The organism is Oryzihumus sp. (assembly GCF_036391795.1).
In the GTDB taxonomy this organism is placed as follows: domain Bacteria; phylum Actinomycetota; class Actinomycetes; order Actinomycetales; family Dermatophilaceae; genus Oryzihumus.
Map to the genome: position 1 here is coordinate 1 of NZ_DASVZH010000323.1, position 45,371 is coordinate 45,371.

56 protein-coding genes and 1 riboswitch are annotated in these 45,371 nt (G+C 73.0%); of the genes, 29 read left to right on the plus strand and 27 right to left on the minus strand.

Annotated elements, in window-relative coordinates; genetic code table 11:
* The 10 genes from VF825_RS19465 to flgB all read right to left on the minus strand — a co-directional run.
* On the minus strand, positions 1-1,119 hold a 1,119-nt coding region (locus VF825_RS19465), incomplete at its 3' end, for a flagellar hook-length control protein FliK (protein WP_331116521.1).
* A complete protein-coding gene (locus VF825_RS19470) occupies positions 1,116-2,123 on the minus strand; it encodes a transglycosylase SLT domain-containing protein (protein WP_331116523.1) in 1,008 nt (335 codons plus the stop codon). The genes VF825_RS19465 and VF825_RS19470, both read right to left, overlap by 4 nt.
* Positions 2,120-2,551: a hypothetical protein gene (locus VF825_RS19475; RefSeq protein ID WP_331116525.1), complete on the minus strand. Its 432-nt coding sequence runs from the start codon at positions 2,549-2,551 to the stop codon at positions 2,120-2,122. Before VF825_RS19475 ends, VF825_RS19470 begins: the two co-directional genes overlap by 4 nt.
* Positions 2,548-3,846: a FliI/YscN family ATPase gene (locus VF825_RS19480; RefSeq protein ID WP_331116527.1), complete on the minus strand. Its 1,299-nt coding sequence runs from the start codon at positions 3,844-3,846 to the stop codon at positions 2,548-2,550. The genes VF825_RS19475 and VF825_RS19480 overlap by 4 nt, the downstream gene beginning before the upstream one ends.
* Entirely contained in the window at positions 3,843-4,577 is a 735-nt protein-coding gene (locus VF825_RS19485) for a FliH/SctL family protein (RefSeq protein WP_331116529.1), read from the minus strand. The genes VF825_RS19480 and VF825_RS19485 overlap by 4 nt, the downstream gene beginning before the upstream one ends.
* A complete protein-coding gene (gene fliG / locus VF825_RS19490) occupies positions 4,561-5,574 on the minus strand; it encodes a flagellar motor switch protein FliG (protein WP_331116531.1) in 1,014 nt (337 codons plus the stop codon). Before fliG ends, VF825_RS19485 begins: the two co-directional genes overlap by 17 nt.
* Positions 5,575-5,576: 2 nt before the next feature.
* Complete coding sequence (fliF, locus tag VF825_RS19495; RefSeq protein ID WP_331116533.1) at positions 5,577-7,193, minus strand: flagellar basal-body MS-ring/collar protein FliF; 1,617 nt, start codon at positions 7,191-7,193, stop codon at positions 5,577-5,579.
* Positions 7,190-7,489 (minus strand): flagellar hook-basal body complex protein FliE, encoded by a 300-nt coding sequence (gene fliE, locus VF825_RS19500; RefSeq protein ID WP_331116535.1) that lies wholly within the window; start codon positions 7,487-7,489, stop codon positions 7,190-7,192. The genes fliF and fliE overlap by 4 nt, the downstream gene beginning before the upstream one ends.
* A gap of 4 nt (positions 7,490-7,493) precedes the next feature.
* On the minus strand, positions 7,494-7,892 hold the full coding sequence (locus VF825_RS19505; protein WP_331116537.1) for a flagellar basal body rod protein FlgC: 399 nt from the start codon (positions 7,890-7,892) through the stop codon (positions 7,494-7,496).
* Entirely contained in the window at positions 7,892-8,251 is a 360-nt protein-coding gene (gene flgB / locus VF825_RS19510) for a flagellar basal body rod protein FlgB (protein ID WP_331116539.1), read from the minus strand. Before flgB ends, VF825_RS19505 begins: the two co-directional genes overlap by 1 nt.
* A gap of 294 nt (positions 8,252-8,545) precedes the next feature.
* On the opposite strand from flgB, the gene VF825_RS19515 reads away from it, so the two are divergent.
* The 9 genes from VF825_RS19515 to VF825_RS19555 all read left to right on the plus strand — a co-directional run bounded on the left by VF825_RS19515 (position 8,546) and on the right by VF825_RS19555 (position 16,703).
* Positions 8,546-10,735, plus strand: coding sequence for a chemotaxis protein CheA (locus VF825_RS19515; RefSeq protein ID WP_331116541.1), 2,190 nt, complete (start codon positions 8,546-8,548; stop codon positions 10,733-10,735).
* Positions 10,732-11,166, plus strand: a complete 435-nt coding sequence (locus tag VF825_RS19520) for a chemotaxis protein CheW (RefSeq protein ID WP_331116543.1) — start codon at positions 10,732-10,734, stop codon at positions 11,164-11,166. Before VF825_RS19515 ends, VF825_RS19520 begins: the two co-directional genes overlap by 4 nt.
* A 73-nt stretch (positions 11,167-11,239) precedes the next feature.
* Positions 11,240-12,913, plus strand: a complete 1,674-nt coding sequence (locus tag VF825_RS19525) for a methyl-accepting chemotaxis protein (protein WP_331116545.1) — start codon at positions 11,240-11,242, stop codon at positions 12,911-12,913.
* A 104-nt stretch (positions 12,914-13,017) separates the two neighbouring features.
* Positions 13,018-13,410, plus strand: coding sequence for a response regulator (locus VF825_RS19530; protein ID WP_331116547.1), 393 nt, complete (start codon positions 13,018-13,020; stop codon positions 13,408-13,410).
* Entirely contained in the window at positions 13,407-14,525 is a 1,119-nt protein-coding gene (locus VF825_RS19535) for a chemotaxis response regulator protein-glutamate methylesterase (protein WP_331116549.1), read from the plus strand. Before VF825_RS19530 ends, VF825_RS19535 begins: the two co-directional genes overlap by 4 nt.
* Positions 14,522-15,352: a protein-glutamate O-methyltransferase CheR gene (locus VF825_RS19540; RefSeq protein WP_331116551.1), complete on the plus strand. Its 831-nt coding sequence runs from the start codon at positions 14,522-14,524 to the stop codon at positions 15,350-15,352. Before VF825_RS19535 ends, VF825_RS19540 begins: the two co-directional genes overlap by 4 nt.
* Complete coding sequence (locus VF825_RS19545; protein WP_331116553.1) at positions 15,349-15,846, plus strand: chemotaxis protein CheX; 498 nt, start codon at positions 15,349-15,351, stop codon at positions 15,844-15,846. The genes VF825_RS19540 and VF825_RS19545 overlap by 4 nt, the downstream gene beginning before the upstream one ends.
* Complete coding sequence (locus VF825_RS19550) at positions 15,846-16,208, plus strand: response regulator (protein ID WP_331116556.1); 363 nt, start codon at positions 15,846-15,848, stop codon at positions 16,206-16,208. Before VF825_RS19545 ends, VF825_RS19550 begins: the two co-directional genes overlap by 1 nt.
* 12 nt (positions 16,209-16,220) lie before the next feature.
* Positions 16,221-16,703, plus strand: coding sequence for a hypothetical protein (locus VF825_RS19555; RefSeq protein ID WP_331116558.1), 483 nt, complete (start codon positions 16,221-16,223; stop codon positions 16,701-16,703).
* Between the two features lie 400 nt (positions 16,704-17,103).
* On the opposite strand, the gene flgL is transcribed toward VF825_RS19555, so the two are convergent.
* From flgL to VF825_RS19590, 7 genes are all read right to left on the minus strand, one after another.
* Positions 17,104-18,033, minus strand: coding sequence for a flagellar hook-associated protein FlgL (flgL, locus tag VF825_RS19560; RefSeq protein ID WP_331116560.1), 930 nt, complete (start codon positions 18,031-18,033; stop codon positions 17,104-17,106).
* Positions 18,034-18,046: 13 nt separating this feature from the next.
* Positions 18,047-19,432: a flagellar hook-associated protein FlgK gene (flgK, locus tag VF825_RS19565; RefSeq protein WP_331116562.1), complete on the minus strand. Its 1,386-nt coding sequence runs from the start codon at positions 19,430-19,432 to the stop codon at positions 18,047-18,049.
* A 70-nt stretch (positions 19,433-19,502) separates the two neighbouring features.
* Positions 19,503-19,826: a hypothetical protein gene (locus tag VF825_RS19570; protein ID WP_331116564.1), complete on the minus strand. Its 324-nt coding sequence runs from the start codon at positions 19,824-19,826 to the stop codon at positions 19,503-19,505.
* Positions 19,823-20,221, minus strand: coding sequence for a flagellar export chaperone FliS (gene fliS / locus VF825_RS19575; protein WP_331116567.1), 399 nt, complete (start codon positions 20,219-20,221; stop codon positions 19,823-19,825). Before fliS ends, VF825_RS19570 begins: the two co-directional genes overlap by 4 nt.
* A gap of 11 nt (positions 20,222-20,232) precedes the next feature.
* On the minus strand, positions 20,233-22,119 hold the full coding sequence (fliD, locus tag VF825_RS19580; RefSeq protein ID WP_331116569.1) for a flagellar filament capping protein FliD: 1,887 nt from the start codon (positions 22,117-22,119) through the stop codon (positions 20,233-20,235).
* 95 nt (positions 22,120-22,214) lie between these two features.
* Positions 22,215-23,123, minus strand: coding sequence for a flagellin (locus tag VF825_RS19585; protein WP_331116571.1), 909 nt, complete (start codon positions 23,121-23,123; stop codon positions 22,215-22,217).
* A 141-nt stretch (positions 23,124-23,264) separates the two neighbouring features.
* Positions 23,265-24,134, minus strand: a complete 870-nt coding sequence (locus VF825_RS19590) for a sigma-70 family RNA polymerase sigma factor (RefSeq protein WP_331116573.1) — start codon at positions 24,132-24,134, stop codon at positions 23,265-23,267.
* Positions 24,135-24,313: 179 nt separating this feature from the next.
* Here VF825_RS19590 and VF825_RS19595 point away from each other — a divergent pair, with 179 nt between their 5' ends.
* From VF825_RS19595 to csrA, 3 genes are all read left to right on the plus strand, one after another.
* Complete coding sequence (locus tag VF825_RS19595) at positions 24,314-24,853, plus strand: flagellar protein FlgN (protein ID WP_331116576.1); 540 nt, start codon at positions 24,314-24,316, stop codon at positions 24,851-24,853.
* A 98-nt stretch (positions 24,854-24,951) separates the two neighbouring features.
* Positions 24,952-25,359: a flagellar assembly protein FliW gene (gene fliW, locus VF825_RS19600; protein WP_331116578.1), complete on the plus strand. Its 408-nt coding sequence runs from the start codon at positions 24,952-24,954 to the stop codon at positions 25,357-25,359.
* 79 nt (positions 25,360-25,438) lie between these two features.
* On the plus strand, positions 25,439-25,708 hold the full coding sequence (csrA, locus tag VF825_RS19605) for a carbon storage regulator CsrA (protein WP_331116580.1): 270 nt from the start codon (positions 25,439-25,441) through the stop codon (positions 25,706-25,708).
* On the opposite strand, the gene VF825_RS19610 is transcribed toward csrA, so the two are convergent.
* From VF825_RS19610 to VF825_RS19625, 4 genes are all read right to left on the minus strand, one after another.
* Positions 25,644-26,210 carry a ferric reductase-like transmembrane domain-containing protein gene (locus tag VF825_RS19610; protein WP_331116582.1) on the minus strand — a complete coding sequence of 189 codons (567 nt, stop codon included), beginning with the start codon at positions 26,208-26,210 and terminating at the stop codon, positions 25,644-25,646. The genes csrA and VF825_RS19610 overlap by 65 nt on opposite strands.
* Entirely contained in the window at positions 26,207-27,169 is a 963-nt protein-coding gene (locus tag VF825_RS19615) for an FAD:protein FMN transferase (RefSeq protein ID WP_331116633.1), read from the minus strand. Before VF825_RS19615 ends, VF825_RS19610 begins: the two co-directional genes overlap by 4 nt.
* Positions 27,169-27,417: a hypothetical protein gene (locus tag VF825_RS19620; protein ID WP_331116584.1), complete on the minus strand. Its 249-nt coding sequence runs from the start codon at positions 27,415-27,417 to the stop codon at positions 27,169-27,171. Before VF825_RS19620 ends, VF825_RS19615 begins: the two co-directional genes overlap by 1 nt.
* A gap of 114 nt (positions 27,418-27,531) precedes the next feature.
* On the minus strand, positions 27,532-28,095 hold the full coding sequence (locus VF825_RS19625; protein WP_331116586.1) for a hypothetical protein: 564 nt from the start codon (positions 28,093-28,095) through the stop codon (positions 27,532-27,534).
* Positions 28,096-28,189: 94 nt separating this feature from the next.
* Between VF825_RS19625 and VF825_RS19630 the strand changes: the two genes are divergently transcribed.
* Complete coding sequence (locus tag VF825_RS19630; RefSeq protein ID WP_331116587.1) at positions 28,190-28,603, plus strand: hypothetical protein; 414 nt, start codon at positions 28,190-28,192, stop codon at positions 28,601-28,603.
* 82 nt (positions 28,604-28,685) lie between these two features.
* A complete protein-coding gene (locus VF825_RS19635; RefSeq protein WP_331116588.1) occupies positions 28,686-28,982 on the plus strand; it encodes an antibiotic biosynthesis monooxygenase in 297 nt (98 codons plus the stop codon).
* Positions 28,983-29,003: 21 nt separating this feature from the next.
* On the opposite strand, the gene VF825_RS19640 is transcribed toward VF825_RS19635, so the two are convergent.
* Positions 29,004-29,417, minus strand: a complete 414-nt coding sequence (locus VF825_RS19640; RefSeq protein ID WP_331116590.1) for a VOC family protein — start codon at positions 29,415-29,417, stop codon at positions 29,004-29,006.
* A 100-nt stretch (positions 29,418-29,517) separates the two neighbouring features.
* Between VF825_RS19640 and VF825_RS19645 the strand changes: the two genes are divergently transcribed.
* From VF825_RS19645 to VF825_RS19655, 3 genes are all read left to right on the plus strand, one after another.
* Positions 29,518-30,516 carry an NAD-dependent epimerase/dehydratase family protein gene (locus VF825_RS19645; RefSeq protein WP_331116592.1) on the plus strand — a complete coding sequence of 333 codons (999 nt, stop codon included), beginning with the start codon at positions 29,518-29,520 and terminating at the stop codon, positions 30,514-30,516.
* A gap of 76 nt (positions 30,517-30,592) precedes the next feature.
* Positions 30,593-31,183 (plus strand): RNA polymerase sigma factor, encoded by a 591-nt coding sequence (locus tag VF825_RS19650; RefSeq protein WP_331116594.1) that lies wholly within the window; start codon positions 30,593-30,595, stop codon positions 31,181-31,183.
* 1 nt (position 31,184) lies between these two features.
* Positions 31,185-32,033, plus strand: coding sequence for a hypothetical protein (locus VF825_RS19655; RefSeq protein WP_331116596.1), 849 nt, complete (start codon positions 31,185-31,187; stop codon positions 32,031-32,033).
* A 142-nt stretch (positions 32,034-32,175) separates the two neighbouring features.
* On the opposite strand, the gene VF825_RS19660 is transcribed toward VF825_RS19655, so the two are convergent.
* Entirely contained in the window at positions 32,176-32,622 is a 447-nt protein-coding gene (locus VF825_RS19660) for a VOC family protein (protein WP_331116598.1), read from the minus strand.
* Between the two features lie 169 nt (positions 32,623-32,791).
* Between VF825_RS19660 and VF825_RS19665 the strand changes: the two genes are divergently transcribed.
* The 3 genes from VF825_RS19665 to VF825_RS19675 all read left to right on the plus strand — a co-directional run bounded on the left by VF825_RS19665 (position 32,792) and on the right by VF825_RS19675 (position 34,518).
* Complete coding sequence (locus VF825_RS19665) at positions 32,792-33,127, plus strand: DUF4760 domain-containing protein (protein WP_331116600.1); 336 nt, start codon at positions 32,792-32,794, stop codon at positions 33,125-33,127.
* Between the two features lie 28 nt (positions 33,128-33,155).
* On the plus strand, positions 33,156-33,596 hold the full coding sequence (locus VF825_RS19670) for a nitroreductase family deazaflavin-dependent oxidoreductase (RefSeq protein ID WP_331116602.1): 441 nt from the start codon (positions 33,156-33,158) through the stop codon (positions 33,594-33,596).
* Positions 33,597-33,720: 124 nt separating this feature from the next.
* Positions 33,721-34,518: an alpha/beta hydrolase gene (locus tag VF825_RS19675; RefSeq protein ID WP_331116604.1), complete on the plus strand. Its 798-nt coding sequence runs from the start codon at positions 33,721-33,723 to the stop codon at positions 34,516-34,518.
* Here VF825_RS19675 and VF825_RS19680 read toward each other — a convergent pair.
* Together VF825_RS19680 and VF825_RS19685 are read right to left on the minus strand one after the other, a co-directional pair.
* Entirely contained in the window at positions 34,503-35,228 is a 726-nt protein-coding gene (locus VF825_RS19680) for a C40 family peptidase (RefSeq protein ID WP_331116606.1), read from the minus strand. The two genes, VF825_RS19675 and VF825_RS19680, sit on opposite strands and share 16 nt — an antisense overlap.
* A 3-nt stretch (positions 35,229-35,231) precedes the next feature.
* Positions 35,232-35,404, minus strand: a riboswitch (cyclic di-AMP (ydaO/yuaA leader).
* Between the two features lie 146 nt (positions 35,405-35,550).
* Positions 35,551-36,324: a class I SAM-dependent methyltransferase gene (locus VF825_RS19685; RefSeq protein ID WP_331116608.1), complete on the minus strand. Its 774-nt coding sequence runs from the start codon at positions 36,322-36,324 to the stop codon at positions 35,551-35,553.
* Between the two features lie 248 nt (positions 36,325-36,572).
* Here VF825_RS19685 and VF825_RS19690 point away from each other — a divergent pair, with 248 nt between their 5' ends.
* The 6 genes from VF825_RS19690 (at position 36,573) to VF825_RS19715 (ending at position 39,949) form a co-directional block, all read left to right on the plus strand.
* Positions 36,573-36,887, plus strand: coding sequence for a YtxH domain-containing protein (locus VF825_RS19690; protein ID WP_331116610.1), 315 nt, complete (start codon positions 36,573-36,575; stop codon positions 36,885-36,887).
* Between the two features lie 1,011 nt (positions 36,888-37,898).
* Positions 37,899-38,339, plus strand: coding sequence for an ATP-binding protein (locus VF825_RS19695; RefSeq protein ID WP_331116612.1), 441 nt, complete (start codon positions 37,899-37,901; stop codon positions 38,337-38,339).
* Between the two features lie 118 nt (positions 38,340-38,457).
* Positions 38,458-38,682: a hypothetical protein gene (locus VF825_RS19700; protein WP_331116614.1), complete on the plus strand. Its 225-nt coding sequence runs from the start codon at positions 38,458-38,460 to the stop codon at positions 38,680-38,682.
* Between the two features lie 171 nt (positions 38,683-38,853).
* On the plus strand, positions 38,854-39,339 hold the full coding sequence (locus VF825_RS19705; protein WP_331116616.1) for a DUF5994 family protein: 486 nt from the start codon (positions 38,854-38,856) through the stop codon (positions 39,337-39,339).
* Positions 39,336-39,665, plus strand: a complete 330-nt coding sequence (locus tag VF825_RS19710) for a hypothetical protein (RefSeq protein WP_331116619.1) — start codon at positions 39,336-39,338, stop codon at positions 39,663-39,665. Before VF825_RS19705 ends, VF825_RS19710 begins: the two co-directional genes overlap by 4 nt.
* Positions 39,666-39,676: 11 nt before the next feature.
* On the plus strand, positions 39,677-39,949 hold the full coding sequence (locus VF825_RS19715) for a multiubiquitin domain-containing protein (protein WP_331116621.1): 273 nt from the start codon (positions 39,677-39,679) through the stop codon (positions 39,947-39,949).
* Between the two features lie 22 nt (positions 39,950-39,971).
* Here the strand turns inward: VF825_RS19715 and VF825_RS19720 are convergent, their stop codons facing one another.
* Positions 39,972-40,310, minus strand: coding sequence for a P-II family nitrogen regulator (locus VF825_RS19720; RefSeq protein ID WP_331116623.1), 339 nt, complete (start codon positions 40,308-40,310; stop codon positions 39,972-39,974).
* Positions 40,307-41,653: an ammonium transporter gene (locus VF825_RS19725; protein WP_331116625.1), complete on the minus strand. Its 1,347-nt coding sequence runs from the start codon at positions 41,651-41,653 to the stop codon at positions 40,307-40,309. Before VF825_RS19725 ends, VF825_RS19720 begins: the two co-directional genes overlap by 4 nt.
* A 535-nt stretch (positions 41,654-42,188) precedes the next feature.
* On the opposite strand from VF825_RS19725, the gene VF825_RS19730 reads away from it, so the two are divergent.
* The 3 genes from VF825_RS19730 to VF825_RS19740 all read left to right on the plus strand — a co-directional run.
* Positions 42,189-43,613: a hypothetical protein gene (locus VF825_RS19730; protein WP_331116627.1), complete on the plus strand. Its 1,425-nt coding sequence runs from the start codon at positions 42,189-42,191 to the stop codon at positions 43,611-43,613.
* Positions 43,610-44,611 carry a hypothetical protein gene (locus VF825_RS19735; protein ID WP_331116629.1) on the plus strand — a complete coding sequence of 334 codons (1,002 nt, stop codon included), beginning with the start codon at positions 43,610-43,612 and terminating at the stop codon, positions 44,609-44,611. The genes VF825_RS19730 and VF825_RS19735 overlap by 4 nt, the downstream gene beginning before the upstream one ends.
* A partial coding sequence (locus tag VF825_RS19740; RefSeq protein WP_331116631.1) for a DegT/DnrJ/EryC1/StrS family aminotransferase occupies positions 44,608-45,371 on the plus strand: 764 nt, incomplete at its 3' end. The genes VF825_RS19735 and VF825_RS19740, both read left to right, overlap by 4 nt.

Genomic DNA, 45,371 nt, shown 5'->3' on the forward strand with positions numbered 1-45,371 from the left:
CGAGCCGGCACTGCCGGTGTCGACCTGCAGGGCCCCGGCCCGCAGGCCCTGGTCCTCGAGCTGCGCGCGCAGGTCGGGCAGGTGGTCGCGCAGCAGGTCGGCGGCGGCGCCGTCCGCGGCGTGCAGGTGGATGGCCACCTCGCCGCGGCGCAGCTCGACGGTCACGTTGACCGCGCCGAGGTCCTGGGGGTGGAGCTGGAGCCGCAGCGACTGCTCGCCGTCCGGGCCCCTCAGCAGGGGCGAGACCGCGGTCATCACCTGGTGGTGCGGCAGCTCGCGCGGCGCGGCCGGCGCCTGGGCGGTGGGTGCTACCGGCTCAACCGTTGACACGTGCACCGGGACGGCCGGGTGGAAGGACGGCGTCACGGGCGGCGCGAGGACGGTCCGCGGGCGGTCGCCGGAGCCGGACGAGCCGGTATCGCGCGCCTCACCACCGCCGCCGGCTGCGGCTGCGGTCCCGCTCACCCCCGCGGCCGGCAGGGCTGGATCCGCTTGCACCGCAGGCGCTTCGACAGTCGGCAGGCGGTCGCCAGGGGCCGGCAGGGCGAACGCCGCGGCTGGCGGCGCGGGCACGAAGGCGGGGGCCTGCCCCGTGACGACGGCCCTCGGCTGGTCCGTGACGTCGATCGTCCCGGTGCCGGCGGCGGACCCGGCCCCCGCTGCCGAGGCATCGGGACCGGTGGCCGGGGCCACCGGGGCCAGCCACTGCACGCCGGCCGCCTGCGCCGTCGAGGGCCCCGTCGAGAGCCCGGTCGAGAGCACTGCGGCGGCCGAGCCGGCGGTCCTCCCCGCGGGCGACGGAGCCCCCGGCGCCGCAGCGGTCGGTGCCGGGCCTGCGGCCTCGGTGACAGCGGGCGACCCCAAGGACGGCCCGGCGGAAAGGGCCACAGCGGCCGAGCCGGCCGCCGCACTGGCCACCGCACCGGCCGGCTGCACCCCGACGGGTCCGGCTGCCGCAGCGGGCACCGCGGCATCCTGCGGTGACGGCACCGGCAGCGCGGCCGAGAGCGCCGCCAGGAACGCGACCGACGTCGTGTCGGTCGAGGGGTCGGCACCGGCACGACCCGGGGCGGCCCCGGGCTGCACCGGACCGGCGCCGGCGGGGATGGCAGCGGTCACGCCCCACCTCCGTTCTGGTAGGCCAGCACCCGCTGCACGTAGGCGCGGGTCTCGGCATAGGGCGGCACGCCGCCGTAGCGGCGGACCGCCTCCGGGCCGGCGTTGTAGGCAGCCAGCGCCAGCTCGTTCGAGCCGAACGTGCGCAGGTCCCGCGCGAGCAGCCGGGCCGCACCGTCCACGGCCTGGGCGGGGTCGAGCGGGTTGACGCCGAGGCTGCGGGCGGTGCCGGGCATGAGCTGCATGAGGCCGAGCGCACCGGCGGGGCTGACCGCCGAGGGGTTGAACCCGCTCTCCGCGCGCGCCACCGACGCGAGCAGGCTCGCGGGCACCCCGTTCCGGGCGGCCGCCGCGGTGAACAGGTCCCGGTATGCCGCGGGCGCGGCTGCCAGCGCCCCCGTCGCCGGGCCGGCCGCGCCGGCGGCCAGAGACGGCACGCCCGACGGGCTCAGCGGGTCCGGCAGGATCCGCCGGATCGCGGTCGGGGTGCGGTAGACGGCCTCGACCTTGACCACGTCACCGGTCTTGGGGGCCACGACCATCTGGCCGTTGCCGGCGTAGATGCCGATGTGGTCGACCGGGTCGCCGAACGCGAGCAGGTCACCGGGCCGGGCCTGCGCGAGGGAGGCGACGGGCGCCCCCTGCCGGGCCTGGTCCGCCGCGACCCGCGGCAGGTCGACACCGAGGTCGGCGTAGACCCGCTGCACCAGCCCGGAGCAGTCCAGGCCGTGCTGCGGGTCGGTGCCGCCCCAGACGTACGGCACGCCGAGGTAGCGGCGCGCGTCGGCGACCACCTGGTCGCCGGTGGCGGCGGTGGTCGCCGGCGCCGGGTCGGCCCCGGCGACGGCCGTACCGGCGCTCGTGTCGGCCGTGGCGGCCGCCAGCCGCGAGGCGAACGTGTCGGCCGAGGCGGAGGCAGGCACAGAGACGGAGGCGGCGGCGAACCGGTCCTGGATGCTGAGCATCCGGGACTGGACGGCGGCCAGGCCGGACAGGTCGAGGCTCATCGTCGCTCCCCCGCCCGGGTGGCCGCGATCTCCTCGCCGACCTGCTGGTCCTGGGCGAGCTGGGCGAGGCGCTCGGCCTCGCGGGCGCGCTCCTCGAGGCGCTCGATGGCGGTCATCCGCTGGGCGGCCTCGCTCCACAGGCAGCGCCTCTCCTCCAGCGCCTGGCGGGTGGCTGCCTCGGTGACGACGGCGCGGTGCACCGAGGCGGCCCGGGCCTCCATCCGGGAGCGGCCCCACAGGAACTGCTCCACCGAGGCGGGGGCGGCGGCGGCCGGTGCGTCGGACAGCTGCTCCCGCGAGCGCTGCAGTGCCGCAGCCGCCAGGCCCTGCTGGGCCGCGGCGGCACCGAGCTGGGCGCGGGCGGCCTCCTCGGCGATCGTGCGCACCCGCAGCAGCGTGGCCAGGGCCGAACGGGAACGGGCGCTCACGCGGACACCGCCAGCTGGTGCAGCGCGGCCCACGCGTCCGGCAGGCCGGTGACGTCCTCGACGTCCTGGCGCAGGAAGCCGTCGATGGCGTCCGCCTGGCGCAGGGCCCGGTCCACCAGCGGGTTGGACCCGGCGACGTAGGCGCCGATCTCGACGAGGTCCTTGGCGTCCCGGCGCGCGGCCAGCAGCCGGCGCAGGGCGGTCGCATCGGCGCGCTGGTCGCGGCTGGTGATCGCGTTGACGCTGCGGGAGATCGACTCGAGCACGTCGATGCTCGGGAAGTGCCCGGAGGTCGCGAGCCGGCGGTCGAGCACGACGTGGCCGTCGAGGATCGAGCGAGCCGCGTCGGCGATGGGGTCGTTCATGTCGTCACCCTCGACGAGGACGGTGTACAGCCCGGTGATGCTGCCCCTCTCGGCCGTGCCGGCTCGCTCCATCAGCTGCGGCAGCAGGCCGAAGACCGACGGCGGGTAGCCCCGGGTGGCCGGCGGCTCCCCGGCGGCCAGGCCCACCTCGCGCTGCGCCATGGCCACGCGGGTGACGCTGTCCATGGCCAGCAGCACGTCCTCGCCGCGGTCGCGGAACCACTCGGCGATACGGGTCGCCGTCGAGGCGGCGCGCAACCGGACCAGCGCCGGCTCGTCGGAGGTGGCCACGACGACCACCGACCGGGCCAGGCCCTCGGGCCCGAGGTCGCGCTCGACGAACTCGCGCACCTCACGTCCGCGCTCGCCGACGAGGGCCAGCACGCACACCGGCGCCTGGGTGCCCCGCACGATCATGGACAGCAGGCTGGACTTGCCGACCCCGGAGCCGGCGAAGATGCCGATGCGCTGGCCCCGGCCGCAGGGGACGAGGGTGTCCAGCGCCCGCACGCCGAGGCCGAGCTGGGTGTCGATGCGGCTGCGGCGCATGGCCGGCGGTGCGGCCCCCTCGACCCCGGTCAGGGTGACGTCGGTCGGTGCGGGTCCACCGTCCATCGGGCGGCCGAGCGCGTCCACGACGCGGCCGAGCAGCCCGGCGCCGACCGGCACGCGCAGCGGGCCGCCGGTGGTGACCACCGGCGCACCGCGGCGGACCCCACGCAGGTCCGAGACCGGCATACAGGTGGCGACGTCCTCACGCAGGGCGACGACCTCGGCCAGGATCGGGCCGTCGTCGCCGGCGATGGACACGGCTTCGCCGACCGCGAGGTCGAGCCCGGCGACGTCGATGGACAGGCCGACCGCGCGGGTGACGTGCCCGGTGACCTCCGGCGCCGCGGCACGAACGAGGGCCTCCAGCAGGGCGCTCACGACTGCAGCACCGCCCGGACGCGCTCCAGCGCCGGCCCGAGCTGGCCGTCGATGCGGCGCTCGCCGGCGTCCACGACGCACCCACCACGCTCGACCTGGGGGTCGGCGACGAGGGTCAGGCTGCGCCCGGCAGCGAGAGGACCGCGAGCGGCGACGGCCTCGACGTCGTCGGGGTGCAGGCGCACCACCGCGACGCTGCCGGCCGGCGCGAGCGAGAGCGCCCGCTCGACGGCCTCCCGGGCCGGGCACCCGGCGACCTCGAGGTGGTGGCCCACGAGGGCCTCGGCGATCTCGACCGCCAGGACGGCACCGCTGCGGTGCAGCTCCTCCACGGCCGGTGCCTCCCGCTGCGCGAGCGCGGTGGCCGCCTGGGCCAGGGTGGCCAGGGTGGACGCCAGCTGGGCCGCCCGCACCTGACGCTCCTGCTCCTCGCGGGCGGCGACGGCGGCGAGCTCGGCCTCGAGCTCGCGCCGGGCCACCTCCCGTCCCTGCTCCAGCCCGGCGCGGAGGCCGTCCTCGAAGCCGGCGGTCCGGGCCTCGTCGGCGGCGGTGCTCGCCGCCTCGGCCACGACCGCCTCGAGCGTCGGGTCGCACAGCCGCGGGTCGGCCCCGTGCGTGCTCACCCAGGGGGTGGAACGCAGGTCGGCGCCGATCCGGGCGGGGCGCACCGCGCGGGCCTCCGACCCGCGCATGACGACCGAGCGCGGGAGGCTCTCAGACCACGAACTCATCGCTGCCCCCTCGCGAGATCAGGATCTCCCCCGCCTCCTCCAGCTCGCGGATCTGCCGGACGACGATGGCCTGGGCCTCCTCGACCTGCTTGAGCCGCACCGGGCCGAGCACCTCCATGTCCTCCGCGAGCGCGGTGCCGGCCCGCTCGGACATGTTGCGGATGATCTTGTCCCTGACGTCGGCCTTGACGCCCTTGAGCGCCACGGCCAGGTCCTTGGTCTCGACGTGCCGGAGCAGGACCTGCACCGAGCGGTCATCGAGCATGACGATGTCCTCGAACATGAACATCTGCGCGCGGACGTTCTCGGCCAGCTCGCTGTCGCGGACCTCCAGGCCCTGCAGGATGAGCCGTTCGGTGGCCCGGTCGGAGTGGTTGATGATCTCCACGAGCGGCTGGAGCCCTCCGACGGCCGAGTAGTCGCTGCTCTGCAGGACCGTCGACAGGCGACGCTCGAGGTGTGCCTCGACCTGCTTGACGATCTCCGGCGAGGTGCGGTCCATCACCGCGAGGCGGTGGGCGACGTCGGCCTGCAGGTCCTCCGGCAGGCCGGAGAGCACGACCGCGGCCTGGTCGGCCGCCATGTGCGCCAGCACGAGGGCGATCGTCTGCGGGTGCTCGTCCTGCAGGAACGAGAGCACCATCCGGGGGTCGATGCGCCGCAGGAACTCGAACGGCATCTCCACCATCGTGGAGGTGAGCCGGGCCAGCACCGCCTTGGCCTTGTCCGCGCCGAGGGTGGCCACGAGGACCTCCTCGGCGTAGGCCATGCCGCCCTGGCTGTAGTAGTGGCGGGCGGCGGCCAGCTCCTGGAACTCGCGCAGCACGGCGTCGCTGGTGTTGACGTCGATCTCCTCGAGCCGCGCGATCTCCGCGGTGAGGGCCTCGACCTCGGGCTCGCGCAGGCCCTTGAGGATCTGCGCGGACTGCTCCTTGCCGACCTGGACGAGCAGCACGGCTGCCTTGCGCAGCCCCGTGAGGTGGTCGATCGCGGTCATGGTCAGGGCCTCCGTTCGACGAGCCAGCCGCGCACCAGGCGGGCCACCTCGTCGGGCTGGTCGTCGATGAGCTGGCTGATCTCGTCGCGCATCGCCGCACGCATCTCGGCCTCGGGCGAGATCGGCTTCGGCGCCTCCAGCACGGGCGGCGCGCCCAGGCCGGAGTCGATCGCCAGTGTCTGCGGCCGGGCGATCTGGGCACGCTCCTCGCGGTAGGCCTCGAGCTCCCCGAGGTCGACCGGGGTCCTCTCGACCTTGCGGCTGCGGCGGGCGAAGACGAACAGCGCCAGGGCCAGCAGCAGGACCAGGCCCACCGTCTTGGCCAGGTTGACGAGGTCGGAGGTGCGCTTGTCCGACTCGGCCTGGGCCAGCTCCCTGGCCGCCGCAGCGGCGGCCTTGGTGTCGAACGGCAGCTTGTCGACCGTGACGACGTCACCGCGGGTGGTGTCCAGGCCGGCCGCGGAGGCGACCAGCGCGCTGATCTGCTTGGGGTCGGCCGAGCCGGTGGTGGTCGCGTCGAGGACGACCGCCACCGTCATCCGCTTGACCTGCCCCGGCGCCGCCGTGGTGTGGGTCTTCTGGGTGCCGACGGCGTTGGTCTGGTCGCCAGACTCCTTGGTGTACGTCGAGGCGGACCCGCCGGTGCCGCTCGGCACGGAGATGTTGTCCGGACCGAGCACGCCACCGACGGCGGCCCCGTTGCCCTTGAACGTCTCCTTGCTCGTGCTGACCGTCAGCGGGACCTGCTTCTTGTCCACGAGGTACTCCTCGCGGTCGACGGTCTGCTGGTCGTAGTTGAGCGAGGTGTCGACGCGCACGACCGCGTGGCCGGGGCCGACGACCTTGTCGAGCATCGACTGGACGGCGGCGGCGGTGGCGTCGGAGGCGGTGCGGCTCTGCTGGGCGCGGGCGTCGCTCAGGGCCGAGGACGCGCCGTCCTGCCCGGCGGCGCTGAGCACCTGGCCGCTGGCGTCGGCGACGGTGACCGCCGAGGGGTCGAGCTTGGGCACGGCCGAGGACACCAGGTGCACCACGGCCTCGACCTGGCTGCTCGTCAGCGAGGTGCCCGGCGCGGTCTTGACCAGCACCGAGGCGGTGGGCTTGGCGGCGTCGCTGGTGAAGACGTCCTGCTCGGGCAGGGCCAGGTGCACGACCGCGGCCTGCACCCCGTCGATGGACTCGATCGTCTTGCGCAGCTCACCCTCCAGCGCGCGCTGGTAGGTGATCTTCTGCTGGAAGTCGGAGGTGGTCAGGCTCTGCTTGTCCAGCAAGGAGTAGCCGTCGCCGTTGCCCCCGCCGGCGGGCAGGCCCTGACCGCTGAGGTTGATCCGCTGCTGGTAGACGTCGGCCTGCGGCACGAGCACCGTGGTCCCGCCGTCGGCGAGCTGGTACGGCTCCTTGGCCTCGGTGAGCTTGGCGGTGATCGCCGCGGCGTCGGTCGAGGACAGGCTGGTGAACAGCGGGGCATACGTCGGCTGGGAGACCCAGGACACGAAGAAGGTGCCGCCGACGACGGCCGCCACCACGGCGATCGCGGTCATCGCCTTCTGGCCGGTGGTGAAGCCGGAGAACAGGTTGCGGGCGCGCGCCAGCAGCGCCTTGGGGTCGAAGCCGTTCACATCTGCATCCGCATGATCTCGTTGAAGGCGTCAACGGCCTTGTTGCGCACGGCCACGGTCAGGCTCGTGGCCACCGAGGCCTCGTTGGACGCGATCATGTAGTCGTGGATGTCGGTCAGGTCACCGGTGGCTGCCTTGACGGCCAGGTTGTCGCTGGTGCTCTGCAGGTCCTGGAGCTGCTGCAGGCTGTTGGACACGAGGCCGCCGAAGTCGACGCCGGGCGCGGCGGTGGCGGCAGCGGGGGCGGCCACCTGCGGCACGGGGAGCGCGCCGATCGCGGAGATGGGGGGAATCATCACGTCACTTCCCGAGTCCGAGCGCGGCCTGGTAGGCGTCCTGCGCCCGCTGCACCACCGACAGGTTCGCCTGGTAGGCGCGCTGGGCGATGATCAGCTGGCCCATCTGGTCGGCCAGGTCGATGTCGGGCACGCGCACGTTGCCGTTCTTGTCCGCCAGCGGGTTGTCCGGCTGGTAGACGATCCGGCCCTGGGCGCTGCCGAGCTCGATCCCGGCGACCTGGGCGCCACCGGCGTTGCCGTAGTCCTGCGCCTGCGCCACGACGTAGCGGGCCTGGAAGGCCGGCCCGCTGGTCGGCGCGACGTCGTTGATGTTGGAGACGTTGTCGGACACCGCATCCAGCCACTTGCGGTAGACCACCAGCCCGGAGCCGGCGTTGTTGATCGCGTCGAACATGCCCATCAGGCGCCGCCCCCGATCGCCAGGCGCAGCTGGCTGAACTTGGCCGTCATCGCCTCGATCGCGAGTGAGTAGGACAGGTTGGTCTGCTCGCCGGCCAGTGTCTCCTCGTCGAGGTTGACGTTGTTGCCGTTGGTGTTCGTCGGCTCGAGCGACCGCGCGAGGCTCGGTGTGGCGGCGGCGGGGTCGCCCCCGGCGGCGAGGGTGCTGCGCAGGCTGTCCTCGAAGTCGACCTTGCCGGCCAGGAAGCCGGGGGTCTCGATGTTCGCGATGTTGTCCGCGATGGTGCGCTGACGCAGGGCGAGCCCCGACAGCGCCTGGTGCAGCGCGCTCATCGTGACGTCGCCGAGAGGCTCCGGCATTGAGGTCTTCCTCCAGCAGCGGTCGACGGGTCAGGCCCCCTCGGGAGGGGCCTGTGGGCGGGTGGGGCACCGCCTGTCCGTGGCAGCCGCTGGTCGTCCGTGACCGGGCCCCTCATCGGCGCACCCCCTGGGGACCTGAGGACTTGTGCCAAGTCCTGGCACAACGCGGTATGCCGGGTGGCCACGGGGAGGGCCGCGCAAGGCCCGAACCCCTCACCTGCGGCCGGTGGCCGCCGATAGGTGGAGCGACCGCAACGCACGGACGCAACGCGCGAGGAGCTCGAAGGAGGGCCCGTGTTCGAGCTTTCCGAGATGGAGGAGATCGTCCAGGAGTTCCTGGTCGAGTCGCACGAGAACCTCGACCAGCTGGACCGCGACCTGGTCCAGCTCGAACGTGACCCCGGCTCCCGCGAGCTGCTGGCCGCCATCTTCCGCACCATCCACACGATCAAGGGCACCAGCGGCTTCCTGGCGTACGGCCGGCTCGAGCAGGTCAGCCATGTCGGCGAGGGCCTGCTGAGCCGGTTGCGTGACGGCGAGCTGGAGCTGGACTTCGAGCGCGCGGCGGCCCTGCTCGACCTGGTCGACGCCATCCGGACCGTGCTGTCCTCGATCGAGGCGACCGGCCAGGAGGGCGAGCACGACTTCTCCGCCCTCGTCGCCCGGCTGGAGCGGCTGCAGTCCGCGGACCCGGAGCCGGCACCGGCCCGGACGGAGGCGCCCCGGCCGGCCGCGGTGCCAATGTCGCAGCCCGCGGAACCCGAGGGTGGCGAGGTGGACAGCCGGCGGGGCGTGGCCGACCACACCATCCGCGTCGACGTCGGCGTGCTCGACGAGCTGATGCAGATGGTCGGCGAGCTGGTGCTCACCCGGAACCGGATCGTGCAGCAGGCGGGGACGATCGCCGACCCCGCCCTGATGCAGACCGCGCACCGCCTCGACGTCATCGCCGCCGGGCTGCAGGAGGGCGTCATGAAGACGCGGATGCAGCCGATCGGCAACATCTGGAGCAGGATGCCCCGGGTCGTGCGCGACCTCGGCGTGGTCTGCGGCCGGCAGGTCCGCGTGGACATGGAGGGCCGCGAGACCGAGCTGGACCGCTCGCTGCTCGAGGCGATCAAGGACCCCCTGACGCACCTGGTCCGCAACGCCGTGGACCATGGCATCGAGCCCCCGCAGGAACGCGTCGCCCTCGGCAAGCCCGCCGAGGGCGTCATCTGGCTGCGGGCCTACCAGCAGGGCGGCAAGGTCCACGTCGAGATCACCGACGACGGCCGGGGCATCGACCCCGAGCGGGTCGGCCTCAAGGCGGTCGAGCGCGGCCTGCTCACCCCCGAGCAGCTGGCCACCCTCTCCCCGGAGGAGACCACGTCGCTGGTGTTCCAGCCCGGTTTCTCCACCGCCGAGGCGGTCAGCAGCGTCTCCGGTCGCGGCGTGGGCATGGACGTGGTGCGCACCAACATCGAGCAGGTCGGCGGGGCCGTGGCGCTGCGCAGCGTCCCCGGCCTCGGCAGCACCGTCACCCTGCAGATCCCGTTGACCCTGGCCATCATCCCCGCGCTGACCGTCGCCACTGGTGGCCAGCGCCTGGCCATCCCGCAGCTCAGCCTGGTCGAGCTGGTCGCCGTCCCCGCCGGCGAGGCGCGCACCACGATCGAGGACGTCTCCGGCGTGCCCGTCCTGCGGCTGCGCGGCCGGCTGCTCCCGCTGGTGCACCTCGACTCTGCGCTGGGGCTGGAGGCGTGCCGGCGCGTCGACGGCACGGTGTCGATCGTGGTCGTGCAGAGCGAGGGCCGTCAGTTCGGCATCGTCGTCGACCGGGTGGTCGACACCGAGGAGATCGTGGTCAAGCCACTCAGCTCCCAGCTCGCCGGCATCGGGCTGTATGCCGGGGCGATGGTCTCCGGCGACGGTGCGGTGGCGCTGATCCTGGACGTCACGGCGCTGGGGCACCGCAGCGGGGTGCTCGGCGCGGCCCGGGAGCTGGCCGGCACCGCCGAGCCCGAGCAGGTCACCGTGGACCAGCGGCGCGAGGCGTTCCTCGTCGTGGGGGTCGGGCCGGAGCGCCGGGTGGCGGTGCCGCTGGCCGCGGTGCACCGGATCGAGGAGCTGTCCACCGCGACGCTGGAGCGTGTCGGCGGCCGTGAGGTCATCCAGTACCGCGACGGCATCCTGCCCCTGACCCGGCTGACCCGGGTGATGGGCATGGTCGAGGACCGCGGCCCGCAGGAGCGGGTGCAGGTGGTCGTCTACAGCGAGGGCGGGCGCAGCGTCGGCCTGGTCGTCAGCGCCATCCACGACATCAGCGACGACTTCGACGGCGTGAGCAGCGACCTCGGCGGGCCGGGCCTGAACGGCTCGGTGGTCGTGGGCCGCCAGGTCGCCGAGCTGCTCGACGTCCGCGGCGCCGTGCTCGCCGCAGATCCCCTGTTCTACGAGCCGGCCGCGCCGGCGCTGCTCGACTGGATGGCGGTGCCCTCGTGAGCGACACCCGCCGGCTGTCCTCGTTCGCCGTCGACGACGGGCTGTTCGGCCTCGACGTCGAGCACGTGCAGGAGGTCATCCGCACGCCGCCGATCACCCCGGTCCCGCTCGCGCCGCCGGCCGTGCTCGGGCTGGCCAACCTGCGCGGGCAGGTCGTCACCGTCCTGGACCTGCGCACCCGGCTGGGGCTCGAGCCGCGCCCGCAGCACGGCACGGTCACCGTCGTGGTGCGCCACGACGGTGAGGTCGTCGGGCTCGTGGCCGACGCCCCCGGTGACCTCCTCGAGGTCGGCGCGGAGCAGCAGGACCCGCCCCCCGAGGCACTCACCGGACCACCGGCCGAGCTCATCAGCGGCACCTGCCGCCTGCCGGACCGGCTGCTGCTGGTCCTGGACGTCGCGCAGGCGGTGCGGGTCCCCGCAACGGCCTGACCCGGCATACCGGCTCCCCTGCGCGCGCGGCGCGCACCCCAGACCACGGATGGACAACGAAAGGACCACGGCCATGGCCGACACGACGCCCACGGACGGGCAGACCACGCCGGAGGTGGAGGCAGCGCCCGCGGTGGTCCCGCGGCGCCGCAAGCGTGACCGGTTCCGCGGCTGGTTCGCCAACCGCCGGATGAACACCAAGATCCTCATGTCCGTGCTGGTGGTGACCCTGGTCTCGATCGGCGTGGTCGTGCTGTCGGTGGTCAAGCTGGAGACCGTCAACTCCTCGGTGCACGGCCTCCAGCGCGACAACCTCGTCCCCATCACCGAGCTCGCCGCGATGCAGAAGCAGGCGCAGCAGAGCTGGATCGACATGGCCAACCTCGCCGAGGCGACGACGGCGGCCTCGCGCCAGGACTGGCTCAACCACATCCACCAGCAGGACACCGTCCTGGACTCGGCGATGACCGCCTACATGGCGCACGCCGCGCGCAAGGACCTCGTCTCGAAGTTCCAGACCGTGTGGAGCGACTACCGGCTCACCCGCGACTCCACGGCGATCCCGCTGGTCATCTCCGGCGACCGGGCGAAGTACGCGCAGGTCCGGGAGGACAAGCTCGCCCCCGCCACGGAGCAGGCGTTCGCGCTGATCGACCAGATGACCGCCGTGGAGCAGTCCGACGCCCAGGCGACGGTGACCCGCTCGGACAGCACCTTCCGCGACGCGGTCACGTTCATCATCGGCTGGCTGCTGATCGGGGTGGCCCTCGCCGTCGGCCTGGCGCTGTTCCTGGCGCACCTGGTGACCAGCCCGCTGCGCCGGGTCAGCCGGGTGCTGCGCGCCGTCGCGGAGGGTGACCTGACCCAGACCGCCCGGGTCGACTCCCACGACGAGGTCGGCGCCATGGCCGCGGACCTCAACACCGCCGTCGCCAGCCTGCGCCAGGCGATCGCCACGATGGCCACCAGTGCCGGCACCCTGGCGGTCAGCTCCGAGGAGCTGTCGGCCACCAGCCAGCAGATCGCCGCGAGCGCCGAGGAGACCTCGGCCCAGGCCAACGTCGTGGCCGCTGCCTCGGAGCAGGTCAGCCGCAACGTCCAGACCGTTGCCGCCGGCTCGATGGAGATGGGTGCCTCGATCCACGAGATCGCCCAGAACGCCACGGAGGCGGCCCGGGTCGCCCAGTCCGCGGTGGTGCACGCGGCCGAGACCAACGCCCAGGTCGGCAAGCTCGGCGAGTCCTCCCAGGAGATCGGCAACGTCATCAAGGTGATCACCCAGATCGCCGAGCAGACCAACCTGCTGGCCCTCAACGCCACGATCGAGGCGGCCCGCGCCGGTGACGCCGGACGCGGCTTCGTGGTGGTCGCCAACGAGGTCAAGGAGCTCGCCCGCGAGACGGCCCGGGCGACAGACGACATCGCCCACCGGGTCCAGACGATCCAGGGCGACACCGCCGTGGCGGTCCGGGCCATCGGCGAGATCGGCGACATCATCCACCGCATCAGCGACTTCCAGACCACGATCGCCTCGGCCGTGGAGGAGCAGACCGCCACGACCAACGAGATGAACCGCAATGTCCACGAGGCCGCCACCGGCAGCACCGAGATCGCGACCAACATCAACGGGGTCGCGACGGCGGCCGAGACCACGACCGCCGGCGTCGCGCAGACCCAGCAGGCCGCGGCCGAGCTGGCGCACCTGTCCAGCGAGCTGCAGACCCTGGTGGCGCACTTCCGCTACTGACGCGCCGACGCACCCCCGCCACGGCGGTGGGCCCGACCATCCCCCGGGTGGCTCAGGTCCACCGCCGTCGTGCCGATGGGGCACTCGAAGGCATGACCGTGACCGTGACTGGAGGACTGGTGCTCGCACTCGTCGTGGACGACTCCCGCGCGATGCGCATGATCCTGCGCCGGGTCATGACCTCGCACGGCTACGAGGTCGTCGAGGCGGGCGACGGCCAGGAGGCCCTGGACCTGCTCGCCGACGGCCTCCGCCCGGACCTCGCCCTGGTCGACTGGAACATGCCGGTCATGGACGGCCTGGCCTTCGTCGCGGTGTGCCGGTCGACGGCGGCCTACCGCGACATCACGCTGATGATGGTCACCACCGAGAGCGAGCGCGCCCAGATCGTGCGCGCCCTGGCGGCCGGCGCCCACGACTACGTGATCAAGCCGTTCACCGCCGACACGATCACCGCCAAGCTGCAGGTCCTCGGCCTGGCGGGCACACCGCGATGAGCCGCATCGGCGTGCTCGTCGTCGACGACTCGGTCGTCGTGCGGCGCATGGTGTCCGAGGCGCTGTCGGCCGACCCGGCCCTGGAGGTCCTGGGCACTGCCCCCAACGGGCAGGTGGCGCTGCAGAAGCTGGACCAGCTCGCCCCCGACTGCGTCGTCCTGGACATCGACATGCCGGTCATGGACGGCCTGGAGACGCTGCGCCGCATCCGTATCTCGCGCCCTCACCTGCCGGTCGTCATGTTCAGCACCCTGACCGAGCGCGGCGCGAGCGCCACGCTGGACGCGCTGGCGCTCGGGGCCAGCGACTACCTGCCCAAGCCGGCCCACGTCGCCAACGCCCCCGAGGCCATCGCCGTGGTGCGGGCCCAGCTGGCGCCCAGGATCGTGGCCCTGTGCGGCCGCCCGTTCGCGCCGCGGCTGGCCCAGGCCACGACCGGTGACGGGGTCCCCGCCCCGGTCGCTTCAGGCCCGGGGCGGGTCGACGTCGTCGTCATCGGTGCCTCGACCGGCGGCCCCGGAGCGCTGGAGACGGTCCTCCCGGCGCTGCCCGCGGACCTGCCCGTTCCCGTGCTGGTGGTCCAGCACATGCCGCCGATGTTCACCCAGCTCCTGGCCGAGCGGCTCGACCGGCACTGCGCCCTGGACGTGCGCGAGGCCACCCACGGCTCGGTCATCCAGCCGGGCCAGGTGCTCATCGCCCCCGGCGACCGGCACCTGACCATCGCCCGGCGCGAGGTGCACGTCTACGTCAGGCTGACCGCCGACCCGCCGGAGAACTTCTGCCGGCCGGCCGTCGACCCGCTGTTCCGCTCCGCCGCCGAGGTCTACGGGCCCGGCACGCTGGCGCTCGTCCTCACCGGGATGGGCAACGACGGCCGGCGCGGGTCGGCCGCCGTGTACGGCCGGCACGGCCGGGTACTGGCCCAGGACGCGGCCACCTCGACCGTGTGGGGCATGCCCGGCGCGGTCGTCGGCGCCGGCCTGGCCGACCGGGTGCTGCCGCTGGACCAGATGGCCGAGGTGCTGCTGGCCGCGGTGGCCGAGGGCCGCTCCGACTTCCGCCCCCCGGCGCCGCAGGCGGCCCGGCCCCTGGCCGCAGGAGGCCAGCCATGACGATTGCCAACGGCGACTTCGAGTTCGTCTCCGGGCTGGTGCAGCGGGAGTCCGCGATCTCCCTGCCCAAGGGCAAGGAGTACCTCGTGGAGGCGCGCCTGACCCCGCTGGCGCGCGATACCGGTCTGGGGTCTCTGCCCGCCCTGGTGGCCGAGCTGCGCCAGGGAGACAGCGGTGAGCTGCGCCGGCGCGTCGTGGACGCGATGACCACCAACGAGACCTCGTGGTTCCGCGACCGGACGCCGTTCGAGGCGCTGGGCTGCGGGGTCCTAGACCGGCTGCTCCCCGCGCGCCGGCTCCACGGCCGTGTGCGGATCTGGTCGGCCGGGTGCTCGTCGGGGCAGGAGCCGTACTCCATCGCGATGACGGTCGCGCCGCGGCTGGCCGCCGAGGGGCTGGCCCTCGACCTGGTCGCCACGGACCTGTCGGAGGAGATGGTCACCCGTGGCCGGGCCGGGCGGTACACCGACTTCGAGATGAAGCGGGGGCTGTCGCCCCAGGCCCGCGAGGAGCACTTCACCCGGGTCGAGGACGGCTGGCAGATCAGCGACGAGCTGCGGGCGATGGTCACCTTCCGGTCCCTCAACCTGGCCTCGCCGTTCCCCCCGCTGGGGACCATGGACGTGGTCTTCCTGCGCAACGTGCTCATCTACTTCGACGCCGAGACCAAGGCCCAGGTCCTCGAGCGGGTGGGGCAGCTGCTCGCCCCCGACGGCTACCTGTTCCTCGGCGCCGCCGAGACGACGATCAACGTCGACGAGCGGTTCACACGGACGACCGTGGGCGGCGCGACCGTCTACCGCCTCGACGGGAAGGCTGCGGCATGACACTGGACCCCCAGGACCTCGCCGAGATCGAGGAGATCGCGCGCGACGTCTGGAACGCGCTGCTCGGGCTCGAGGTCACGGTGGCGCAGGCCCCCGACGAGTGCCCGGACGAGGTGGTGACATCGGTCGTGACCGTGAGCGGTGACGCGCTCGGCGTGGTCGGGGTGCAGACCTCCGGCGCGGGCGCGCGCGCGATGGCTGCGGCGATGTTCATGATGGGCGCCGACGAGGTGGGCGAGGCCGAGGTCGCCGACGCCCTGGGCGAGCTCGCCAACGTCGTGGGCGGCAACGTCAAGGGACTGCTGCCCGGCTCCAACCGGCTGTCCCTGCCGGCCCTCCTCGACACCGGCGCCGAGGACCCGCGGGACCTGACTCAGCCGCCGCTGGCCGAGGTGTTCCTCACCTGCGACGGCGAGCCGGTCCTCATCGCCCTGCACGCCCTCTCCCCCGCCGTCACCCCGTCCCCCGCCGCACCCGAACGGATCCCCTGCTGATGCACATCCTCGTCGTCGACGACTCCCGCGCCATGCGCATGATCGTCATCCGCACCCTGCGCCAGGCCGGCTTCGAAGGCCACCAGATCAGCGAGGCCACCGACGGCCGCGAGGCGTTCGAGGCGGTCAAGGACACCCGGCCCGACCTGGTCCTCTCGGACTGGAACATGCCGAACATGACCGGCATCGAGCTGCTCACGGCGCTGCGCCGCTCCGGCGACGAGACGCCGTTCGGGTTCGTCACCTCCGAGGGCTCGGCGGAGATGCGCGACTGGGCGGAGCGGGCCGGCGCGCTGTTCCTCATCGCCAAGCCGTTCAACCCCGACACGTTCCGGGACGCCCTGCTGCCCGTGATGGCCTGAGGCTGCCGCTCGATGACCGTCCTGCCCGCGCCCAAGCGCGTCCGTGACCTCTTCGCCGACCTGCTCGGTCGGGACGTCGATATCTCCCCCTGCCTCGAGCCGGTGGTGCCGACCCTGGTCCGCCCGTGCGCGATCGGTGTCTACGTCACCGACGACCTCAAGACCGGCGCCCTGGTGTGCGCCGACCTGGAGCTGGCGGCCCGCGCCGGGGCGGCGCTGTCGCTGGTGCCCAAGGCCGGGGCCGACGCCGCGATCGAGGGCCGCTACATCCCGCAGAACCTGCTGGACAACTTCGCCGAGGTCATCAACGTCTTCGCCGGGCTCTTCAACGTGCCCAACGCCCCGCACCTGAAGCTGTACTCCGTGGTCGCCCCCGACGAGACCCCGCCGGCCGACCTGGTGCCGCTCGTACGCCGCGTGACCCGCCGGCTCGACCTGCGCCTGGCCATCGACGGCTACGGCCTCGGCCACCTCGCGGTCGTCCTCCCCAGCTGACGGGTTCGCGGCACCGTCCTTCGACGGCCCCCGCTCGCGGCCCCTGTCCTGACCACCGACCCACCGACCGCCAGGGCAACCCCACGGGCGCCCGGGGGGTCAGGGAGGCAAACGCGGGGTCGCCCGGCATGCAGGTCCCGCGCCCGGGTCTTTGTGCGCCGGGGTCGACGAAGTCCACACCGCAGCCCGCCGGGAAGTGTGGGTCTCGTCGACCTCGCGGCGGGGGTGGCCGCCAGATGCATGGGCTTCGTCGACCTCGCGGCGGGGGTGGTCGCCGCATGCATGGGCGTCGTCGACCTCGCGAGCCCCGGTATGCCGTGTGCCCACCACAGCGTGAAGGCCGCCTCCCGGCTGGGAGGCGGCCTTCACGGCATACCGGGAGCGTGTCCCGGGGCGGGCGTCAGCGCAGGAAGTCCATCAGCGACGGCTGGATGATCTTGGCCGTCGCGCCCAGCGCCGCCTGGTAGGCGTTCTGCTGGATCTGCAGCTGGATGATGGTGCCCGGCAGGTCAATGTCCTCGGCGTTGGACAGGCCTGTCGTGATGGTGTCGAGGTGGCTGTTGGCGAGGGTCTGCACGCTGTTGAGGCGGTTGACCCTGGCGCCCACGGCACTCTGGGCCGAGCTCATCGCCTGGGCCGCCGTGTCGAGCTGCCCGAGGGCGGTGTTCAGCCCGGTCGTGTCACCGGACCGCAGCGCCGTCGAGATCCGCTCGAGCAGGCCGGGGGCGACCGTGGGCGGGGTGGTGGAGCCGTTCACCCCGCCGCTGAGCAGGTCGGTGAAGGCCTGGGGACCGGGGACGTTGACCGCGAGCGTGCCGGACTGCGGGTCGGAGGAGACCTGGCGGTTGACGGCCGCCGTGTTGCCGACGAACACCCCGGTCGCCGGGTCGAACGCCACCGAGCCCTTCGCGGTGCCGGCGAACACGGGGGTGTTGCCGTATTGCGTGTTGCCGAGCTGGATCAGCGTCTGACGCAGCTGGTCGACCTCGTCGGCCATGGCTCCTCGTTCATCCGGGCCGTTGGCGGCGTTGGCCCCCTGGACCACGAGCTGGCGCACGCGCTGGACGGACGAGTTCGCCTGGGTCAGGGCGCTGTCGGCGGTGTTGAGCCACGCCAGGCCGTTGTCGATGTTGCGGGTGTACTGCGTGGTCTGCTGCTGGGCCGACCTCAGCTGCATGGCGCTGACGGTGTCCACCGGGGAGTCCGAGGGACGGTTCAGGCGCTTGCCCGACGAGAGCTGCGCCTGCGTGCGCTGCAGGGAGGTCAGGTTGGTCTGCAGGCCCTGGAGCACACCTCGGGCGAGGGTCCCCTGGGTCACGCGGAACGACATGTCAGGCCTGCCTTCAGTGGGTCATGTTGATGAGGGTGTCGAGCGTGGAGTCGATCGTGGTGACGAACTTCGCGGCCGCCTCGTAGGCGTGCTGGTACTGCACGAGGTTGGTCATCTCCTCGTCGAGGCTGACGCCCGACGCGGCGGTCCGTGCGTCGTCGAGCTGGCTGGCGACGCTGGTCTGCAGGTCGGTCTGCCGGTTGATGCTCTGGGCCTGGACGCCGAGCTGGACCATCAGGCTGCGGTAGGTCGCGTCGGCCCCGCCGGCATCGTTGGCCCGCTGCCCCATGGCGATCGCGTTGTCCCCGTCGTAGGCCGGCGGCGCAGCCGCCGAGACCGCAACTCCCTTGGGGTCGGTCAGCACCACGGTCATGTCGCCGGCACCGGTGCCGGCGAAGAGCGGCTGGCCGTTGGGGGCCGTCGCGGTGGGGTCGCTCTCGTCATACCCCTGGGCCTGCTGGCCGTTGACCGCGGCGACGACCGTGGTCGCGATCCCGTCCAGCGCGGTGAGGTAGCTCGGGATCGTCGTGTTGACGGCGTCGAGCAGTCCCTGGACGCTGCCCCCGCCGATGGCCGCAGAGCCGTCGGCCGCCCACTGAAGCTTCAGCTCGTTGCTCGCGCCCTGCGTGTGCGTCGTCGGCCCGGTGACCTGCAGCTCGCGGGTGCGGTCCCCCGTCACGAGGGGGCTGCCACCGAGGTTGACGTTGACCACCCCGTCAGGTCCGGCGGAGGCCGTCGCGCCGATCGCCTGGCCGAGCTGCATCACGATGGCGTCGCGCTGGTCGGAGAGCTCGTTGGCCGGGTTGCCGGCGGTGACCGCGGAGCGGATGGCGGAGTTCAGGCGCGCCACGTCAGCAGCCATGGAGTTGACGTCGTCGACAGTGGCGACCAGCTGCTCGCGGGAGTCGTGCCACTGCTGGCCCATCCGGCTGCTGAGCTGGTTGAAGGTCCCCGCCAGAGCGGAGGCCTGCTGCAGCATCTGGGACCGCGGTGCGTCGCTCGTGGGGTCGTTGGCGATGTCGTGCCACGAGCCCCAGAAGGAGGCGAGCTGCGCCTGCAACCCGCTGTCGCTCGGCTCCCCGAAGGTCGACTCGATGTCGGCGTAGGTCTGCTTCGCCGCGGACAGGTGCGACAGGCCGCCCTGGGCGGAGAGTGCCCGCGCCTCGGCGAACTCGTCGCGGATCCGGGTGATACCGGTGACGACGACACCGTCCGCAGGTGTGGTGCTGCGGGACCACATGGCCGGCACCACCGACCCGCCCGCCGCGACCTGTTCGACCCGCTGTCGCGAGTAGCCGGCCGTGTTGGCGTTGCTGATGTTCTGCCCGGTGACGTCCAGCGCCCGCTGGGCAGCCGACAGGGCGCGCGCACCCAGACCGAGGCTGGAGAAGCCAGACATCCACACCCACCTTTGTCGCCGACGGACCTGCATTGTGCCTATCGGCCCCGGGGTGGGTCACCTGAGGCGGTCAGGCCATCCGGTCGACGTATGCCGTCCGGCCGGCTCGCGTGCCCGCCATGCGGTTGGCCAGGGCCAGCTGGCGGCCGGCGCCGCCGAGCTGCGCGGCGACACGGTCACCGAGCTGTCCCGCGCGCAGCAGCAGCCGGCCGGCCCGCTCGCTGACCTCGAGCGGCATCGGCCCGAGGTCGGTCGGCGGGGTGAACGCGACGAGGTCGGCTGCCGGGTCCTCGTCGAGCTGACGCTCCTGCTCTGCCAGGCAGGCCTCGAACTCGTCCAGCACCTGCTCCCAGCGCAGCCAGGTCTCGTGGGGGGCCGGGTCGGCCTCGCTCATGCGTGTGCTGCCCTGGCGGTGGCCGAGGCGTTGGCGGCCTCGTGCCACGCGTCGCGCAGCGGTTCCACGACCTCGCGGCACTCGGCCACGATCATCGAGTCCTTGGACACGTTCGCCGCGATGAGCCGCTCCAGCAGCCAGGCGTAGAGCTGCGCCAGGCTCTCGCCCTCAGGCCAGATCGCGAGGTCGAGGCTGCCCGCGAGCTCGCGGATGATGTCCTGGGCGTGCACCAGCTCGCGGTGGGCGACCTCGATGTCGGGCACGCCGAGTGCGGTCTCGGCCGCGCCGAGGTCCCGCAGCAGCCGGTCGTAGAGCATGGTCACGAGCCGCTGCGGGGAGGCGGTGGTGACCGCGTCGCGCGCGTAGCGGTTGCGCATCAGGGCCGCGGTGGTCATCGAGGACTCCCCTACTTGCTCGAGGTCGACGTCGTCATGAGGGAACCGAGCTGGCCGGAGAGCCACTGGCTCTGCGACTGCAGCTGACCCAGCGAGGTCTCCAGGGCGGCGTACTGCTGCTGCAGGGACTGCTGCTTCAGCGTCATCCTGTCCTCGAACGCGGCGATCTGGTCGGTGTAGTCCTTGGCGATGCCCTGCTCGCTGGTGATCTGGGCGGTGATGTAGCCGTCGAGGGGGTCCGAGGCCTGCTTGGCCTGGTCGGAGATCGACTGCGCCATCGTGGTCATCGTCGACTGGACGCCTGACGGGTTCGCGGCGTAGGCGTTGAGGAAGGCGGTCCGGTCGAACGCCAGCGTGCCGTCCTTCTGCACGCTCACGCCGAACATCGCCGGGGTGCTCGTCGAGGTCCCGATGACGGCGCCCGCGATCTTCTGGGCGAGCTGGCTGGTCATCGAGTTGCCCAGGAACGGCTGCGCCGTCTTGGAACTCGGGTCGTAGGCGCTGTTGCGGTTGATGAACGACAGCACCGCGTTCGCGGAGTCGACCAGCGCCTGCATCTTGTCCGCCATGCCGCTGCTGTTGCTGGCGACGTTCACCGTCACCGAGGTGTTCGGGTCGGCCTTGAGCGCGGTGATCGTGACGCCCGGCAGCAGCGAGCTCACGGCGTTGGTGGAGGACGTCACGTCGTAGGCGCCGGCACCGGTGCCGACGTGCAGCACGGTGTCCTGTCCTGCGGTGAGCTGGGTCATGGCCCCCAGGCCGGAGGCAGTGGAGAACGCCCCGGAACTGAGGGTGACGTCGCTGGCAGCGCCCGTGGTGGTGGAGGTCAGCTGCAGCTTGTATGCCGTGCTGCTCACACCTACCGCTGTGGCCTGCACGCCTGCCCCGGCGGCGTTGATGCCCGCCACGACGTCGGCGAGGGAACCAGTGCCCGTGGCGACCGACGTCGCCGTGGCGAGTCCGGCTCGCAGGCCCCCGGTGAAGGTGGAGGTGATGACGTCGCCATTGGCTGCCTTGACGGAGAAGGCCTGGCCGGCCGCTATGTCCGTGATGGCGACAGCAGCACCCTTGTCCACGCTGACGAGAGCGTCCTGACCCGCCGTGGTTGCGGGGGCAGTCATGCCAAGGGCTGCAACAGCCGACCCGCCGGTGACCGAGAACGTCGAGGCCGATCCCTCGTGCGCGCTGGTCAACGTCAGCGCGCCGTTGCCGTTGATGACGGCGCGCATGTCGCCGCCGGTGGCGGACTGGACCGCCGTGGCGAGCTGGCCGGGGGTGTAGCTGCCGGCAGCCAGAGTCACCGTCCTGGCCACTCCGTCGATGGCATAGGACAACTGGTCGTTGGAGCCGGAAGTGATGGTGATCGTCGACGAGAGCGCCGAGCCGGTCAGCGTCGGACCACTCGAGGCCTGAGTCACGGCGATGGAGTGCGACGAGGCGTTCCAGCCGCTGCCGTCGAAGGCAGTCAGGCCGAGCGCGGACGCGCCCTTGCTCACGACGATGGAGCTGTTCGCGGTGGCAACCAGGGTGGATGTCGAGCCGACGCTTCCGCTGGAGACGGCCGAGCCCGCGGCGGCGACCTGGTTGACCGTGAAGGTGGCCGAGCCGGGGGTCGCGGTGGAGCTGGTGACGGCCGTGGCGAGGGCCGTGTTCGAGGACGTGGCAGTGGTGGTCGCCCAGGCGGACGGGGTGAGCACGGAGTCCGGCGCGAACGCCGTGGCCGCCGTCTGCATCGAGGCGACGAGGCCGTTGAGGTTCTGCAGGACCGACGCCAGGTTGGACGCCGCGCTCCGGCCCTGGGTCAGGGCCTGCTCGGGCAGACGCTCGACCTGCATGAGCTGGGCGATGATCTGCGTCGTGTTCAGGCCGGAGACGAGGCCGTCGATGGTCGATCCCACTGTCCCCGGTCCCTTCGCTTCAGGTGGTGGTGGATGGCCCTCCGGGGCGACCGCCGTTGCCGGCCGCCCCGGAGGACACGTTCAGCTCAGTCGGCTCAGCCCAGGAGCTTGAGGACCGACTGCGGGGCCTGGTTGGCCTGCGCCAGCATCGAGACACCGGCCTGCTGCAGGATCTGCGCCCGGGTGAAGGACGTCATCTCCTTGGCCATGTCGGTGTCCTGGATGCGGGACTGGGACGCGGCCGCGTTCTCCGAGGCGACACCGAGGTTGTTGATGGTGTGCTGGAGGCGGTTCTCGTAGGCACCGAGCTTGGCCCGCTCCGTGGAGACCGTGTTGATCGCGGTGTCGATGGTGTCGATCGCCGAGTTGGCGGCGCTCTGGCTGCTCGACACGTCGAGGCCGACAGCCGTCTCGTCGTAGGCGTTCGAGCTGCCGGGCGCCGCAGCGGCGTCGGCGACGGCCACGTTCAGCGTGCCACCGCGCATGTCACCGAGGGAGACGGTGAGGTTCTGGTCCTTGTTGGCACCGATCTGGAAGGTCAGGTCGGTGGTGCCGGTGGAGGCGGTCGAGTTGCTGCCGCCGGAACCCTGGGTGAGGTTCTTGGTGTTGAACTGGGTCGTGTTGCCGATCCGGTTCAGCTCCTTGGCGAGCTGGTCGACCTCCTTCTGGATGGCCTGACGGTCCGTGGAGGTGTTGGTGTCGTTCGAGGACTGCACGGCCAGCTGACGCATGCGCTGCAGGATCGACTGGCTCTCGTTCAGCGCACCCTCGGCGGTCTGGATGAGGCTGATGCCGTCCTGGGCGTTGGACTGGGCCTGGTTGAGGCCGTTGACCTGGCCCTGCAGCTTCTGCGAGATCGCGAGGCCGGCGGCGTCGTCGGCGGCGCTGTTGATGCGCAGACCGGAGGAGAGGCGCTGGAGGCTGGTGCTCATCGCGTTCTGCGTGTTGGAGAGGTTCCGGTACGCGTTCATCGCCGCGATGTTGGTGTTGATCTGAAGACCCATGGGGGTTCCTCCTTGGATGGGGTCCCGAGGACTCCATCCGTGGTGTCCCCGTAGCGTCACCCTCCGGTGTCGCCGGGGCCCTCATCGGCGGCCCCGCGAGGCACTTGAGGGATTCCCCCGACGCCGAAGGCAAAGATTTGGTCAGGCGCTCCGCTCGACCGAAACCCCGTGCACCACAGGCATGCTCAGCCGCGCACCGTATGACGAGCGCCCGGCGATCTGCGCGTAGTACGCCTCCCGACGCCGCGCCACGACACCGCCGGCACGCACCGGCGAGACCAGGTCGGGGTCGAGCTGGGAGTTCATGCCGTCGCGCAGCATGTTCAGCGCCTCGGCGCGGATCTGCGAGATCCGGGACTCGGTGACCCCGAGCTCCTCGGCGATCTCCTTGAACGGGCGGTCCTGGAAGAAGCAGCCCTCGACGACCACCCGCAGCCGCTCCGGCAGGGCGTGCACGGCGTCGCGCAGGTAGGCCTGGCGCTCCCGCTCGACGATCGCCGCCTCCGGCGTCTGGGAGACCGCCGGCAGCACCGCGTCCGAGCCCCCCTCGGCGGTCAGCTGGTCCAGGCGCAGGACGACGGACTGGTGCAGGTCGGCCTGCATCCGCTCCAGCTCGGCGAGCTCGATGCCCATCTCTGCGGCGGTCTCGACCGCCGAGGGCATCCGGCCCAGGCGCGCAGCCAGCTCGTCCTGGGCGAGGTCACGGGCGCGGACCCGGGCCCGCAGCGACCGGGTGGCCCAGTCGGCCGAGCGCAGCTCGTCGAGCAGGGCGCCCTTGATCCGGCGCGCGGCGAACCGGGCGAACGGCACTCCGTAGGATTCGTCGAACGACCGCGCCGCTGTCACCAGCGCGGCCATGCCGGCCGAGACGAGGTCGTCGAGGTGGACGTGACCGGGCAACCGGGCAGCCACCGCGCGGACTTCCATGTGCACCAGCGCCATGTGGGTGCGGCAGAGCTCGTCCTCACCGGCTGACGCCGGTTGCAGAGCCGCGACGGGGGGAGTAGTCACGTGCCGGAACGTAAGCGTTACTGACGCGTCAATTAGTCCGAATACATTCAACCTGAGGTAAAGAAATACAAACCACCCGATCGGACCATGCAGTATGACTCGCCCTGACTAGTTACGCCGTGACCTGCACGTTTCTGCAAAATTCTCAGCGCCGGACCACTTCGGCCGATGGGGGAACCGTGAACGACCACCGCCCCGGGCCCACGCCGCCCGGCCTCGATGCCGAGACCGAGACGGCCCTGGCCAACGTCTCCTCGGCCCTGTGGCGGGTGCGCGAGCTGCTGGACCTGCTGACCTTCAAGCTCGAGGAGGAGCAGGCGCTGCTCGCGGTCGGACGAGCCCGCTGGCTGGGCCGGGCGACCTACGAGGTCGAGCTGGTGCTGGAGGAGATCCGTCACGCCGAGCTGCGCCGGGTCGTGGAGCTCGGCCCGGTCACCGAGGCCCTGGGACTGGAGCCGACGGCCTCGCTGCGCGAGGTCGCCGCGGTGGCCCCCTCCCCCTGGGACGACGTCCTGACCGACCACCGCAACGCCCTGGTCTCGGCGACCGCCGAGATCACGGCCCTGGCCGGCGCGAACCGCGACCTGCTCGAGGGCAGCTACCGCGCGGTCCAGGAGGCCATGGGCCGCTACGCCGAGAGCCCCGAGGGCCCGACCTACACCGCGGCCGGCGCCCCGGCGGCCCAGCCGGCTCACCGCCTGTTCGACCAGTCCTCCTGAGGAGCGGCGCGAAGACCACCCACCGCGCCGGCAGTCGCGACCGGCCCGAGCAGCGAGCGCTCGAGCACCACCCACCCGCACGTCGAAGTGAGAGACCCATGAGCCAGATGACGATGACGTCGACGCAGACCTCGCAGCTGACCTTCCAGTCGGGCATCGTCGGCTTCCCCGAGGCTCAGCGGTTCGCGCTGGTCGAGGGGGGTGGCGAGGGCGTGTTCGAGCTGATGAGCGTGGACGAGCAGGGCCCGAGCTTCGTCGTGGTCGCCCCGCAGCCGTTCTTCCCCGACTACGCCCCGGTCATCGACGACGTCACCGCCGAGCGCCTCGAGCTCACCGACGCCGAGGACGCCCTGGTGCTGCTCGTCGTCACCCTGCGCGACGACCCCGAGGACGCCTCGGCCAACCTGCTCGCCCCGCTGGTGGTCAACCACCGCACCCACCAGGCGGCGCAGGTTGTCCTGACCGGCCAGCAGTTCCCCCTGCGCGCCCCCCTGCTGAGCGCCTGAGACGCTCCGGCCGCGCCGGCCCACAGGCGGCGGCCATAGGCTAGGCGTCTGGTTCCGCTTCTGCAGAAAGGACTTTCGCGTGCTGGTGCTCAGCCGTCGCCCGCAGCAGAGCTTCGTCATCGGTCACGACATCGTCATCACGGTGCTCGAGGTCAACGGTGACAACGTGCGGATCGGGATCAAGGCCCCCCGCGACGTGGACATCCACCGCGAGGAGGTCTACCTCGAGCTCCAGCAGGCCAACCAGTCGGCCGCGTCCCCCTCGGCCGGAGCGCTGGCCGCCTTCACCCGACGGGCGTCGAAGGCGTCCGGGGGCGAGGAGGAGCCGACGGCTCCTCCAGCCGACTGACCCTCCAGCCCGCCGCGACTGCGACCGCGGCGAAGCACGCCACGGCCACCGACCGCAGCCACCACGTGCCCGCATCGCTGCCCGACCCCAGCCCGTGCAGGAAGGCGACCGGCCACACGGCGTAGCCGAGCCAGTGCAGCCCGCGCCACACGGCATACCGGAGGTGCCTGCGCAGCAGGCTCGTCACGATGACCACGACCAGCAGGTCGAGCGCCAGCGTGCCCAGCCCCCACCACAGCGGCCGGCGCGACAGGAACGGCACCACCACGTCGACGGCGCGCAGCTGCGCCTGGGGGTCCAGCCACAGCGAGCCGACGTGCACTGCCAGCAGCACGGCCGCGCCAAGCGAGGCGCGACGGTGGATCTCGGTGAGCGCGAAGCGCGGCAGCTCTCGCGAGCGGTAGCCGCCGCCGGTCAGGACGCCCAGGACGACGGTGGTGGTCAGCAGCAGCAGCGACACCAGGCCCGTGCCGCGCCCGAGCAGCCACAGCGCGGTGCTCATGCCGGCACCGGTGTGCCGTGCCCCACCTCGGCCTCGACCGGCCAGCCCCCGAGGTGGTGGACTGCGCCGTCCTCGGCCACGAGCCGGGCCTGGAGGTGTTGTGCCGCAAGGGTTCCGGGTGCCTGCCGGCCGAGCACCAGGGCCGCCGTCGACCAGGTGTTGGCGGTGACGCAGTCGCCCGCGACGACCGACACCGACCGCCAGACCGGCTCGACCGGCAGGCAGGTGGCGGGGTCGAGCACGTGGTGCAGCTCGCGTCCGTCGCGCTGCCACTGCCGAGACCGGGTGCTCGACGTGGCCAGGGCGGCACCCGCCGGCAGGGCCACGAGCGCGGCCGGGTCGGCCGGCTGGTCCTGGACGAGCACCTGCCATCCGGACCGGGGTGCCGGCCCGGCGGTGGCGATGTCCCCGCCGAGGCTGGCCAGGACGCCGAGGCCGAGGGTGTCGGCGACAACCCGCGCGCACCGGTCGGCGGCCCACGCCTTGGCGGTCGCGCCGAGGTCGAGCTGGACGTCGGGTGGCACCTGCACGGTGAGCTCATCGAGGTCGAGCTCGACCCGCTGCCACCCCGGGGCGGCCCGGCGCAGCACCCGGACGGAGAACCCGTCCGTGCCGGCACCGCGCCGCACCTCGCCGAAGTCCCGGTCGTAGCCGAGCCCGGCCAGGGCGCTGCCAAGGGTCGGGTCGACGGCGCCGCCGGTCTCGCCGGCGGCACTGAGCGCCGCCTCCAGCAGGGCCGCCAGGGTGGGGCTGATGCGGGTGGGACGCCCGCCGCGATGGGCGAGGCGCCGGACCTCGGAGTCGGCCCGGAACCGGCTGGCAGCCAGCTCGACGGCCGCCAGCTCGTGGTCGACCAGCCGCCGCGCCGAGGGCAGGGCGTGCAGGTTCGCGACGGCGACCCGGACGGTGGTGGACCACAGGGCCCACTCGTAGGCGGGGCCGCGCAGGGTCAGGTCCATCACGAGCCCCCGCTCTGCGCCTGCGGAGCGCCGCCGCCGACGCCGAGCTGCCACTGCGAGGAGCTCGAGCTGTCGCTCGAGGTCGACCCGGTCGCCCTCGAGCCCGCGGAGCTGGTGCTCGCCGTCGTGCCCGCCTGGGACTCGTGGGCCAGGACCACGGCGGACCCGGTCGCGGCGACACTGGCCCCGACGAGGGCCGCGGTCGCCTGGCGGATGCGGAGCGCGCCGCGCTCCCGTGCGCTGTTCATCGGGACCTCCGGGGGTGGGGTTGTCAGTGGTCCCACCCTCGGCGGCCCGGCTGTGCCGCGACTGTGCCTGACCTGTCGCCTCTGTCAGACCTCGACCGACCTGGGTCGCGCCGCTCAGAGGTCGGGCCCCTGGGCGCGCAGCCGCTCGACCTCGGACATCGCCTCCCGCAGCCCGCTGAGCCACTCGTCGGTGTGCTGGCCGACCAGCCGGACGCACCAGGCCAGCGCCTCGGAGCGGGACCGGGCGACCCCGGCGTCGACCAGGGTGTCGAGGACCTGCCGCTCGCTCTGGCGCAGCCGGGTCATCGCCGGCACGGACAGGTGGGTGAACAGCTGGCCCTTCTCGCCGATCCGTGCCCCCCAGGAGACGGTGCGCCCGTAGCGCGCCTGCGCCTGGTCGGCGATCTTCATCCGCGTCTCGCGGGTCTCCTCGCGCCAGCGGCTGATCCGGCCCTCGGCGGCGGCCGGGTCGTCGCTGTCCGGCGCGGGCAGGTCACCGATGACGGTGATCTCCTCGCGGTCGACGGTGACCTGCGGTGCCCCGGTGAACCAGTCGTCGGGCAGCCGGCCGGCGAACCACGCCGCCGCGTCGGACGCGTCGGGCAGGTCGGCCTGCTGCCACCCGCCGGGCCGGCCGTAGCCGCCGCGGCCGCGGGGGGAGCTCTTGTGTGGTGCCATGACGGCCTCCTCAGTGATGTGCTTACGTGATTACACGCTTACATTGACGCACAACGCAAGACCCTCAGCACCGATTCCCCACTAGCATCCGGCTGTGCCGACCCCGGAGCCGACGACGTACCCCCTGCGCTGGCCGGTCGCGCTGGTGCGGGCGTTCCTCGCCCCCGGCCTCGGCGGCGCCGTGGTCGCCGTCCTGGTCGACCCGTGGCCGATCGGCCTGCTGCTCGGCCTCGCGCTGGCCGCGTCGTTCGGCGCCCTCACCCTGTCCCGCGTCCGACGCCGGTCCCTGACGGTCAGCGCCGACGGCCTGAGGCTCCGGCTCGAGGACCACACCCTGGAGGCGGGCTGGGAGGAGGTCACCGGCATACGCCGCCGGCGCCTTGGCGGGCTGGTGCCCGTCGAGGAGCTGACGCTGAGCGACAGCCGCACCGTCCCCGTCAGCCTCTACGACAGGACCTGGCGCGACGGCCCCATCGGCGAGCACCTGCGCGGCCGCAGGATCGACTGAGAGCACCAGCCGTATGCCGCACCCGGCCACCGCGCGTAGCGTGCGAGTGTCCACACAAGGACACCGCGAAAGGGGCACCGTCATGAGCGTCAACCGTGGGATCCTCGCCCTCCTCGAGGCCAAGCCCGGCAGGGGCGACGAGCTCGGGGCGTTCCTGGAGAAGGGCCGCGAGCTGGCCGCGGCCGAGCAGGGCACAGTCACCTGGTACGCCTTCAAGGTCAGCGACACGACCTACGGCATCTTCGACACGTTCGACGACGAGGAGGGCCGTCAGGCCCACCTGAACGGCCAGATCCCCCAGGCGCTCAGCCAGGTCGGACCCGACCTGCTCGCCACGGACCCCGACATCCGGCCGGTCGACGTCATTGCCGTGAAGTGAGCGCCTGACCCGGCGAGGAGGTCAGCCGCCGAGCCGCCACTGCCGCGGCACCGCGGTGCGCTCGGCGGCCGACCGCTCGATGCAGAACTCGTTGCCCTCGGGATCGGCCAGCACGACCCACCCCGTCCCGTCGGCGTTGCGCCGGTCGTCGATGATCCTCGCGCCGAGCCCCACCACCCGTTCGACCTCCTCGTCGCGGGTCCGGTCGGTCGGCTCGAGGTCGGGGTGCACCCGGTTCTTGGCGGTCCGGCCCTCCGGCACCGGGATGAACAGCATCGTCGGCCGCTGTGCCGGGGCGGGCGGGAACGCCGGCGCGACCAGCACCTCCGGGTCGTCGTCGTAGTAGACGTTCCAGCCGAGCACCTGCGCCCAGAACCACGCGAGGGCGGGGGCGTCGGCACAGTCCACGGTGAGGTTCTGCAGGCGGCTGGTCATGGGCCCATCATGGCCGGGACAGGGCGGCCGGGCAGCCGCAAACGCCGAGCGGAGACCGCAGCAGTCGGCCACCGACCGGCATCGGGCAGGATCGGCACCCATGAGCACTCCCCACGTCCTGTTCATCGGCGGCACCGGCGTCATCAGCTCGGCCTGCGTACACCGCGCCGTCGCCACGGGCTGGCAGGTCAGCGTGCTCAACCGCGGGCGCAGCACCACCCGCCCGCTGCCCGAGGGCGTCGAGGCGCTGCACGCCGACGCGCACGACCCGGTCGCGGTCCGGCAGGCGCTGGAGGGACGCCGGTTCGACGCGGTCGCCGACTTCATGACGTTCACCCCGGACCAGGCGGCCGCTGCCGTCGACACCTTCACCGGCCGCACCGGGCAGTACGTCTTCGTCAGCTCCGCCTCGGCCTACGCCAAGCCGCCGGCCACCCTGCCGGTCACCGAGTCGACCCCGCTGCGCAACCCGTTCCTGCAGTACTCCCGCGACAAGATCGCCTGCGAGGAGCTGCTCGTCGCCGCCCACCGCGAGCACGGTTTCCCGGTCACCATCGTGCGCCCCTCCCACACGTACGACGCAACGTCCGTGCCGCTGCTGGGCGGCTGGACCGAGGTGGACCGGATGCGCCGGGGGCTGCCGGTCGTCGTCCACGGCGACGGGACCTCGCTGTGGACCCTGACCCACCACCACGACTTCGCCCGCGGCTTCGTCGGCCTGCTCGGCCTGCCGGCCACGCTGGGCGACGCCATCCAGATCACCTCCGACGAGGTGCTGACCTGGGACGCGATCTACCGGCAGATGGCCCGCGCCGCCGGCGCGCCCGAGCCGGAGCTGGTGCACGTGCCCTCCGAGGCGATCCACTCGGTGGCCCCCGACATCGGCGACGCGCTGCTCGGGGACCGGATGCACCACGGAGTGTTCGACAACAGCAAGGTCAAGGCGCTCGTGCCGGGCTTTGCCGCCACGGTGCCGTTCTGGCGCGGTGCCCGCGAGGTCGTCGCCTGGCACGACGTCGACCCGGCCCGGCAGCGGGTCGACGAGCGCTACACCGCGGTCACCGAGCAGCTCCTGGCCCGCTACACCCTGCGCGACTGAGCGCGGCATCAGCAGGGCGGACACTTCTTCGCCAACCGGCCCCGCGAGGCTCCCCTCGGCCAGCATCATGGTCGCGATGCTCCAGGACCGGTTCGCCACCGTGCTCGTCCAGGCGCAGGCAGGGGACCCCGCTGCCTTCGCCATGCTGTGGCGTGACGGCCAGCCGATGCTCCTGCGCTACCTGGCGGTGACGGCGCCGGGACAGGCCGAGGACATCGCCTCCCAGACCTGGCTGCGGGTCATCGAGCGGCTCGACGGCTTCCGCGGCGACGAGCCGGCCTTCCGCCGGTGGCTGGTGACCATCGCCCGCAACCTGCACATCGACCACGTCCGCCGCGCCGCCCGTCGTCCCGAGCACCTCGTGCCGGACCACCTGCCCCAGGACATCCCCCTCGCGGCGGCCGCTCCGGACGCGGCCGACCTCGCCCTGACCGGGCTGTCGACCGCCGCGGCGCTGCGCCTCATCGCCTCCCTGCCACCCGAGCAGGCCGAGCTCGTCGCCCTCCGCGTCGTCGTCGGGCTCGACGTCGCGGACGTCGCGCGGGTCACCGGCCGGACCTCCGGCGCGGTCCGGGTCGCGGTGCACCGGGGGCTGCGCCGGCTGCGTGACACGCTGACCGCAGACGTTGCTGTAACGGCGCAGGTCGTGCCGTCGTCTCCTGCCTGAGATGAGCGAGCATCCCGTCCCCGCCCCGAAGCAGCCAGGCGCACCCTCCCGGCTGCGGGGTGGACTGCCCGCGGGAGCGCCGGCGCCGGCCATCGAGGACCCGGCCGTGACGGCGCTCCTGCGGGCCGTCACCGCACCGGCGACGGACGGGGAGCTCACGGGCCAGGTCGACGCCGTCGCAGCCTTCCTGGCCCACGTCTCCAGGCGCCCGCCCACCCTCCGCCGCCACTCGCGAGTGGCGGTGCCGGCCATCGCTGCGATGGTCGGCGTGTTCGCCCTCGGGGAGACGGCGGCTGCGGCGATGACAGGGTCGCTCCCGACACCCCTGCAGGACTTCGCCCATCACCTGACCGGCGTCCCCGCGCCGTCCCGGGTCATCCGGGAGGTGCCGACGGGGCCTGCCGGGCAGCACCACCCGGGGGCCTCGCTCGGGCCCGGACCCGTGTCCATCCCGGCCGCGCGGCCCACCGACCTCCCGGCGTCAACCCTCCCCGAGCCGTCAGCGCGGTCCACCGCCCGCGACGGGGCGACCGGCGACCGCGGGTCCGTGCAGTCCACCACCGCGGACCCGCGGGCCACCGGCAGCAGCCAGCGCCGCTCCGATGCCCAGGGCAACCCCACCGCCCAGGGCTCCGGCAGCGACACCCGCTCCGGCCACAGCGCCCGGCCCTCCACCCAGGGCGACGAACTGGGTCACGCTCGAGGCACGTCCGGGGCCGCCCCCACCTCGCCTTCCGGCACCACCGCGGCCCCGCAGCCGGCCTACCGGCAGGACCACCCGTCACCACCCAGACACCCGCAGGGCCCGACCACGACCAACACCACCCCCGGACACGGCCGGGGGCGGTGATCCAGACCCCGACCGGCGCCCCCTCTGCCGGTCGGTCCCGCGCGGCGGCGCCGCCTCACCCGCCCGGTTCCACACGGCGGCGCCGCCGTGACGCGGCAGAGCCCGGGCCCACCCAGTAGGGCCCGGGCTCGGTCGCGTTGGCTCAGGGCAGCTGCGGGCGGCCGTCGTCGCCGATCGGCCAGTCCGGGTTCCAGGCGACCTCCCACACGTGCCCGTCGGGGTCGCTGAAGTAGCCGATGTAGCCACCCCAGTCGGTGCGGTGCCCGGACTTGACCAGCGCGCCTCCGGCAGCCACCGCCGCCTCCAGGGTCGTGTCGACCTGTGCCTCGTCGTCGCAGTTGACCGCTGTGGTGACCCCCCGGAACATCCCCTGGGGCGCTGTTTGCAGCCCGGTGTCCGCGGCCAGGGCGGACGCGGCATACAGCGCGAGCAGGCCGCCGGAGGTGCGGAAGAAGCTGACCTCCCCCGCCACGGAGGCCGGGGACAGGGACCAGCCGAGGCCGAGGTAGAAGTCGGTGGAGCGCGCGACGTCCTCGACGCCGAGGGTGATCAGCGAGACGCGCGCGGGGGCGGACGGGGTCGCGGTCATGGCCGGAATGCTGGCACCGACCACCGACAGGCAGTCCCGGAAGGTGACGAACCTGACACGCACCCGCACCCCGAACACAGGACAAGTGGCCGATGACAGCCGGCCCCGGGCCGAGCAGGCTGGCGCCAGCCCGGTCGGCGAGGGGCCGGCCGGAGGAAGGGGAGCCGGCATGTCCGCGCACGACGACGCAGCGCTGCTGATCCAGATCGCCCAGTGGAGCACGCAGCTGGGACTCCAGGACGCGACAAGGACGCTGTGGTCGGAGAGCTTCGACCCCGAGGCAGCGACGACCGACGACGACGCGGTGGCCACCGTCCTGGCGTTCGGTGAGACGGTCGGCACGCTCACCTCGCGCGGTCTCATCGACACCGACCTCATCCTCGACTGGCTCTGGGTGGCGGGCCTGTGGCGGCAGGTGGCACCGGCCGCGCTCAAGGCCCGTGCGCGGTTCGGCGTGCCGGAGCTGTACGAGAACTTCGAGGCCCTGGCCGGCCAGCAGACATAAACACCCGGTATGCCGTGTTGTCAGGGGCATGCCTCTCCACGGTGAGTACCAGCCCAGCCCCGCGAAGTGGGTCCGCGACCAGGTCGAGGAGTACGAGTCCTCCGGTGGCACCCGTGGCACCACCCTGCGCGGCCGCCCGGTCGTCATCCTGACCACGCTGGGGGCCCGGTCCGGCACGCTGCGCAAGACCCCGCTGATGCGGGTCGAGCACGACGGCGTCTACGCCGTGGTCGCCTCGCTGGGCGGCGCCCCCAAGCACCCGGTCTGGTACTTCAACATCCAGGCCAACCCGTTGGTGGAGCTGCAGGACGGCCCCGAGGTCCAGGAGATGAAGGCGCGCGAGGTGACCGGCGAGGAGAAGGCCCAGTGGTGGGAGCGCGCCGTCGCCACCTGGCCGGACTACGCGTCCTACCAGGCCAAGACCGACCGCGAGATCCCGGTGTTCGTGCTGGAGCCGGTCAGCGGCTGACCGGCCCGGTCACCCCGCCCGCGCGTACGCCGGGCACCCGTCACACCGGCCCCCTACGGTGTCCCCCCGTGACCACCTACGTCCTCGTCCCGGGGGCCTGGCTCGGCGGCTGGGTCTGGGGCCCGTGGCCGCGCTGCTGCGCGAGCGCGGCCGTGCCGTCCACCCGCTGACCCTGTCCGGGCTGTCCGACCGGTCCGTGGGAGCCGCCGGGGTCGGCCTCGATGAGCACGTCGAGGACGTGGTCACCCTGCTGGAGGACCGCGACCTGCATGAGGTGGTGCTCCTCGGGCACAGCTACGCCGGGCTCGTCGCCGGCATGGTCGCCGACCGTGCGGCGGACCGGGTGGCCCACACCGTGTTCCTCGACGCCAACGTGCCGGTCGACGGCGCGTCGATGGTCGACGGCTGGTCCGCGGCCGGGCAGGACCTCGTGCGCGCCAGCATCGCCGGGCACGAGGGCCTGTGGCCGGCCCCCGAGCCCGAGGACCTCGCGGGCCACGACCTGACCGACGACCAGGTGGCCGACCTGCTGGCCCGCAGCACCGGACACCCCGGCCGCACCCTGCTGGAGCCGGCCAGCCTCACCCGGCCGATGGCGCAGCTCAGCGCCACCTTCGCGGCCTGCACCCTGCCCGACGGGCCGGAGCAACGCCCCCACGTGGAGGCGCTGCGCGGCGCCTGGGACTTCGTCGAGCTCGAGACCGGCCACTGGCCGATGGTGGCCGGCTGGCCGGTGCGGTCGAAGAGGCCCGGCGGTTGGGGGCCTGGCCGAGCCGGAGGTCCAACGGCGCCGGCGGCAGCGTGCGGCGACCCCACGGCATACCGGGTTCATCCGGCCCGGGAGACGGCGAACGGCCCGAACCCACCGCAGGGGGTGGAGGGTTCGGGCCGTTCGACGCGCTCGGATCAGGGGCGACCGTAGGTCACGGCACTGGTCCAGATGGCGCGCTTGGAGACGACCGCGCCGGAGTGCGGCTCGTCCCACATCATGCCGCCGCCGGCGTAGATGCCGACGTGGTAGGCCGGGGACCCGAAGAAGACCAGGTCACCGGGCTGCGGGGTGCTGACCCGCGTCACGGCGAGGCGCTGCTCCTCGGCCGTGCGCGGCAGCGAGATACCGATCTTGTGGAAGACGTACTGCGTGAAGCCGGAGCAGTCGAAGCCCGACGGAGTCGTGCCGCCCCAGACGTACGGCACGCCGGCGTACTGGGCCGCGACGGCCAGGACGCTGGTGGCCGGCGAGGCGACGGACACGGACACGGCCGGGCGGGTGGTGGCCCGGCTGACCTGGGGCGTGGCCGCCCGCTGGACGGGAGCCGGAGCCGGAGCCGCGACGGGCTTCGGCGCGGGCGCGGGCTTGGGCGCGACGCTGTGGAAGCCGACCTCGCCGAAGGTGGGGGCGACGACCGCGGGGCTGGCAGCCGGGGCCGCGACGGCCACGGTGTCAGGCGCCGCGGGCGGTGCCACGAGCGGAGCCGGGGCCGCCGACGAAGCGGCCGAGGCCGGTCCGGCGAGGGTGGCGACGATGCCACCGGAGACAGCGAGGACCGCCGTCGTCCGGCCCGTGGTGGTGCCGAGGGGGTTGGTGGGACGGTTTTGGGCGCGGTGACGCCCAGCCTGATGCTTGGACACGTGAAGCACACCTCCGGTCGCCTGCGAGGTGAGCTGTCGGGTTCGGGTGGGAGAGATGCACCCGGTCCACGCGACGGCGGTATGCCGTGTGGCGCGGACTTCACCCCAAGGAGCACCGGAGTGCCCCAGAAGTGGGTCCCCCGCTCCTGCCATGCGGGTTACAGGGGTTCCCCGACACCGGTGGCAGGACTCGGCGGTCCCGGTGCGGGGGCTCCTTGCAGGGGATCAAAGAGCGTGGCAAACCGTACCTAAAGCCCCACCGAGATGTCACGCCGAGGTCACGAATGCTCACACCAATGACCAAGGTCCCTACCGCAGACGGTCAGCGGGGTACTCGCGCAATGTGCACGTCGGCCCCTCGGTGCAGCTCGATCCCGCCGTCGTCGTGCATCCGCCAGAGCTCGTCGAGGGCGCGTCGCTCGAGCTCGACCTGGTCCCCGGGCGCGAGCGAGCGGAAGAAGCCGACGAAGCCGTGCGACATCTGCCACTCCCACAGCTCGCGGGGCGAGGAGACCGGCAGCCGCACCTCGAGGCTGCCCGTCCACGGGTCCTCCAGCCCGGCCCCGGCGACCAGGCGCTCGACATCGATCGGGCGCGCCACCTGGACCGCGCCGGGGGCGGGACGGAACGCCGCCCCGACCTCGTAGAACCGGTCCCACCGGCCGCCGTCGTCCACCGGGCCGGGGACCGTGAGGACGACCTGCCCTCCGGGCCGGGTCACCCGGACCATCTCGGCGAGGACCTGCGCCGGGTCGTCGACGCAGTGCAGCAGCAGTGCGGCCACCGCCACGTCGACGCTGTCGTCGGGCAGGGCCAGGGCATGGGCGTCCATGAGCCGCACGACCATGTCGGGGTCGGCCGCGCGCAGGTGGTCCACCATCTGGCTCGAGGCGTCGATCGCGGTCACGTGCCAGCCGCGGGAGGAGGCCGCGAGCGCGACCGCACCCCGGCCGGCACCCACGTCGAGCAGCTCGGCCCCGGCGGCGTCGTCGATGAGCTCGAGCACCTGCTCACCGAAGCGTGAGCACAGCGGGAGCACCTGGTCGTAGTCCTCGGCGAGCTCGTCGAACATGGGCACCGAGTCCAGACGCGTCATGCCGCCGACGCTGCCACCTTCGCCGGGCTCCGTGCAATCCGAAGCCACCAGGGTCCCGGCATGGCCAAGGCGCGTCGCACCGCCGGCATCGTCGCCTTCTACGGCCGGGCGGCCGCTGCTCGACGGCGCGACGGGCGACCACCCGCCGGCGTGAACGCCTGCATGTCGGCGACCAGCTCGCGGACCCCGGTTTTACCCGAGCCCCGGATCGGGCACGGTGGGGGCACGACGACACGGGAGGTACGCGCATGAAGGCCAAGGCAACGCTGCTCGTCGGTGCGGCGATCGGATACGTCCTCGGCGCACGGGCCGGGCGCCAGCGCTACGAGAAGATCAAGGCTCGTGGTCAGGACCTGTGGCAGCACCCCAAGGTGCAGGAGCAGGTCGGCCACGCCCAGGACCTGGCCCGGGAGAAAGCCCCCGACGTCCAGCAGAAGCTGGCGGACGCGACCTCCAAGGTCACGGCCGTGGTCGGCGACAAGCTCGGCGAGAAGCTGCACGCTGACGACGCCCCGGAGCCCTCTGCGCCCGGCACGACTCCGGGCGCGCACCGCTCAGCCTGACCAGCCCCGGAACCCCGGGAAGCCCCGGCCGCCCTCGTGGTGGCCGGGGCTCTTGCCGTCCCGGACCACCACAGGTCTTCGCGACCTGTTGACCCGATTGCCAGCAAACGCAGGCGAAATGCCCTCAAGCAGTGCAAAACTGGCCCCGCCGACGACAGGTCGCTGGTCACATCGAGGAGGTTCGCATGGCGTTCCGCGCTGAGCGAGGGCCCCGCGCCCTCGTGCGCAACGTCCCTGCCCCACCATCCCGGAGACATCCTCGGGGTCGGCTCCGCCCACGCTTCTGGGGAGCCGGCCCGACCTTCGCGCTGGTCATCCTGCAGGCGGCGGTGTTCGCCGTCTCCGGGTGCCTGCTTGCCCCCTTCGACGTCAGCCACCCGAACGACCCGGGGACCGCGTGGGCGCTCGCCCTGCCGGCGTCCCCGGCCCTGCCCCTGGCGGACCTCGCCCTGCCCGACCGCCCCTCGCGCGGCGAGCAGGTGCGGGCCAGGGTGGTCGTGCCCGTCAGCACCGCGACACGCTCCAGCGACGCCAGGACCGCGCCAGCCGTGACCTTCGGCTCGGCAGCGCCCGGCCACACGGACGTCATCGAGCCGGTCAGCTACGTGATTCTCCCCGCGGCCCTCCCTGCGGCAGTCTCACCTCGCCGACCGACCCCGGTCGCCGGCTCCCCCGCGCCGCCCGTCGCGCCGACGACCCGGAAGGCGCGCGTCAGGCCGCCCCACCCCCACCACGCCGTCCCCCGGGCAAGGACCCGCAGGCACCGGGCCGCCCTGCCGGCCCGCACGCCCATCGCACGACCCGGTCACACCCCCCGGCACACCCCGGGAGACGTGCCGGCCTGACGCACCGGTGCGGTCCGGGCAGGCACATCCAGGAAGCCGCCGCTACCCCCTTGGGGTGGCGCAGGTGGCGACTTACCATTCGCAAAGAGGACGGCGTGTCCTTGACCCCTGGCAGGGCGGTTGGGTGGACCGGACCACCACGGGGCACACAGACTGGTGGGCGTCGATGATGGGGACCGGGGCAGACGGGGTGCACGAGCGGCTGCGGCTGCGGCTGCCGGCCAACGAGGCCGCGCCGCGTCTGGCCCGCCGGCGCGTGACCGAGTTCTGCGGCGAGCTCGGCGAGGACATCGCGATGGCCGCCGAGCTCCTCACCAGCGAGCTGGTGACCAACGCGGTCATCCACCCCAGGCCGTCGGCCACGGCACACAGCGACGTGGCCGCGATCGTCCTGAACCTGCACCGCACCCCAGACCGGCTCCGCGTCGAGGTCATCGACCACGACCCCGCGCCGCTCCAACCCGCCGCCGGGCCGGCGGAGGACCTCAGCCATGGCTGGGGACTCCAGCTGCTGGACCGCCTCGCCACCTCGTGGGGCGCCCAGTCCCTGTCCGTCGAGGTGGGCAAGAAGGTCTGGTTCGAGATCCACGCCCCCGAACGCGGGTGACCTCGGCGACCGCAACCAGAGTCCCCCTCTCCCGCACACAGCACCTCAGACCGCCGGCGAGGGCATTCCGGTGGCCCCCGTGTGGGCCGGCTCACAGCGAGGGAGGATGCTGGAGCCCATGCCTTCCTTCCCCGCACGCCAGCCGTTCAAGAGCCCGTTCAACCTCGCGCGGGAGGCGGCGATCCGGCCGGTGGAGCGCTTCGAGGTCGGCGAACGGGTCACTCACGACCGGCACGGGCTCGGGCGGGTCACCGCGTGTGACGGCGACGCCGCGGTCTACGTCGACTTCGGTCACGGCGCCCGGCGCGTGACGCTGCCGACGACCAAGCTGCACCACCTCTGACCCGGGCCGGAATCCTCGTCCACCGTCTGGTGGGGGAGGTTCCGGCCGGTGGGACGGCGTACTGTTGGAGCACAGGAGCCCCGTCTCCCCGACAGCTGTCAGGGTCGGTTTCCGTGCTCGTGACCTTCCGGGCGTTCGAGCCCCCGGGTTTGGCTGGTGGTCACCATGGCCATGGACACTTCCCCCCGTCACTCCGCCCCTCAGAGCGCCCCCGCGCCCGTTCCCCAGGCCGGGCAGCTCCCCCCACGCCTACGACTTCTGGCTGCCTCCCGGAAGCGGCCCGGACCCCTCGACGGTGCCTGGTGGCCGCGTTCGTCCGACCTGGCGGCGGAGGCGCCGGCGCTGCTGGCCGCGATCTGGGCCGCCCGCGACAGCAAGCCGCTCCACATGACCTACGACCCCGGCATCTGGGACTCCCACCCGGCGCGCGTGTACGTCGACGGGCACCGGGTCAAGGCGGGCTGGTTCCGCACCGGAGACCCGCACCAGGTCACGGTCGCCCTGGCCAACGGCACCCGGTTGATCCTCCTGGTGGTCCCCTCCGACCTGGGCGCCGACGAGGCGTCGTGGGCCCTGGAGCGGTCCATCGAGCCGGACAACGTGCTCGGCCCGGCGCAGCTGCTGGCGCTCTCGCGTCAGGCAGGCGAACACCCGTGACCTCGTCGGTGGATGCCGGCCGTGAAAATGCGGCGCCGGAGACTGTCCGAAGCGCGGACGGCCCGACTTCGGAGCCGGTCGACCTCTTCCTGCGCATCCATGCCCTCAGCGGCGAGGACATGCTGGTGGTGTGCCGCGACTTCTGCTCCGAGGTGGACGCGGCGCAGGCCATCGCCCAGGCGCTGGACGACCGCCGGAGCCTGACCTTCGCCCACGCCAGCTTCAGCAGGGAGAGCCAGGAGAGCGTGGTCGTGGTCAACCCGTCGAACGTCGTCGCGATCCGCATCTCCCGGACCGACAGCGCGGCAACAGGTCAGTACCTCTGACGGAGGCCCTGATGTCACTGGAGACATCCGGCGGTCACACCCGGGACCACCCGGTGGTCGTCAACGGCCACACCAACACCGTGGCCGCCGAGGAGATCTCCTTCGAGGAGCTCCTGGCCCTGGCGTTCAGCCCTGTCCCGGCCGGCCGGCACCGGGTGTTCACGGTCACCTACCGCGGCGGCCCCGCGGACCGGCCGGAAGGTTCACTCACGCCAGGATCCACGGTGAGGGTCAGGGACTGGATGGCCTTCCACGTCACGCATTCCTCCAGCTCGTCGGCGTGAGTCGGGTCCGACCTGCTCCGGGTCAGATGGCGGCGTCGTCCAGCTCGCCCGTGCGCACTCGCAGGACCGACTCCACCGGCACGACCCAGACCTTCCCGTCCCCGATCCGCCCCGTCCTGGCGGAGTCCGCGATCACCCGGACGACGTCGGCGGCCTCGCGGTCGTCGGCGAGGACCTCGAGACGCAGCTTGGGCACCAGGTCGACCTCGTACTCGGCCCCTCGGTAGACCTCGGTGTGGCCGCGTTGGCGCCCGTGGCCACTGGCCTCGGACACCGTCATCCCGTTGATCCCCAACGCATCGAGGGCTTCGCGCACCTCCTGGAACATGTGCGGCTTGATGACCGCGGTGACGAGCTTCATCGGTTCTCCCCTGAGTGAGTGAGCGTGCGCAGTGTGCCGTGCGGGACGGTGCGTCCGGTGACGAGGGCGTGCAGGTCGTAGGCGGTCTCGGCGTGCACGGCGAGGTCGATGCCCCCGACCTCGTCGTCCCGGTGGACCCTGAAGCCCATGAGCTTGTCGATGGCCAGGCCAAGGATGCCGGATACCACGAAGGCGTAGACCATGACGGTGACCACCCCGACCGCCTGCTTGCCCAGCTGACCCGGCCCACCGCCGTACAGGAGCCCGTCGACCCCCGTGGGGGCGGCGGCCGTGGCCAGGAGACCGATGCCGAGCGTGCCGACGATGCCGCCCACCATGTGCACGCCCACGACGTCGAGCGAGTCGTCGTAGCCGAGCCGATGCTTGAGGCCCACCGCGAAGGCGCAGACCACCCCGGCGGCAGCCCCCAGGACGATCGCGCCGAGGGGCGACAGGGACGCGCACGAGGGGGTGATCGCCACGAGGCCGGCCACCATGCCCGACGCGGCGCCGAGCGAGGTGGCGTGGCCGTCACGGAACCGTTCGACCGCAAGCCAGCCCAGGGTGCCGGCCGCCCCGGCGACCAGGGTGGTCGTGAAGACGATGACGGCGCTCTGGTTGGCGGCCAGCGCCGAGCCGGCGTTGAAACCGAACCAACCGAACCAGAGCAGCCCGGCGCCCACCATGACGAGGGTGAGGTTGTGCGGCCGCATGGGGTCCTTGCCGAACCCGATCCGGCGGCCGAGGACCAGGGCCAGGGCGAGCGCCGAGGCGCCGGAGGCCACCTCGACCACGGTGCCCCCGGCGAAGTCGATGAGACCGACCTGGTGGACCAGCCAGCCGCCGGGGTGCCCGGGCGAGCCGGTGTCGAAGACCCAGTGCGCCACCGGGGCGTAGACCACCACGGTCCACACCGCCACGAACACCATCCAGGCCCCGAACCTGGCGCGGTCGGCGATAGCCCCCGACACCAGCGCCCCGGTGATGACCGCGAACAGGCCCTGGAACACGGCATACAGGAGCACGGGGACGTGACCCGCGCCGTTGCTCGTCGCGGACATGAGGTCGCCCAGGCCGAGGTGCTGCAGGGGGTCACCGAGCAGGCCGGCGCCGACGTCGTTGCCGAAGGCGAGCGAGTAGCCGACCAGGGTCCACAGCACGAGGACGACGGCGAGCGACCCGAAGGTCATCATCATCATGTTGAGCACGCTCTTGGCGCGCACCATGCCGCCGTAGAAGAGGGCGAGGCCGGGCGCCATCAAGAGCACGAGCGCCGCGGACGTCAGCAACCACGCGGTGTCGCCGGTGTCGAGGGCCGAGGGGGCGGCGGTGAGGACGGTCATGGGGAAGACACCTTCGGCGCGGCCGCCGGGGGCGCAGCCGCGACTGGTCGGGGACGGTCAGCTCGGCGGCAGGGGCCTCCGCCGCCGGCGACGATCCCACACCTGGCGTGTTGCTCGCCGTGATGCCCATTACGCGGCCACTCCGCGCCGCAGGTATGCGCGGCTGGCCGGCCCGCGCGGCAGGTTCCGCGTCCGGACCTGCCGGCCCGGATGCACCGTGGCGGCGTCGGCGCTGGCGGCGTCTACGACAATCAGGCTACGTCGCAGGCCTCCGGTTGGGGTGCGACGCCGAAGGTCGCCAGCGGCTGGGCGCGGCTGGGCGCGATACCAAACCGGGGCCCACTAGGACATTCTGGCGGTCCCGGGACCGTTCGCCTAGTGGAGCGCAGCGGCGGAACGGCTTCCTAGGGTCGCTCGGGTCAGGACGAACCCGCGCGTGGGGGCCGCAAACCCGCGCCTGACCCTGGCGGAGGACGCCCGCTACGGCCCGCACGGGCCGCGGTGTCCTGCCGCCGACCGGGGGCACGAAATGGACATGAATGAGGCTTTTCGACGCATCGTCGTGGGCCACCGCCGGCTGCTGCTGCTCTTTGCCCTGGCGCCACTGCTCGTCGTCGCCGTGCTCACCGCGACGACGCATCCCAGCTACGTCGCGTCCGCACGGATCCAGCAGTCGAGCACCAAGGTCGGCTCCGACACCGAGGCGGACTCGGTCGTCAACCAGGTGAGGGGGATAGCCACCAGCACCACGGCGATCAACCAGGCCCTGCAGGCAGCCGGCGTCAACGACCGAACGGCCTCGGACGTCGCAGGCGAGGTCACCGTCACCCAGTTCGGCGCCTCACCGGTCCTCGACCTCGCGGTCACCGACCGCAGGCCCGAGGTGGCCAGCCGCGTGGCCACGGCGCTGGCGCGCACCGTCGTGGACTACCTCGGCGGTGAGCAGCAACGGCGCGTGCAGGGCCTGATCAGCCAGATGCAGGCACAGCAGCGGCAGCTCTACACGCAACGCCAGGCCGTGGTCAGCCGGCTGTCCGCGACGGTGGACCAGGCGCGGATCGCCACCCTGTCGGCCCAGCTGACGACCCTCGACCAGGAGCTCAGCGACCTCGGCTCGACCGTCCGCCAGCTGCAGCTGCCCGATGCCACGGGGGGGTCGGCGATGCTGATCTCACCCGCGGCGACGGCCCAGCCTGTGGCCCGCCGCCGCGTCACCGACCTCTCGCTGGCGCTGCTGGCCGGCCTGGTCGCCGGGCTCCTCGTCGCCAGCGTCCTGGAGGTGCTGCGGCCCCGCGTGGCCGACCCCGGGAGCTTCGCGCGTGAGCTGGGCGTGCCCCTGCTGGGAACGCTCACCCTGCCGCGACGCCGGGCGCGCGCGCGACGACGTGCCAGGCAACGCGCGACGGGAGCTCGCCGCGGCGGGCAGGCCGCACCCGCCGACGCCGAGCACGAAGCGGATCCTCCGGCCAGGGTGCCCCTCGAGACTGCGCTCGTCGTGCGCCGTGCGGCGGCCCGGGAGCACGCCCACACCGTCGTCGTGGTCGAGTGCGGCGAGCCGGACCAGGTCGAGGCGGTGGCCGCGGGGCTGGCCGAGGCACTGGCGGCACCACGGGCAGCCCCGTCGTCGAACGGCCAGGTGCAGCCGGACCTGCACCGGACGAGGGCGGGGGGCGAGGGCTACGAGCTCAGAGGGCAGACGCCTCCCGGGACCGAGCCCGGACCCGCAACGACCACGATGCTCCGGGATCAGCAGGCCGAGCCGTCGGCCGACGGCCTGCAGGTGGTACGACTCCGCGACGACAGGGCGCTGACGAACGATGCGGGGCGCGTCCTGCTCGTCCTCGACGCGAACCTGACCTCGTACGCCGAAGTCCGGCGTGTCACCGACCTCTGCGCCGCCACCGGGTGGCCGGTCATCGGGGTGCTCGGCCTGCGCTACCGGAAGGGGGCGCGGTCATGAGGAACCCGTTGAGCAGCAACCCGATCCGGGTTCGGTTCGAGCCGCCTTCGTCCGCCACCGACCTGACCGCGAACCTCGTGGCCGCCCTGGAGATGCTGACTGACGCCAGACGGGTCGAGCTCGTCGGCTCGGGCGACACCGCGGACGTGGTGCACACGACCGGAAGCACCCAGGTCCCCTGGGCCGGTCGGGCCCTGCGGGTCCACAGCATCGAGCGCCTGCCACTTCGTGAGAACGGGCTGTCCCCCGCCGGTTGGTGGGTGCGCAGCTGCAACCGGATGATCCCGGCGGTGGCGACCTGGCTGGTCCATGGCCAGACCGCCGCCCGGCTGCTCGTCAGCTCAGGCGTCGCCCCGGGTGGGCGGATCAGGTGCCTGCCGCTGCTGGGGCCGGCAGCCGCCGCACCCTCCAGCACGAGCATCGGCGAGACCCGGGCCGATCTGCGCCGCGTCCTGGACGTGGCTCCGGGGGTGAGGCTCGCTGTCGGGCTCGAGCCCGGGACCAGCCACCTGGGCGCTGCGGCCTGGGCGCCGACCCTGCATGCCTTGCGGCGCAGTGATCTCGTGGTCGCTCAGCTGCGTCCCGTCCCGGGCGCGCCAGGACAGTACGCCGTCCGTCGTGTCGACGGCCGACACGGTGCCGTGACCGCGCCCCTCGCCGTGGTCCTGCGGGCAGCCGACGTCATCGTCGCCACGGACTCCGGGCTGGCGGCTGCCAGCCCATCCGCCGCGGCAGTCGACGTGGGTCTGCCGGTCGTGGCCGTCACCACCGACAGTGCCGCCGAGCTCGTGCTGTCAGGTGGGGCCGGCTGCGTCGTCCCTCCCCGCGCCGAGGCCGTGGCGCAGGCGGTGGTCTCGATGCTGGAGGGCGGAGTGACCGCCCGCCGGTTCGGGCCGGGACCCCAGGACGAGCGGCGCAAGGTCGCCCTGCTGGCCCACCACCTGCTCGACACCTACCGGCAGTCGCTCACCGTGGCGATGGTCCGGGGACTGGCATGACCACCGCACCACTGCTGCCCGGCCAGACGATCGACCCCGTGAGCTTTGCGCAGTGCCACATCTCGCCCGAGGCGCGGGAGCTGGCACTGGAGGTGATGGCCGGCGGCTGGCTCACGGCAGGCCAACGCACCCTGCAGTTCGAGGACGAGCTCGCCAGGTGGGTCGGCGCCCGGAGCAGTGTCGCCGTCAGCTCCTGCACGGCCGCGATCGAGATGGCCCTGCGGGCCCTTGACCTGCGCCCCGGTTCCGCCGTGCTCACCCCCACGCTCACGTTCTGCGGCGCCGTGCACGCGATAGTCCACGCCGGACTGCGACCGGTCCTGCTCGACGTGGATGAGGAGACCCTCACGGTCAACGTCGCCGAGGCCGCGCGCAAGCGCCGGGAGCGTCCGGCCGCCATGGTGGTCCAGCACATGGCCGGCTACCCAGCGGCCACGCAGGAGCTGGCCGAGGCGGCCGGGCTGAGACTCGACCGGGTCGTCGAGGACGCCGCACACGGGCTCGGGGCAGCGCGGGACGGCCAGGCCGTCGGGACATTGCCGTCAACCACCTGCTTCAGCTTCTACGCCACGAAGAACCTGCCCATCGGCGAGGGCGGGGCGCTCACGACGCCCGACCCCGAGCGGACGGACCGGCTGCGGGTGATGCGGCAGCACGGCATGAGCCGGGACGCCTGGCGGCGGTACGAACCGGGCTCCGGGTGGCGCTACGACGTCGCGGTCGACGGGCTCAAGGCGAACTTCACAGACCTCCAGGCGGC

Coding starts and splice junctions, on each gene's coding strand:
- VF825_RS19485 (WP_331116529.1), bottom strand. CDS start 4,577: ATGAGTTCGTGGTCTGAGAGCCTCCCGCGCTCGGTCGTCATGCGCGGG.
- VF825_RS19470 (WP_331116523.1), bottom strand. CDS start 2,123: ATGAGCCTCGACCTGTCCGGCCTGGCCGCCGTCCAGTCCCGGATGCTC.
- VF825_RS19585 (WP_331116571.1), bottom strand. CDS start 23,123: ATGGGTCTTCAGATCAACACCAACATCGCGGCGATGAACGCGTACCGG.
- VF825_RS19645 (WP_331116592.1), top strand. CDS start 29,518: ATGAGCACTCCCCACGTCCTGTTCATCGGCGGCACCGGCGTCATCAGC.
- fliE (WP_331116535.1), bottom strand. CDS start 7,489: ATGATTCCCCCCATCTCCGCGATCGGCGCGCTCCCCGTGCCGCAGGTG.
- VF825_RS19540 (WP_331116551.1), top strand. CDS start 14,522: ATGACGATTGCCAACGGCGACTTCGAGTTCGTCTCCGGGCTGGTGCAG.
- VF825_RS19705 (WP_331116616.1), top strand. CDS start 38,854: ATGGACACTTCCCCCCGTCACTCCGCCCCTCAGAGCGCCCCCGCGCCC.
- VF825_RS19655 (WP_331116596.1), top strand. CDS start 31,185: ATGAGCGAGCATCCCGTCCCCGCCCCGAAGCAGCCAGGCGCACCCTCC.
- flgK (WP_331116562.1), bottom strand. CDS start 19,432: ATGTCTGGCTTCTCCAGCCTCGGTCTGGGTGCGCGCGCCCTGTCGGCT.
- fliS (WP_331116567.1), bottom strand. CDS start 20,221: ATGACCACCGCGGCCCTGATGCGCAACCGCTACGCGCGCGACGCGGTC.
- flgL (WP_331116560.1), bottom strand. CDS start 18,033: ATGTCGTTCCGCGTGACCCAGGGGACCCTCGCCCGAGGTGTGCTCCAG.
- VF825_RS19535 (WP_331116549.1), top strand. CDS start 13,407: ATGAGCCGCATCGGCGTGCTCGTCGTCGACGACTCGGTCGTCGTGCGG.
- VF825_RS19700 (WP_331116614.1), top strand. CDS start 38,458: ATGCCTTCCTTCCCCGCACGCCAGCCGTTCAAGAGCCCGTTCAACCTC.
- VF825_RS19545 (WP_331116553.1), top strand. CDS start 15,349: ATGACACTGGACCCCCAGGACCTCGCCGAGATCGAGGAGATCGCGCGC.
- fliG (WP_331116531.1), bottom strand. CDS start 5,574: ATGACCGCGATCGACCACCTCACGGGGCTGCGCAAGGCAGCCGTGCTG.
- fliW (WP_331116578.1), top strand. CDS start 24,952: ATGAGCCAGATGACGATGACGTCGACGCAGACCTCGCAGCTGACCTTC.
- VF825_RS19695 (WP_331116612.1), top strand. CDS start 37,899: ATGATGGGGACCGGGGCAGACGGGGTGCACGAGCGGCTGCGGCTGCGG.
- VF825_RS19615 (WP_331116633.1), bottom strand. CDS start 27,169: ATGGACCTGACCCTGCGCGGCCCCGCCTACGAGTGGGCCCTGTGGTCC.
- VF825_RS19610 (WP_331116582.1), bottom strand. CDS start 26,210: ATGAGCACCGCGCTGTGGCTGCTCGGGCGCGGCACGGGCCTGGTGTCG.
- VF825_RS19635 (WP_331116588.1), top strand. CDS start 28,686: ATGAGCGTCAACCGTGGGATCCTCGCCCTCCTCGAGGCCAAGCCCGGC.
- VF825_RS19525 (WP_331116545.1), top strand. CDS start 11,240: ATGGCCGACACGACGCCCACGGACGGGCAGACCACGCCGGAGGTGGAG.
- VF825_RS19690 (WP_331116610.1), top strand. CDS start 36,573: ATGAAGGCCAAGGCAACGCTGCTCGTCGGTGCGGCGATCGGATACGTC.
- VF825_RS19730 (WP_331116627.1), top strand. CDS start 42,189: ATGAATGAGGCTTTTCGACGCATCGTCGTGGGCCACCGCCGGCTGCTG.
- VF825_RS19720 (WP_331116623.1), bottom strand. CDS start 40,310: ATGAAGCTCGTCACCGCGGTCATCAAGCCGCACATGTTCCAGGAGGTG.
- VF825_RS19555 (WP_331116558.1), top strand. CDS start 16,221: ATGACCGTCCTGCCCGCGCCCAAGCGCGTCCGTGACCTCTTCGCCGAC.
- VF825_RS19550 (WP_331116556.1), top strand. CDS start 15,846: ATGCACATCCTCGTCGTCGACGACTCCCGCGCCATGCGCATGATCGTC.
- VF825_RS19650 (WP_331116594.1), top strand. CDS start 30,593: ATGCTCCAGGACCGGTTCGCCACCGTGCTCGTCCAGGCGCAGGCAGGG.
- flgB (WP_331116539.1), bottom strand. CDS start 8,251: ATGCCGGAGCCTCTCGGCGACGTCACGATGAGCGCGCTGCACCAGGCG.
- VF825_RS19665 (WP_331116600.1), top strand. CDS start 32,792: ATGTCCGCGCACGACGACGCAGCGCTGCTGATCCAGATCGCCCAGTGG.
- VF825_RS19715 (WP_331116621.1), top strand. CDS start 39,677: ATGTCACTGGAGACATCCGGCGGTCACACCCGGGACCACCCGGTGGTC.
- VF825_RS19505 (WP_331116537.1), bottom strand. CDS start 7,892: ATGGGCATGTTCGACGCGATCAACAACGCCGGCTCCGGGCTGGTGGTC.
- VF825_RS19620 (WP_331116584.1), bottom strand. CDS start 27,417: ATGAACAGCGCACGGGAGCGCGGCGCGCTCCGCATCCGCCAGGCGACC.
- VF825_RS19725 (WP_331116625.1), bottom strand. CDS start 41,653: ATGACCGTCCTCACCGCCGCCCCCTCGGCCCTCGACACCGGCGACACC.
- VF825_RS19670 (WP_331116602.1), top strand. CDS start 33,156: ATGCCTCTCCACGGTGAGTACCAGCCCAGCCCCGCGAAGTGGGTCCGC.
- VF825_RS19570 (WP_331116564.1), bottom strand. CDS start 19,826: ATGAGCGAGGCCGACCCGGCCCCCCACGAGACCTGGCTGCGCTGGGAG.
- VF825_RS19685 (WP_331116608.1), bottom strand. CDS start 36,324: ATGACGCGTCTGGACTCGGTGCCCATGTTCGACGAGCTCGCCGAGGAC.
- VF825_RS19660 (WP_331116598.1), bottom strand. CDS start 32,622: ATGACCGCGACCCCGTCCGCCCCCGCGCGCGTCTCGCTGATCACCCTC.
- VF825_RS19640 (WP_331116590.1), bottom strand. CDS start 29,417: ATGACCAGCCGCCTGCAGAACCTCACCGTGGACTGTGCCGACGCCCCC.
- VF825_RS19625 (WP_331116586.1), bottom strand. CDS start 28,095: ATGGCACCACACAAGAGCTCCCCCCGCGGCCGCGGCGGCTACGGCCGG.
- VF825_RS19735 (WP_331116629.1), top strand. CDS start 43,610: ATGAGGAACCCGTTGAGCAGCAACCCGATCCGGGTTCGGTTCGAGCCG.